Genomic DNA, 48,711 nt, shown 5'->3' with positions numbered 1-48,711 from the left:
AGAGCGCCTCGAGCACATGGAACACAAAAAAAGACGAACCAAATCGCGATGGGCGATTTGGTTCGTCAACAGCCTGAAGCGAGCCGGTCCATGTGGACCGGCTCGCTTTCGTCTTAACGGATGGCTTTCGTCTGTTGGATGACTTTAATCATTTGAAGCGACTCGTCTTCAAGTCCTTGAACGGGAAGACCGGCCTCGATGTTCGCCATGATATAGTCGAGCGTCGATGTCGTGATGAGCTCACCTGGGATAATAATCGGGATTCCTGGCGGATACACCATGATGAACTCGGCCGAGATGCGTCCGACGGCGTTCTCGAGCGGAATCGTTTCCGTCTCCTCATAGAACGCGTCACGCGGGCTGAGCGCGAGTGGTGGAATCTCAGGAAGCATAATCGATAGCGAATCGTTCCCAGACTGGTCATACACGGATACTACGTCACGCATGCCGTCAATCAACGCTTGAATCGTCGACTCGTCGTCAGCGCTCGTCACGATGAACAGCACGTTCAACAGATCTGACATCTCGACTTCGATGCGATGCGTCTCGCGCAAGTACTTTTCGACTTCAAAGCCGGTGATGCCGAGCTCACGAACAGAGACGAGAATTTTCGTCTCGTCGAGTGCGTATGTCGACTCTGAGTGAAGTTCGGCGTGACCGTATACCGCTAAGTGGGGCATGTTGTCGATGGCGGTACGGGCCGATCGTGCGAGCGTGAGGGCACGTTCGTTCATCGCCTCTCCTTTCGTCGCCAATTGACGACGTGCCGCATCGAGCGACGCGAGGAGGAGATAAGACGTCGACGTCGTCGTGATCATCGACAACATCGCGTGAATCCGTTCCGGCGAGACGAGACCGCGACGGACGTTCAAAATCGAACTTCCCGTCATCGAGCCGCCGAGCTTGTGAACGCTCGTGGCCGCGACGTCCGCTCCGGCTTGCATCGCCGAGAGTGGGAGCTCGTCGTGGAACGGCAAGTGGACACCGTGTGCCTCATCAACGAGGACCGGTACGTCTTGTGCATGGGCGACGGCGACGATGCGCTCTAAGTCACCGGCGATGCCGAAGTAGGTCGGGTTGATGACGAGGACCGCTTTCGTGTCCGGGTGCATCTCGAGGGCGCGTTCGACGGCGCTTGCTGTGATCCCGTGGGCAATCCCGTACGTCTCATCATATTCCGGATGGATGAAGACCGGGTGGGCCCCGGTCAAGATGAGCGCGGACATGACGGATTTATGCACGTTCCGGGGAACGATGATTTTCTCGTTCGGACCGACGACGCCCATGATCATCGCCATGATGGCACTTGACGTCCCTTGGACCGAGAAGAATGTCTCGTCGGCACGGAACGCCTCGGCAGCGAGGCGCTCGGCCTCGGCAATCGATGCTTTCGGATGATGGAGATCATCGAGCGGGGCGATGTTGATCAAATCGATCTTCAAGGCGTTTTCGCCGATGAAGTCACGGAATTGCGGGTCCATCCCTTTCCCGCCTTTATGGCCTGGGATATGGAACGCGATCGGGTTCGTATCCACGTGCGTAAGCAACGTGTCAAAGAGCGGTGTCTCGAGCTGTGTAGCACCTTTAAGTTTCAATAGTAAGTCCTCCTTGATAACAGTGTGTATATGGGTTGTCGGTTTGGTTTCAAGCTTTGGGCAATCTGAACATTTCGATTCAAAAACAATGCAACAAAAAAACTATAGTGATTTCTATCCCAACTTGCAATAGTTTTTTTTGTTGATACAATGGTTGTCGAGGTGAAGAATATGCAAATCAACTATCCGATCAATCCGGACTGGACGACAGATGAACTGATTGAAGTCGTCGAGTTCTATAACCAAGTCGCCTTGGCCAATGAAGGCGGTGTCGACCGCGAGTCGTTTTTGGACGCTTATCGGTCGTTCAAACAAATCGTGACGTCGAAGTCAGAAGAGAAACAGCTGAGTGCCGTCCACGATGAGCAGACCGGATACTCTACCTATCGTACGGTTCAAGCGGCCCTAAAATCAAATGCAAAGATTATAAAGTTGTAACTGCTGGAAAGCATGAGAGGACGTAACCGTTTTCTCATGCTTTTTTTGTTATTTCTCTTATAAATAGGGTACATATCATTAACAGTTCAATCAGGTTTAGGCTCAGTTGAAATGGGAATATACTCACTAAGATAAAAAATTCAAAATAGTCAGACAATTCTCTTTCTTTTTTGAATCTCATCTGATATACTCAATTCAACTCACTAAACCGTAACTTGTAGCCCAACTAAAGGAGTGTGGCATCTCATGAAACAAGTAATCGAGGCATTCAAAAGAAAAGACGCAGAAAAACGGATTCCGGTGCTGCGCTTAGAGATTGATTATGAATTGGCAACGCTCTTCGATGCAATGGCGTCACAAGATGATGCCACTGTCCAGGCTAGCAAGCATCGGTTAGAGAAATATCGCCAAGAACTATTGCGTCTCGAAGCCTGACCCACAACTACCCATTCAACCAGTATTCCATGCGGATACTGGTTTTTGTTTGGTACAATACATAATAGAGGTGATAAACATGTTGGAATGGTTCGCGATTGACTTGATTAAACAGGCAGGGGAGTATATTCGCTTACAGATTGACGAGAGCTATCGAATCGAACGCAAGACGGGGAAAGGTGATTTGGTCACGGAAATCGATCGGGCCGTCGAACAGTTGATCGTCGATCGGATACGTGAGTCGTATCCGGAGCATCATATTATCGGGGAAGAAGGCATCTCGACGAAACCGGATGATTTGTCGGGCACGGTCTGGTTCGTCGACCCGATTGACGGCACGTTGAACTTCATCCATCAAAAGCGGATGTTCGCCATCTCGATTGCCATCATGGTCGATGGGGTCGTCGAGTACGGCTTCGTCTATGATGTGATGGCGGACGAGCTGTTCGTCGCACGTCGCGGTTACGGGACGACGCTGAACGGACGGAAACTGACGCCCATCAAAGAGCATCATGTCCGGGACGCTTTCCTTAGTATGAACGCGACATGGGTGACGCCGAACCAGCAAATCGCACCCGAAGTGCTCGCACCGATTGTACGCGACTCGGTCGGTACACGGGCGCATGGGGCTGCTTCGCTCGAACTCGCCTGGCTCGCAGCGGGACGGGTCGACGGCTATATCACGATGCGCAATATGCCGTGGGACTATGCCGCCGGTAAACTGCTCGTCGAAGAAGTCGGGGGACGGGTCGCCTCGATTTATGGGGAGCCGGTCCGCTATAACGGGAAGACGTCCGTCCTCGCGGGGAGCGAGACGTTCGTCAAAGACGTCGTGAAGCATTACGTCATCGCCAAGGGCGCGACCTTTGAAGCGAAGCCGGACTTGCAAATCGGAATCAACGGGTCTTACGACCGCGTCCGTGACTTACTTGTCTTGGCCAACCCGAATGAGGCGATGGTGCGCGACCAATACAAAGCAGGGACGACGTATGAGGCCACGCTCGGCGGGGAACGTGTCGGGGCGTACATGCTCGTCACACGCAGCGAGTCGTTAATCGAGCTCGTCAATATCGCCGTCAAACCGGAACGGCAGAACCAGACGATCGGGCAACGCCTGCTCCAAGACGCGATTCGTCGGGCCGAGAGCAGCGGGGCTAAGCAGATGCTCGTCTGTACGGGCAACTCGAGCATCGTCCAGTTGCGCTTCTATCAGCAAGCCGGTTTCCGCTTTGAATCGGTCGAGCGCGACTACTTCCCGGACCACGGGTATCCGCCGATTGAAGAGGACGGGCTCGTCTTGCGTGACCGTATCTGTCTGACGCGCGACCTATAAGCATGGGCGCCAGAAGGACAACATCATAAACAAGGCCCGGGCTAATCGCCCGGGCCTTCTGTTATGGACGTCGGCTCGAGAGGACCCGACGGCGCAAGTTGATTCCAAAGAATGTGGCGATGCCGCTCAAGGCGAGACTGCCGATGATGATGGCGGCACTTCCTTCAGCGACACCGATGCCGATGCCGACGAAGCCGGCGACGACCGCGGTCGCGATTAAAACGAACATGAGTTGCATGGAGATTCCCCCTTTTTTCGCTAGTCTTCTTCATTGTAGTCAAAAATGATGCGTTTGAAAACGTTAACAGTCGATAACACTCGACAAAGGTGGTGGGACGTGTGCTATACTCTTAAAGTTGAATAAAAGATGAAACTTTTTTAAATAAGAGAGGACTAACTACATGAATGTAAGAACTAACCTTCGGAACGTAGCCATCATCGCCCACGTTGACCACGGTAAAACAACGCTCGTCGATGAATTATTGAAACAGTCTGGTACATTCCGGACAAACGAAATGGTCGCAGAACGCGCCATGGACTCGAACGACATCGAACGTGAACGCGGAATCACGATTCTCGCGAAAAACACGGCAATCGATTATAAAGATACACGCATCAACATCGTTGATACGCCAGGTCACGCCGATTTCGGTGGTGAAGTAGAGCGGATTATGCGTATGGTTGACGGCGTTATCCTCGTTGTCGATGCACGTGAAGGCTGCATGCCGCAAACGCGTTTCGTATTGAAGAAAGCACTCGACCAAGGTCTCCGTCCAATCGTTGTCGTAAACAAAATCGACAAGCCGATGGTACGCCCACTCGACGTCGTCGACGAAGTTGTCGACTTGTTGATTGACCTTGGAGCAGATGAAGATCAACTTGAATTCCCTGTCGTCTATACGTCTGCTGTCAGCGGTTCAAGTTCGTTCGATCCTGATCCAGAGAAGCAAGAAGATACAATCACGTACGTGCTCGACACGATTCTTGAGAACACACCGGCACCAATCGATAACTCGGATGAGCCGCTTCAGTTCCAAGTCACGATGCTCGACTACGACAACTACCTCGGCCGGATCGGTGTCGGTCGCGTCTTCCGTGGGAAAATCAAAGTCGGCGAATCAGTGTCACTTTGCAAAACAGACGGATCAATCAAACAACTCCGTGTCACGAAATTGTTCGGTTACTTCGGCCTCAAGCGTGTTGAAATCGAAGAAGCCAAAGCTGGTGACTTGATTGCCATCGCCGGGATGGAAGACATCAACGTTGGTGAGACGGTCACGCCAGTCGGTAAAGAAGAGCCACTTCCGCTCCTCCGTATCGATGAGCCGACGCTTCAAATGCGTTTCATGACGAACAACTCTCCATTTGCAGGACGCGAAGGCGATTTCGTGACGGCACGTAAAATCGAAGAGCGTTTGATGAAACAACTTGAGACGGACGTTTCACTCCGTGTCGAGAACACAGATTCACCTGACCAATGGGTCGTTTCAGGACGCGGTGAGCTTCACCTCGGGATCTTGATCGAGAACATGCGTCGTGAAGGCTACGAGCTTCAAGTTTCGAAACCACAAGTAATCATTCGTGAAGACGAAGATGGATCGAAAATCGAGCCGTTCGAACGCGTCATCATCGACGTGCCAGAAGAGTACACAGGTTCAGTCATGGAGTCAATCGGTCTCCGTAAAGGTGAACTTGCCAACATGAACACGAACGACAACGGTCAAACACGTATGGAATTCATCGTTCCTTCACGTGGTCTCATCGGATATCGTAACGAGTTCTTGTCAGCGACACGCGGATACGGAATCTTGAACCACACGTTCGAAGAGTACCGTCCGTTCATCGCTGCTGACATCGGCGGACGCCGCAGTGGTGTCATGGTTTGTATCGAACCTGGTAAGTCTACGGCTTACTCGATCGGTGCACTTGAAGACCGTGGAACGATCTTCATCGAGCCAGGTACAGATGTATACGAGGGAATGATCATCGGTGAATGTAACCGTGACGTCGACCTCGCCATCAACGCCGTCAAAGGGAAACAGTTGACGAACATGCGTGCTTCATCAAAAGACTCGACACAAGTCTTGAAACGTCCACGCGTCTTCTCACTCGAAGAGTCGCTCACGTTCTTGAACGATGACGAGTACTGTGAAATCACGCCGGAGTCGATTCGTCTCCGTAAAAAAGTCTTGAACAAGAACGAACGCGAGAAAGCTGACAAGCGTCGTAAACTTGGTAAAGAATAAGTCGGAAAAAAGGGAGCGCCTAGGCGTTCCCTTTTGTTTTGGATAGTGTAGAATGGTTGTGTAGGAAATAAAGGGGGATTATCAGCTTGAAAGCTTCTCAAACGATGGACATCACACAAATCGATGTGCCGTGGATTGCCTCGCTACTTGGCGTCGGCAGTGACGCGAACGACTTCTCGGTCGGGTTCAACGCGTTAATCATCACGGTCATCTTATTGACAATCCTTGTGTTTAAATTAGGTTTTGCGAAACAATTGACGTGGTGGAAGTCACTCGTCGTCTATATGTTGCTCGCACTCGGTGCAGGCACGATGGCGCTCGTCTTCTTCACATGGCCGATTCCAGAAGTTCTCCTTGTCATGGCTGTCGTCTTGGCAATCTACCGGGGTCGCCTCTGGTGGAACCGTCGACAAGGCATCGAATCACATTAAAAAATGGACGTAACGCCCTCGGGCGATACGTCCATTTTTGATTACCATCTCCGTTTTTGCCGGAACGATGGATATAGGTGGAATTGGCCGGTCGCGACACGTTCCGCGGTTCGCGCGGTGATGCGTTCTTGACACGTCTGGCACATATACGTTTTAGCAGGTTTATTACGAAGTCGTTTCGCTTCGAACGACCACGAATCAATCGTATCGATTTTGTCACAAAGAGAGCACTTTACGCGCATGGTCTCACCTTCCTCTTCGTTGATTATAGCATGATTTCAGGAGAGAAAAGCAGGGAAAGAGGATTGTAAGGGCGAATCCATTTCGTATACCCGTTCGGGAGGAGGGGAGTCTATGGCGAGTAAAGCTGCGTTCGAACTTTCGAGGGCGCAACAAGACGTATTGAACGAGATGCCGTTGACGTTTTTAGTCACGTTTGATGAGCCGAAACGGTGGCCGATCACCCATGCGATCAGCTGGGTGCAAGCGCCGAACGAGAGGACGATTCGCTTGGCGTTGACGAAGAATTCGCATGTGATCACGTTGCTCTCGCAGGAAAAGACAGCGAGTCTCATCTTTCTTGAAGGAGGACTTGCCTACAGCATCGCCCTGTCACACGTACACGAGTTCGAGCCGAGCGTGAAGCCGGCGTTACACCTTCGCTTTTTTGAAGGGAAAGTCGAGGAGGTCCGTAATATATCCTTTTATGGGGCGACGTATGGACAACCGGACATCGTCAAGACGTACGATGTCGAAGCAGCAGAAAAGTTGGACCGTGAAGTCAAGGAGAGTTTGAATTCTTGATCACCAACAATTTTCGAGGGGCGGCAAAGTCTATGAAAAAAACGTATGTGCTCGATACGAACGTACTCTTACACGACCCACTATCCCTGTTCCAATTCGATGAGCACGATGTCGTCATCCCCGCCATCGTTTTAGAAGAGCTTGACGGTAAAAAACGCAACATGGATGAAGTCGGCCGCAACGCCCGAGAAACGGCACGCGTGCTCGACCAACTGCGGACGACCGGAAAACTGCACGACGGGGTCCCGCTCGAGAACGGCGGACGCTTGTTCGTCGAGATCGGTCACGAGCATACCGTCGATTTCCCGTTCGACGTCATGACGAACGACAATCGTATCCTGACCGTGGCACTCGGACTGATGAAACAATACGAGCACGACCGGACCCGTAAAGTCGTGGTCGTCTCGAAAGATATACTCGTCCGTGTCAAAGCGGACGCCATCGGCATTGAAGCCGAGGATTACTTGACCGACCACATTGTCGATACGACGAATTTATACGCCGGCTATCGTGAAATCGAAGTCGATCAGGCCATCATCGATGAATTTTATAAAGTCCGCCAGCTTCCGCTCGAGGCCGTTTCCAAAAATCAGCTATATCCGAACTCATTCGTCGTCTTAAAGAGTAACGTCTCGAAAGCGAGCGCACTCGCGGTCGTCGATGGATTGCAACCGATTCTTCGTCCGCTGTCGCTAGATGTGGAGCACGTGTGGGGCATCCATCCTCGTAACGTCCAACAACGGATGGCGCTCGACTTGTTGCTACGGGATGATATCCCGTTCGTGACACTGCTCGGGAAGGCCGGGACCGGGAAGACGTTGCTCGCGCTCGCGGCAGGCCTGTCGCTCGTCGAAGACGAACGTCGCTTCAACAAGCTCGTCGTGGCCCGACCGGTCGTCCCGATGGGGAACGATATCGGTTATTTGCCGGGTGAGATGGAAGAGAAGCTCCGACCGTGGATGCAGCCGATTTATGATAACTTGGAGTTCTTGTTCAATGCCAACTCGAAAGACGAACTTGGGAACATCTTGGCCGGTATCAAATCGATTCAGCTCGAGGCGCTCACGTATATCCGTGGCCGCAGCATGCCGGATCAGTTCATCATCATCGACGAGGCCCAGAACTTGACGAAACATGAGATTAAGACGATTCTGACCCGGGTCGGCGAGAACTCGAAAATCGTCCTCGTCGGGGATCCGTATCAAATCGACCACCCGTACTTGGACGAGTATTCGAACGGTCTCACGTACGCCGTCGAACGCTTCAAAGGTCAAAACGTATTCGGACACGTCCAACTCATCAAAGGAGAGCGTTCGTCGCTCGCCCGGTTGGCCGCCGATTTACTATAACGAAAAACGCCGAGCAGCTGCTCGGCGTTTATTTCGTATTCGGATGAAGTGCGACTTGCACGTTCGATTTTTCTAGGAAGGCGTTCATCAGCATAATCAGGCCGGTCACGATAAACAGTGCCGAGAATCCGAAGTGGGCGACGACTTGCGAACCGAACAACGGTCCGAGCAAGTTGCCCATGAACTGGGCCGACTGGTTGTAAGAGAAGATGCGACCGGTCGCCCGGCTCGGCGTATGTTGCCGGAGCAACGACTGTACCGACGGCATGAGTGCCGCCGTGGCGAAGCCGAGCCCGAACCGCATGATGACGAGTTGGGTCGTCGATGTCACGAACGCCTGGGGAATCAAGAAGGCACTATAAATAATGAGCGCCCAGAACAAGATGCGTTCAGCCCCGTAGCGGTCGGAGAGCCGACCGAGACGTTGGGCGGAAATAAGGGCGGCTACACCCGGTGCCGATGCGACAATCCCTGCGATAAAAGCGAGCGACGTCGTATACGGGTTCAATTCACGGACGTACAGCGTCAACAGCGGGCCGATTGATTGGGCCGAGAACGTGATTAAGAACGTCGTCAGAAACAGGCTGAAGATGAGTTGTGGGTGACGGAGCGAGGCGATAATCGATCGCGTCGAATCAAGCCGCTCGCGCGCCACCGGCACAAAGTCCTCTTTGACGAACACGAGTGTGATGAGAAACGTGATGAATAAGGCACTGCCGGTCAAGAGAAAAACGGGTCGAAGCCCAATCAAGTCTGCGAGGAGTCCGCCGATCAATGGACCGAGGAGTCCGCCGGTGATGCCACCGGTCGACAATGTGCCGAGCGCCCAGCCACTTTTCTCTTTAGGCGTTTGCGAAGCGACGAGGGTGATCCCCGCCGAGATGAATCCGGATACGGCACCCATCAAGAGCCGTAAGCCGACGAGCTGATATACGTCTTGGACGAAACTGATGAGCGTCATGACGGCGGCCATACCGAGGCTGGCACGGACGAGCATCAGTTTGCGGCCTTTTTGGTCAGCGAGACGTCCCCACAGCGGGGAGACGATGGCAGCCACGAGGAAAGTGGCGCCGAAAGCGACCGCGGACCACGTGACGACGTGGTCGGGATCGGTGACCCCGAGCTCTTCGATGAACAAGGGGAGGAACGGCAGGACAAGACTCATCGAGGCCGCCGTCAAAAAACTACCGATCCAGACGATGATTAGGTTTTTTTTCCATAAAGGGTACGTAAGCGTCACGACCTTTCGAGCTTTAAGTTTTTCGATACCCTATATGTTACACTTTGTGAAGTAAAAAGTCCAAAAAAGAGAAGGCGCTGTGCCTTCTCCGTCATCCTTCTGTACGTACGGCGATGTGATGGACACCACGCCATACTTGTTGATCGTGCAAGACATACACTGGGCCGTCTGCGAGTACTTTTCCGTCCTGAGAGAACTGTAAGTAAACGCTTTGCGCCTCATCGATTGGCAACGTGAGCACCGTCTCCCCATAAAAACTGACGTGCGTCGCCGTGGCGATCGGTTCGGCGTTTTGAAGGAATGGCGCGAACGGCATCGCGAACGAGTCGCGCAGCGCCGCATCCTTATCGGCTCGAGACATCGGCTTGTTATGGTCGACGCGTGACCCTTGCGTCAAACCGTCATCCCATGCCTTCCCCATCTTGGCATAGTATGCGTCGTTATCACTTTCTACCGCGCGGTCGAGGTCCTCGACGTTTCGCTTGCGGTCATCAAAAATCCATACGGTCGGGTCGATTGTCAGCGCGTGACGAACCGCTCCGTCTAGTGGAAAAATCATGGATACGCCCCCTTTATTCACAATACACTGTACATTATACAGCTCTTTCTCAGAAAAAGGGAACCTGCGAGAAACTCGCCCTGAATCTAGACTGTTCATTGAATTATGATGAAATATAATGTACAGTTGAGTTATGACAAACAGTCTGTCATTGTACGGAGGAGGGGTCGTAGTGGCGACAAATTTGGCTGCAGTCCAACGGGAGCAAGCGCTTCAACTATTAGAGGCCGATGCTGAAAAAATCCGTTGTTTGATTGAAGTGCAGTTAGAAAACCTAAAAATGCCGAAGTGCCCGCTTTATGAAGAGGTGCTTGATACACATATGTTCGGTCTATCACGCCAAATTGATTTTGCGGTCCGTCTTGGACTCATTTCAGACATTGAAGGTAAAGGACTGCTCGATTCATTGGAACAAAAGTTGTCCGCCCTCGCGGAAGCTTCAGATTTATGAACCTTATACTCAAACTGTGCAAGCGGCGCTGTTTGAGTATTTTTTTATAATGGGTCAGTGATTGTTGTACATAAGGAAGTGAAAACATGAAAACACGGTTTCGGTATTTTGATTTCTCGTTGTTCATTGCAGTGCTCATGCTCGTCGGAATCAGTTCGATCATGATTTATAGTGCGAGCGTGTGGAATCGCGGGGATTACGCGAACAGCAGTCTGTTCTATCGTCAACTCGTCTATGCAGGAATCGGTATTGTCGTCTATTTCATTGCGACGATGTTCCGCTATGAGAACTTTAGAAAACCTAATATTTTGTACGGCCTCTATCTCGTATCGGTCATGCTGTTGTTCATCACGTGGGCGATGCCGGCTCTTAACGGGGCGCGCGCCTGGCTCATCATCGGCGGCTTTACGATGCAACCGGTCGAGGTCGCGAAATTCGTATTGATTCTATTGCTCGCCAACTATTATCACCAGTTGTGGAATGGGGAACTGAAAGGGTTGCCTGGTCGACTAGGGCGAGCCGCTATCATGAAAAAAGGAATCCGGGCTCAGTTCGGTGCCTTCTTCATGATACCGGTCATCTACTTCTTTTTCCCTTACGCCATCGCCATCAACGGTCAACCGGATATGGGGGGCTTGTTCGTCCTCGGGGCCATCATGTTCCTCATGTGGCTCGCCGTCGGGGCGCCGCTTCGGATCATCGTGCCTGCCGTGCTCGCCGGATTGGGACTTGTCTATTTGATGTTCACGACAATCTTCTCGGAGAACCAGCGCAGCCGCATCGAAGTCGTCTTCAATCCATTCATGGACCCGGAAGGCTATGGGCACCAATTGCTCATGTCGATCATCTCGATCGTACATGGGGGCTTGACCGGCGTCGGTCTCGGGAACAGTTATCAGAAGTACGGATACTTGCCGGAACCGGAGACGGACTATATCATGTCCATCATCGCCGAGGAGCTCGGCTTTATCGGGGTCGTCGTCGTCCTCGCCTTGCTGTTCTTCATCGCTTTCCGGGCCGTCAATATCGCCAACCATAGCGACAACCATTTTGCGATGTTCGTCTCGTTCGGCATCGCCGCTCAAATCATGGTCCAAACCGGAATCAATATCGGTGCCATGTCCGGTTGGTTCCCGGGTACAGGTGTCACGCTCCCGCTCGTCAGTTACGGCGGGACGTCACTCATCATGACGATGGGGATTCTCGGTGTGCTCAGTAGCATCTCGATGCGAAATCGGCATCGGGAAGCGACGAAACGAGCCGAAATCCGGGAGAAATCCGCAGAAAACGTTCAAAGTTCGTCATTGCATGTTGTAAGGTAAAAAAGATTGAACTACTTAAATGGGGGGATTTATGTTGAAATCAATTAGCAAATTACTCGTAGCCAACCGTGGTGAAATCGCCATCCGCGTGTTCCGTGCCGCCACTGAATTAGGGATGCGCACGGTCGCCGTCTATTCTCAAGAAGACAGCGGCTCGTTACACCGCTTTAAAGCGGATGAGGCTTACTTGATTGGTCTCGATAAAAAACCGATTGACGCCTATCTCGATATCGAGGACGTGATCCGCATCGCGAAACAGTCGGGGGCTGACGCGATCCATCCAGGTTACGGTTTCTTGTCTGAGAATATCGAACTCGCACGTCGTTGCCGCGAAGAAGGCATCATCTTCGTCGGACCGAACGAAGCGCACCTTCATGCGTTCGGGGATAAAGTTCGGGCCCGTCAAAATGCGATCGCAGCCGGACTCCCGGTCATTCCAGGTTCGAACGGACCGCTCACGTCTTATGAGGACGCTTTAGACTTTGCGAACGAGCACGGTTTCCCGCTCATGGTCAAAGCCGCGATGGGCGGAGGCGGCCGTGGGATGCGTGTCATCCGTACGGAAGCCGAGATGAAAGATTTGATTGAACGTGCCAAGTCAGAAGCGAAGCAAGCGTTCGGTTCAGACGAAGTGTACATAGAAAAACTAGTGGAACGCCCGAAACATATCGAGGTCCAAATCCTCGGGGATGACCATGGGAACATCATTCACTTGTTCGAACGCGATTGCTCGGTGCAGCGCCGTCACCAAAAAGTCGTCGAAGTCGCACCTTGTGTGACGTTATCGGATGCGTCGCGTCAAGCCATCTGTGACGCAGCCGTGAAACTGATGCGCCACGTCGGCTATATCAATGCCGGTACGGTCGAATTTCTCGTCACGGAAGACGAGTCATTCTACTTCATCGAAGTCAACCCGCGTATCCAAGTCGAGCATACGATCACCGAGATGGTGACCGGATTCGATATCGTCCAGACGCAACTCATGATCGCGCAAGGGGAGTCGCTCCACGGCGACGTCATCCACATGCCGAAACAAGAGGATATCAAATTGCTCGGTTACGCCATCCAATCGCGTGTCACGTCGGAAGACCCGGCCAACAACTTCATGCCGGATACCGGTAAAATCATGGCCTACCGCTCGCCGGGCGGCTTCGGGGTCCGACTCGACGGTGGGAACGCCTACGTCGGTGCCGAGATTTCGCCGTATTACGACTCGCTCCTCGTGAAGCTGTCGACACACGGCATGACGTTCGAACAAGCCGCTTCGAAGATGGTCCGTAACTTGAACGAGTTCCGGATCCGTGGCATCAAGACGAACATCCCGTTCCTAATCAACGTGATGAAGCATCAGAACTTCATCAGCGGCGACTATAACACGTCGTTCATCGATGAGACGCCGGAACTGTTCGTCTTCCCGAAACGGAAAGACCGCGGGACGAAATTGCTCAACTATATCGGTGACGTCACGGTGAACGGATTCCCGGGCGTCGGGTTGAAAGACAAGCCGATCAGCCGTTCGGTCCGGATTCCGCACGACTTGCCGGCCGAAGCCAAACCGGGCACGAAACAGATTTTGACGGAACTCGGTCCGGACGGCCTCGCCGACTGGATTAAGCGCCAGCCCGAACTGTTATTGACGGATACGACGATGCGCGACGCCCACCAATCGCTGCTCGCGACACGGATGCGGACGCAAGACATCATCAATATCGCTGAACCGACGAGCAAACTCATGCCGGAGCTGTTCTCGGTCGAGGCGTGGGGCGGGGCCACGTTCGACGTCGCCTATCGCTTCCTCTCGGAAGACCCGTGGGTACGCCTCATGCGTCTCCGTGAGAAGATGCCGAACGTGTTGATTCAAATGTTGCTCCGCGGTGCCAACGCCGTCGGGTATAAGAACTATGCCGACAACGTCATCGAGAAGTTCGTGCACGAGGCGGCCTATGCCGGCGTCGACGTGTTCCGGATCTTTGACAGCTTGAACAACCTTGAGTCGATTCAACTCGCGATTGACGCGACGTTACCGACCGGCAAAGTCGCCGAGGCAGCAGTTTGTTATACGGGTGACCTATACGACGGCAGCCGTCCGAAATATCACTTGCCGTATTACGTCGACTTGGCGAAGAAACTCGAAGCGAGCGGGGCCCACATCCTTGCCATCAAGGACATGGCCGGCCTGCTCAAACCGGAATCGGCGTATGCGCTCGTCTCGGCATTGAAAGATGCCGTCGACTTGCCGATCCACTTGCATACGCATGACGCTTCGGGCAATGGAATCTTCACGTACGCCCGGGCGACCGATGCGGGCGTCGATATCGTCGACGTGGCGGCGAGCTCGATGTCAGGAATGACGTCGCAGCCTTCAGGCGGCAGCTTGATTTATGCGCTTGACCATCACGCACGTCAACCGAAAATCGATGCGAAGCATTACGAGGTCATCAGCGACTACTGGCAAGATGTGCGTCATAACTACGAGCCGTTCGAGAGCGACATGCGCGCTTCGAACCCGTCGGTATATGAGCACGAGATGCCGGGCGGACAGTACTCGAACTTGCAGCAACAAGCGAAAGCGGTCGGATTGGGTGACCGTTGGAGCGAAGTGAAGGCGATGTATGCCCGCGTCAACATGTTGTTCGGAGATATCGTCAAAGTGACACCGTCGTCGAAAGTCGTCGGCGACATGGCGCTGTTCATGGTCCAACATAACTTGAGCGAACAAGATGTGATTGACCGCGGTCACCAACTCGACTTCCCGGATTCGGTCGTCGAGATGATGCGCGGCGAACTCGGGACGCCTCCAGGAGGATTCCCGACCGATGTCCAGCAAGCGATTCTAAAAGGTGAGAAGCCGCTTGACGTACGTCCAGGCAAGTTGATTGAGCCGTATGACTTTGAGGCGGCCCAGTCGAAACTGTTCGAGAAACTCGATCGTCCGGTGACGGACTTCGAATTGCTCTCGAACGCGTTGTATCCGAAAGTGTTCGAGGATTACGTCACGCATTCGACTACGTACGGGGATGTATCGGTGCTCGACACGTTGACGTTCTTCTACGGATTGAACGTCGGGGAGACGATTCAAGTCGAGATTGAGACCGGGAAGACGCTCATCATCAAACTCGTTCAAATCAGTGCCGCGAACGAGGACGGCATCCGTCTCGTCTCGTACGAGATGAACGGTGTCCCGCGTGAAATCGAGATTAAAGACGTGAACGTGAAGTCGGCGACGACGAGCCGTCCGAAAGTCGACCGAGCGAACCCGAAACAAGTCGGGGCTTCGATGCCGGGATCGGTGTTGAAAGTGCTCGTCGAACCAGGTAGCCGTGTCCACCGCGGGGAACAGCTCCTCGTCACGGAAGCGATGAAGATGGAGACGACGGTCCAAGCCGCACAAGACGGGGAAGTCAAAGCGGTCCATATTAAAGAAGGCGACACAATCCAAAGTGACGACTTGTTGATTGAGTTTGTATAATGAAAAGAAGCATAGCGCGGCTATGCTTCTTTTTTAGATAGGAGTGGGAGAGATGAGACGAGTATGTTGGTTTCGATCAGATTTTCGATTGACAGATAATCATATGTTACACCGAGCTTTGAAAGACGCTGATTCCGACGATGAGATGGAGTTCGTCTTTTGGCTCAACCCTAAGTATTGCGAACCGTTCGAGACGCGCCACGATTACTTTTTCGCGACGATGCGTCAGTTCATGGACGAGTTAGACGAACGTGAACTCGGACTTCGTGTCATCGTGGCCGATACGGCCGAACAGTTCGTCAAAGCACTCGGTGAGCTCGATGTTCTCTATTTCAACGCCGAATATGTCGAACCGTTCAAACAGCGGGACGACGCCGTCATCAAGGCGCTCGGGGAAGGTGTCAAAGTCATCCGCCTGCTCGACCGCCATTTGTTCGCCCCGAACGCGTTCACAAAAAAAGACGGCGATCCGTATAAAGTATATACGCCATTTAAAAAAGCAGCCTATGCCGAGACACCGCCCGCTCCGTATGAGGTCGACGTGAATGCGTTGAAGCGTCACGTGACGACGGGGCATGAAGTCCCATCTGACTTGAAACGTCAGTTCGACCGCTGTGAGCGTTCGTGGAAAGCACTCGGCGAAGCGGCCGCGAAACGTCGTTTGAGCGACTTTGTCGCGAACCGAATCGATGCGTACGATGAGGACCGTGACATCCCAGCCATCGCCGGGACGAGCCGGCTGTCGCCATATCTTCGGACCGGGGTGCTGTCTATTCGGACGGTGACGGAAGCGGTGTTACAGGCGCCGAAATCGAGCGGACGCGACACATATTACGACGAGCTGTTATGGCGCGAATTCTACTATATGATCATGGTCCAATTCCCGGGACTGAAAGACCGTCCGTTCAACGACAAGTATAAGCATCTTGATTGGGAGAACGACGACGCGAACTTCCAGGCGTGGTGTGACGGGAAGACGGGCTATCCGATCGTCGACGCGGCGATGCGGCAATTGAACGAGACGGGCTGGATGCATAACCGGCTTCGCATGATTGTCGCCTCGTTCTTGTCGAAGCATCTGATGATCGACTGGCGGAAAGGGGAGCGCTATTTCGAACAGAAACTGATCGACTATGAGGCGGCCTCGAATATCGGGGGATGGCAATGGGCGGCATCGGTCGGGACAGATGCGGTGCCATACTTCCGTATCTTCAATCCGACGACACAGTCCGAGAAGTTCGATGGGGACGGGACGTTCATCCGGAAGTATGTGCCCGAACTCGCCGATCTTGACAACAAAGCGATTCACTTCCCTGACTTGACCGAGCGGGACGGATACGTCGACCCGATTGTCGACCACAAGGAAGCACGGGCCCGGGCACTCGAGCGGTTCAAGGACGCGCAATAACTAGGCATCAAAAAAAGGAGCGATGCGGTCGCTCCTTTTTGTGTGCGTGCTTAAATGGATTGTTGTCGCGCGGCCTCGGTCGTCTGCTTCTGGCTCCGATACGCATGATATGCCAAGTACGAGATAATCCCGAAATAGCAGGTAATCAAGAAGGCGTGGAGAAGCGGGACGTACGTGGCGTGTCCCCCAAGGACGATCCACGCACCCGTGCCGACTTGAAGCAGGATGAAGAACAGTGAGGCCCACATGCCAGTCTCGACGAGTCGGTTCGTCTCCCGACGCGCCAAGTAGAGGACGTATAACGTATAGAAGACGAGCAGGCCGGCCATGATGCGGTGCCCCATTTGGACGTACGACTCGAACGTCCACACGTTCTGGTCACAAATCGGCCAACCGACACAGGCGTACGTCGCGCCGAGGTGACGGACGTAAGCGCCCGTATAGACGACGACCATCGTATAAATCGTCAAGCCGTACAGATGAATCTTCAACCGTTCGGAGACGGCCCGATGCACGCGTTCCCCTTCGAACAAGAGAATCGTCAAGATGAGCAGCGATGCGAACGAGACGAGCGAGATGCCGAAGTGGAGCGCTAGAATCGCGTCCGACTGTTGCCAGATGACGGCACCGGCACCGATAATCGATTGGATGAGCATGAAAATGAACGCGAGGAACGCGAACACTTTGACATCATACCGGTTCTTGACGACCGCGAACGTCCAAATCGTCAAGGCGATGATGAGCAGTCCCTCGATGCCCGAGACGACACGGTGACTGTATTCGATCATCGTTTCGACGCTCGGATTGGTCGGGATCAGTTTCCCGTGGCAGAGCGGCCAATCCGTTCCGCACCCGTCGCCGGAGTCCGTCTTTGTCACGGTTCCACCCATGATCAGGACGAGCATCATCCCGAGCGTGACGAGCGCTGAAAATAGTGCGAGTTTTTTATGCATTCGTTTCCACCTGCTTTTGAGAAAATCACTAGAATTGTACCTTGTAAGTTTATATTTTTTTCGCCATACTTATTATACGGCTTTACGTCGTAAAAACGAAACGGAAAAGCTTGCAATCGCTATCAAAATCGTTATTCTAGTATTAACATGGCGTTTTTAGTGTGACAATTATCACACGTTTGTCACAAAAAACTAGCTATTTTACAAGCATAAACGACGTATTCTTTTTGAAAATATGGTATCTTTGTTATGAGTTAGGTGAACTTTGTTCATATTGTGTTTTTTCTGTGAAAAGAATACGTGGATTTCGTGATTAGTAGGGGGGTCAGTATGACAAAAGTCAACCCAGGGACAATGGCAGAAGTAGAATATACAGAATCCGCCTCGTTCCGCGACTATGTTGCTCTGGCAAAAATGGGAATCGTCCGTGCCAACTTGTTGTTGGTCTTCGCCGGTTTCTTTGTAGCAGCAACGTATCAGAGTGATACGCCAGTCTTTTATTTATTTGAGGTTTGGCCGCAGCTCTTATTAACGATGTTAGGAAGCGCACTCGTCATCTCCGGGAGTTGTTACCTAAACAACTTCGTGGACCGTGATATCGATTACTTGATGGGACGTACAGACAATCGGCCGAGTGTCACCGGTAAAATTTCGGGAGAGCGGATTTTGCTCCTTGGATTAGCGCAGCTTGCGATCGGGACATTGCTCTTATTGATCGTCTCGTATGTGGCAGCAGTCTTCGGTTTAATCGGGGCATTTTTTTATGTCGTCATTTATACGATGTGGCTTAAACGGACGCACACGTTGAACACGGTCGTCGGCAGCATCTCCGGAGCGGTACCGCCGCTCATCGGGTGGGCAGCCATCGATCCCGCGCTTCATATCGACGCGTGGCTCATGTTCCTCGTCATGTTCTTGTGGCAACCGCCACACTTCCTCGCGCTCGCCATGCGACGTACCGAGGAGTATCGAGCGGCCGGCATTCCGATGCTACCGGTCGTCAACGGTTTTGCGATTACGAAGCGTCAAATCATCTGGTGGATTGCGACGCTGATTCCAGCATCGCTCTTGTTCATGCATTACGGGTTAGTCTACGTAATCATTGCAGCCGGTCTTGGGGGCTACTGGTTATACCTCGGTTTGAAAGGTTTTAAAGCTGAGGATGAAATCAAGTGGGCAAACAAAATGTTCTTTTATTCATTAATTTATTTAGTCGTGTGGATTGTCGCGCTGATTTTGACGGCAGCATTAGCGTAATCACACTCACTATATAGAAACCATTACACATCATTTTGGGAGAAAGTGGGGATTGTTGTGAAATCATTTAAAAAGCTTCTGTTTGGCATCGTCCCGATGATGATGTTCGCACTGCTATTGTCAGGGTGCGGCGTTGAGGGATTGTCTGCATTGAAGCCGATGGGAGAAGGCGCTGAAATTCAGCTCCGGATCATTATCATCAGTTTGGTACTTATGCTCTTCGTACTCGTCATCGTATCGATCATTTACGTTTACGTGCTTATGAAGTTCCGTCGTAAAGACGATTCGATTCCGAAGCAAGTCGAAGGAAGCAGCACGCTCGAGATGATTTGGACAGTCGTGCCAATCATCTTGCTCATCATTCTCGCTGTACCGACAATCACGACGACTGTCGAACTCGCGAAAGCGAAAGAAGCGAAAAAAGAAGAAGAAATCAATGTTACGGCTAACTTGTACTGGTGGGAGTTTGAATATCCGAACGCAGGCGTCGTCACGGGACAAGAACTTGTCATCCCGGTCGGTAAACGCGTCGGGATCAACTTGACATCGAAAGACGTCATCCACTCGTTCTGGGTACCGGCTTTATCTGGTAAAACGGATACGAACCCAGGCCTTGATAACGAAATGTGGTTGCATGCAAATGAACCAGGTACGTTCTTCGGGAAATGTGCCGAGCTTTGCGGACCGTCTCACGCGCTCATGGACTTCAAAGTCATCGCGCTCGAGCAAGAAGATTACGACCAATGGCTCGAAGACATGAAAGCTCAGCAAGACGCGAACACAGAAAACCTTGTTGCAGATAACCAAAACTTGACGACAGGTGAGGCCGTGTACGTCGAGAGCTGCTTGAGCTGTCACGGTGGCGGGAAAGTCGCGCCTAGCTTGACGAACTTTGGTGATCGCGAATGGTTGATCGGTTACCTCGAAAACAACGAGGACGACTTGAAAAAATGGATTCGTGATCCACAAGAATTGAAAGAGGGCGCGCTCATGCCTGGCTTCAGTGAAGGCCAAATCAGTGATGAAGAGTTAGATGCACTCGTTGACTTCTTGTACGATCAGAAGATTGACTAACGGGAAAAGGGGGATTTCACGTGGCACAGACCACTGCATTGCAGCAACCGCGTAAATACAATGGCATCATGGATTGGGTTACGACGGTTGACCACAAAAAAATCGGTATTTTGTATTTGTTCTCAGGAATCTTCTTCCTCCTTCTCGGTGGAATTGAAGCATTACTTATTCGCTGGCAACTCGTTCGTCCGATGAACGACTTCGTCAGCGGCGAAACGTTCAACCAATTGATTACGATGCACGGGACGACGATGATCTTCCTAGCGGCCATGCCGATGTTATTCGGATTCATGAACGCCGTCGTACCGCTTCAAATCGGGGCACGCGATGTCGCGTTCCCGTTCATTAACTCGCTCGGTTTCTGGTTGTTCTTCTTCGGTGGTGTCATGTTGAACCTTAGCTGGTTCTTCGGCGCTGCACCGAACGCAGGCTGGACGGCGTACGCGCCGCTCTCGACACAACCGGAAGCATCAGGGGTCGATTTCTACGCCCTCGGTCTTCAAATTTCAGGTTTCGGTTCACTCATGGCCGGGATTAACTTCCTCGTCACGATTTTGAACATGCGTGCTCCAGGTATGAAACTCATGCGGATGCCGCTCTTCACGTGGACGACGTTCGTCGCTTCGGCGTTGATCGTCTTCGCGTTCCCGCCGCTCACAGTCGGTTTGTTCATGTTGATGTTCGAGCGCTTGTTCGGGGCCGTCTACTTCGACCCGGCAATGGGTGGTAACGTCATCATCTGGGAACACCTCTTCTGGATCTTCGGACACCCGGAAGTATATATCTTGATTTTACCGGCGTTCGGTATTTTCTCGGAAATTATTCCGACATTCGCTCGTAAACGCCTATTCGGTTACACAACGATGGTCTTCGCAACGATGCTCATCGGTTTCCTCGGATTCATGGTTTGGGTCCACCACATGTTCACGGTCGGTCTTGGACCGGTCGCCAACTCGATCTTCGCTGTCGCAACAATGGCGATCGCCGTGCCGACAGGGGTCAAGATCTTCAACTGGTTGTTCACGCTATGGGGCGGACAAATCAAGTTCAACGTCGCGATGCTCTACTCGGTCGCATTCATTCCATCATTCCTCGTCGGGGGGATGACAGGGGTCATGCTTTCGGTCGCACCGGCCGACTATCAGTACCACGATAGTTACTTCGTTGTCGCTCACTTCCACTACGTAATCGTAGGTGGGGTCGTTTACGGTCTATTTGCAGGACTTTACTACTGGTTCCCGCTCATGTTCGGCAAAGCGCTCTCTGAGAAGCTTGGCTACTGGCAGTTCTGGTTGTTCTTCATCGGGTTCCACTTGACGTTCTTCCCGCAACATTTCCTCGGATTGTTCGGGATGCCACGCCGCGTCTTCACATACCTTCCGAACCAAGGGTTTGAGACGATGAACTTGCTGTCGACAATCGGTGCCTTCTTCATGGGTGTGTCGACGATCGTCTTGCTCGTCGCTGTTGTGAAAGCATTCTTGTCAAAACAACGCGTCAAGCCTGACCATTGGGAAGATGGTCGTACATTGGAGTGGACGCTTCCTGTACCGACACCAGAGTACAACTTTGCACAAACACCGCTCGTCAAAGGTCTCGATACGTTCTGGCTCGAGAAGATGGCGGGCAACAAACGGGTATCTGTCGCTGAACCAGTAGCAGACATCCACATGCCGAACAACTCGATTATCCCGTTCTTCATGTCACTCGGCTTGTTCATCGCCGGACTCGGAGCGATTTTCCAAATGGATAACGCGGTTGTCGGTTGGTCACTCATCGTGGTCGGATTGCTCATCACATTCGTGTCGATGTTCCTCCGTTCATGGATTGACGACCATGGCTTCTACATTCCAAAATCGAAAATCGAAGCGGATTTGAAAGCGATTCGTGAGAAAGGAGACCAATAAATGGCACATGCAGTCGAAAAACACCCGGTGACCGGAATTCCGGCCAATCCAGAGAAAGCCACGCTGGAAGGGAAAAATAAATATGTAGCCTTCTGGTTCTTCCTCGGTGGAGAGACCGTTCTCTTCGCCTCGCTCTTCGGAACGTATGTCGGTCTACTCAACTCTGGTGCGCCAGAGGAACTTCGTTCGTACAATATCTTTGAGATGGGGCTCGTCTTCTTAATGACGATGCTCCTCCTCACAAGTTCGCTCACAAGTGTTCTCGCCATGATGAACATGAAAGCGAACAATCCAGGCCGCATGAAGTTTTGGTTGGTGATCACGCTTCTCCTCGGGGCAGGATTCCTCGGAGCTGAGATTTACGAGTTCATCCACTACTACCATATCGGTCACACGTTCACATCGAGCGCGTTCGGATCGGCGTTCTACACGCTTGTCGGTTTCCACGGCGCGCACGTCACGTTCGGTCTTCTTTGGATCACGACGTTGTTGATTCGCAACTGGAACCGTCCAATCGATGTCTACAACGCACCGAAGTTCTACGTGTCGAGCCTGTACTGGCACTTTATCGACGTCGTCTGGGTTTTCATCTTCTCAATCGTCTACCTCTTAGGGATGGTGAGCTAACATGGAAAAACAACCAATCAACGAATCACACAAGCAGTTAGAGCTTGAAGTCAAAGCCGAGTCGCGCCGCGAGTATCAACTCCAGTTGATCAGTTTCGCGATGATGATTTTGCTCACATTCGTCGCGTTCGGCGCCGTATACGCTGAACTCATGCCGGTGTGGGCGGCAGGTGGTTTCTTAATCATCCTCGCCATCATCCAAGTGTTCTTGCAGCTTTATATCTTCATGCATATGAACAACCGTGGCAACACGTGGATCGTCGGAATGATGTGGCTTGGTATCTTCGTCGCCATCATCACAGTCGCTGCACTTCGCTTGCTCATTTGGTAAATGTGACAAAGGATTGAACATCTGTGGAAACATAGATGATTCAGTCCTTTTTGCTTTACTTCAAAAATAAAGGAATAGTAATCTTGAAGTGAACGGTTTCATTGGTTTGGGAGAGAAAGAAAAGGGGTGAAGGGATGCTCTGGAATACATCAGAGCTACTCAAACAGTTCGATTGGATGACACTTTGGAGTCCTTGGTTCGGATTGTTGATGGTAGGGTTGTACGTCCTCTATGCGGTCGTCACAGAGAAAATGGCGAAGCGAGGGTACGAGTCGACCACGTTGTTACAAAAGTTCAGCATGTTATTCGCCATTGTATTGTATTATATCGGTTTCGGAAGTCCGGTCGATGTGCTCGCACACATCATCTTCTCGGTGCACATGTTCCAGATGGTGCTCGTCTATGTGCTCGCACCGGCGCTTGTCGTGTACGGGATGCCATATTGGGTGTTCGAAAAATTATTTAGCTATAAGGTGATTGGGCCAACGCTCAGATTTATGACAAAACCTTTAATTGCCCTCGTACTGTTTAATGCATTGTTCACCTTGTATCACATGCCATTCATCTTTGACTACGTCTTGACGAACTATGAAGTGCATCGCATTTTCCACGGCGCCCTCGTCGTCTTCAGTTTGACGATGTGGTATCCGGTCATCGCACCGTTCCTCTCAGAGGAAGAGGAAGGGATGTCGGATTTGCGACGGATGGTGTACATCATCGCGAACGGCGTGTTGTTGACACCGGCCTGTGCCCTTATTATCTTCAGTCAAGGCATTCTTTATGACGCCTATACGGACGCTGAGACGTTCGCAACGGTGCTCGGCTACTGTATGCCGAACGGCGACGTATCAGGTCTCGATTTGAATGCCCTCATGGGGGCGACGAACAGCGCGCTTGAAGACCAACGCTTCGGCGGAGTTCTCATGAAGCTCGGTCAAGAAGTTGTCTACGGTTTCTTCTTCGGCTGGACGTTCTTCGGTTGGGTGCGCCGGACGAAATCGCTTGCGCTTGACGAAGGCATGTCATTCACACCGCAAGAACCAACAGAGAAAAAATGAACTAAATCAAAGGGGAAACTACGATGAACTATCTTGCCTTGATCAGTGTGACATTCATTGTCATCAGTGCTATTTTAGTCGCGATCGGATGGACGATTATTGCGCGCGATCGCCGCAACGTCGACAAACATAAGAAAGTCATGACGGCCGCGGCCATCGCCGCGACGACATTCTTCATTCTCTACGTCTCACGGACGATTTTCGTCGGCAACACCGCCTTCGGGGGACCAGATTCCGTGAAGCCTTACTATTTGGCGTTCATGATTTTCCATATCCTGCTCGCGACGACGGGTGGGGTGCTCGGATTGATCACGCTTTACCTCGGCTATAAAAATAAAGTCGAGAAACACCGTAAAATCGGACCGAAAGCCTCGGTCGTCTGGTTTTTCACAGCGATTACCGGCGTGACGGTATACGTCCTCCTTTATGTCGCCTATGACCCGGGTGAGACGACGAACGTCTTCCGTGCCATTATCGGTGGGTGAATCGAGAGAGGGGGATGAGGATGAAACGGAATAGCTATATGACGGTCGGCTTGACGGTCGCCATACTGGTGGCGATCGGCGTGGCCTCGTACTTCTTATTCATTAAAGAAGAGGACTTGCCCGTCATCCAAGAGCCGACCCCGTTCACGTTGACGAATGCGCTCGACGGTCAGTCGTACAATTCGGACAATGACAAAGTTAAAATCGTCACGTTCTTTTATACGAACTGTCCGGACATCTGCCCGCTCACGTTGCGTGATTTCATGAAGCTCGAGCAAGAGTTGAAAGCGGAAGACCTGTATGGGACGGACGTCGAGCTCGTCGCCATCACGGTCGACCCTGACGTCGATACGGTGCCGGTCCTCGAGAATTACGGGGAGGCGTTCCAAGCCGAACCGACGGGCTGGAAGATGTTGACCGGTGACCAGGCCGATATCGACCGCATCACGCGTCAGCTTCAGTTCTACTATTCGAAAGCGAACAGCGGACTCGTCACGCATGCGACGACGATGTATATCATCGACCGTCACCATGACGTCCGTGCGGTCGCCCAAATGGCCACGGCAGGAGAAAAACCTGTCGATATCGAAACCATTATGGAGGACGTGTTAGTACTCGCGGCAGAAAAGGAGTGAAGAAGATGAATGATACGATGGCTGTCATCGGAAATGATTATTCCTATGGAGATGTGACGATCGCTGAACGGGCTATCGAGGATTTGATTGCTTGCAGCGCAATCGAATTCGGATTGCGTGAAGTGAAGGTCGTGTCCGTCTCGAAAGAGCGATACGATTATCAAATCGTTGCACCCGTCTCACTCGTTGAGGCTGAACGCTTATATCGGTACGTGCGCGACCAGTTCGACTTGTTGCTCGGACAAGTCGATGTGACGCTCAACGTCATCGCGACATGACAAAAGGGAGACCCTCGGCGGGTCCTCCCTTTTTTGTATGTGGATGATTCATTTTGTCTATATTTTCCAAGATTCAACTCTGGTAAGATGAAAAGAGTAGTTACGGTACACGACTCATCGAGGGGGAAATCAGATGCAACAGCAAGCATTGGTCGTCATCGACATTCAGAATGACATCACGAAAAATTACAAAGCGGTCATCGACAACATCAACACATCCATCGATTGGGCGGTCGACAAGGGGATTCACGTCGTCTACATTCGGCATGAGAACTTATCCGCGGGGACGAGAACGTTCAAAACAGGGACGCGCGGTGCGGAATTAGCCCCAGATTTGAAAATCGTGTCTGATCACGTGTTCACCAAATACAAAGGTAACGCCTTGACGAGCGAGGCGTTCGCGGCGTTCATTGAACAGCATGGCATCGACACGTTCTATGTCACCGGGGCCGATGCGACCGCCTGTGTGAAGTCGACGTGCTACAATCTGCGGAAATCCGACTATACGGTCAGCGTCCTGTCGGATTGTATCACGAGCTATGACTTGAAGAAAATTGACGACATGATTGCGTATTACGAGGGCAAAGGCTGCACCATCATCCGATCAGAGGACTTGTCGGCGTAAGCTGTTGGGTCAACGTATATCTCTGCTCATGAGAAACCAAAAGAAAAACCCCTTCGCTTATGCAAGGGGTTTTACTTCGAGTGTCTCAGCGAGTGCGGCTAGACGACGCTCGCAATCACGGACGATTTCTTCTGGGAACTCTTCGTCGTACTCGACGCCGTGCGGGTAGTAATGTTTTCCGAGAATCGGTGTCAACATTTTGACGACCGCATGACGGTCCTCGATTTGGCCTTCGATTGCATATACCGGTAAGCGAAGGTAGAACGTCTCGCCCGTCGATTGTTTCTCGTACTTCATGTCATACGTTGCACGCTCATAGTCCCAAGCGCCTTCACGGATGAAATGATGATGATCCATGATCGTCTCGAGCAAACCGAAGCGGATTTCTTTTCCCTCGATGTGGAACTGCTCAAATTTCATCATAATCCCCCTTTTCCCTAATAAACCTCATATGTCATCATATCATATTCGAAAACGTTCTTGGAATAACGTGTGTTCAAATTGTGAAAAAAAGATGAACGCCTCAAGCCCGGGTGTCGAGGTAATGGGCGATTTTGTCCGAAAGCCTCACACCGAGCGGCATGAGTCCCTCTGAGCCGAAGAAGACGTTAAACTCTAAAATGTAAAATTCACCGTCGGCGACGATGACGTCGAAGGCCGCGTGATTGATGTGGAGCGTCTTGGCGATGTCGAGCACTTCCGCGACGACGTCTTCCGGGATATCGTCATATGAGAACTGGGCGCCTTGGGCGACGTTGTTCAAGAACGCCTCGCTGACACGCCAATATGAACCGACGACTTCTTCACCGATGACGATGATCCGCAGGTCGCGCTCGTTCGGGATGTATTGTTGGACGTAGAACGTGTCGTGCTTGTCGACGTACTCAAGCCAATCCTGTTCATGTTTGATGAGCCAGACGCCTTGTCCCATCGACGACTTGGCCGTCTTGGCGACGAACGGATACTCGAACTCTTCCAAGACACGCTCAATCGTATACGGATTCTTCCCGTAGATGAGCGTCTTCGGGATTCGGTGCGGGAACGTCGCCTTGAAGGCACGCGTCATCTCGATTTTATCGTGGCCGAGATGGTACGTCGCCGGAGACGGGAAAATCGGTTTGTTGAGTCCGTAGATAATCGAGTTGACCATCCAATATTCGGGGAACAGGACGAGGTCGGCTGCTCTTACTTTATCGAGCTGGTCGTAATAATATTCAGCTTTCGCATAGTCGGTCTTGATGCCGGCCGAGCGAATCATATTGAATGAGACTTTTTTCATAACGAGGTGCAAGTGCGCACCTGTTCACTTCCTTTCTGATTGGACGCTTGACAGTCACGTTCAATTATAAAGCCGATTGCTTACAGAGGGAATCAAATGTGTTAAAATCATGGCAGAAAGGGTGAAAGCCATGATTATTACTGAACAGACGATCGCCCTGCTCGATCAAACGGAATCGTTAGCCGATTTGATTGAAGCGAGCGAGTCGTTCCAAACATATATCGCCACGAAACAAGCGCGAGCCCAATCAGAGGAAGCGCGCCTCGTGGAACGTGAGTTCTTGCGGATGAAAGAAGATTACGAGTACGTACAGCGGTTCGGGAAACATCATCCGGACCACGATCGCATTAAAAAAGAGATGCACCTCGTCAAACGGCGTCTCGATGTCCAGCCGGAAGTGGCCGCGTTTAAAAAAGCGGAACGCAGTTTGGATAAACTGCTCGGGGAAGTGAGTGAGCTGTTGGCCTTCTCGGTTTCTCCAAAAATCAAAGTCCCGACCGGAAACCCGTTCTTCGACGAAGGCGGATGTTCAGGCGGGGGAAGTTGTGGAGGCGGAAGCTGTGGATGTGCCATCTGAGTCGTTTGAATTAAATGGTCGAATCGGGTTCGTCGTTTACGTCCAATCGTTGAAGCAAGTGAAGGCGTTGCGTCGTTATGCGAACCTGTATTACGTGTCCAAGCGGGAGAAGTATGCCTTCCTCTATACTGACCTCGATGGGCATGAGGCGATTCTCGAACAAGTGAGCGCGTTGCCGTTCGTCGAAGCGGTCGTCCGCAGTGAGCGGCCGTTCGTCGCGGAGACGTACGAATCGAAGCAGAAATAACACAGAGATGAAGGCGGCACCGCCTTCATCTTTTGTGGTGAAGGAGAACGGATATGCGAGTGATTTCAGGAGAACGAAAAGGGACCCGACTCAAGGCGGTCCCGGGGTCGGCCACACGACCGACAACAGACAAAGTGAAGGAATCGTTATTCAACATCATCGGTCCTTATTTCGCCGGGGGCGATGCGCTTGACCTATACGCCGGGAGCGGGGGATTAGGCATCGAGGCGTTGTCACGGGGGTGTGACCATGCCGTGTTCGTTGACAAGCAACGAAAGGCGATTCAGACGGTCACAGACAATTTGCAGACGACGCGTTACGAGTCGAAAGCGACGGTGCTCCAACAAGACGCCCGGTCGGTCCTCGACCAACTCGTCCTTAAAGGTCAACCGTTCAAACTAATTTTCATGGATCCGCCGTACCATGCGGAAGAACATGTGCCGTTTTTAGAAATCATTGAAACGAACCGGCTGTTGACGGACAACGGCGTCGTCGTCTGCGAACACGGCAGCGACGTGACGTTGCCAGACAAGGTCGGACAGTTGGAAAAAATCAAGGTACAGCGCTACTCGGACGTGATCACGATCAGCTTTTACGAGTATGCAGCGACCGAGGAGTGAGAACATGTCAAAACGTATCGCGATTTGCCCGGGGAGCTTTGACCCGATTACGAATGGCCATTTAGATATCATCGAGCGGGCGGCGGCCATCTTCGACGAAGTCATCGTCGCCGTGCTCGAGAACTCGAGCAAGGCACCGCTCTTCAACGTGGAGGAACGTTTATCGCTCATTCGTGACGTGACGACGCATTTGCCGAACGTCACCGCTGACGCGTTTGGCGGGTTGCTCGTCGAATATGCCGCCAAGCGTGAGGCGGCAACCATCGTCCGTGGCCTACGTGCCGTCTCGGACTTCGAGTATGAGCTTCAAATCGCATCAATCAATAAGAAGTTGAATGAGAACGTGGAGACGCTGTTCATGATGACGAACAGCCAGTACTCGTTCCTCAGTTCCTCAATCGTGAAAGAAGTCGCCAAGTACGGGGCTTCCGTCGCCGAGCTCGTCCCGGAGCAAGTCGAGCACGCGTTACGGCAAAAATATGAAGTGAGTCACGGGCAATGAAGTCGCTCAAAATCGGCTTTGGTCTGCTCGTGGCCATCCTAATTTTCTTGTTCGTGCCGCTCCCGTATTACATCACGTATCCGGGCGAGGCGACGACGATTGAAGAGTTCATGACGGTCGAGGGCGGGGACAAAGAACCGGGCGAACTGAAGATGGTGACCATTTCCCAACGCCGGGCGACACCGCTCTGGCTCGTCGGCAGCTGGTTCACCCCGTTCACGGAGGCGAGCCCGGCCAGCCGCTATCTCTATGACGGCGAAAGCGAGGCGGACTACGAACGCAGACAAGAGCTGTTGATGGCGTCGTCGCAACAGGCGGCGATCCAATACGCCTATGAGTTGGCGGACGCCGATGTGACGGTGACGTTCGACGGCATGTACGTCTCGGCCCCAATCACCGGGTCGCTCGCTGCGAACGTCTTGAAGCCGGGTGACGTCATCACCGCACTCGATGGCCAGTCATTCGTGTCGCGCCTTGATTTCATCGACCGCGTCGCTTCATTTGAAGCCGGCGATGAAGTCTCCGTCACGCTCGAGCGGGACGGACGCGAGCGCGAGGTCGATACGCTGATTCAACCGATTGACCGGAGCGGGGACCGGGTCGGGCTCGGGATTTATGAGCCGCTGCCGGTCCAGGACGTACGCACGGACCCGGACGTCTCGTTCGAACTGACGAACGTCGGCGGACCGTCGGCCGGTCTCATGTTCACGCTCGAGATTTTTGATCAGTTGACGCCGGGCGATTTGACGGGCGGTGCCGTCATTGCCGGAACGGGAACGGTCGATGAGTTAGGCAACGTCGGGCCGATCGGCGGGGCATGGCAAAAAATCGTAGCTGCGGACGAGGCTGGGGCATCCGTGTTCTTCGTGCCGGCCGGGTCGAACTACGACGAGGCGATGGAATCACTCGACCGGCTCGAGAGCGACATTGAAGTCGTTCCCGTCAAGACGGTCGAGGAAGCCATCGATTATTTAGAGTCGATGAATTGAGGGGTTTGCATATGTTCGACGAGTGACCGATTTCCAAGCGGAAGGCGATACGCCTCGGTCACTCGAGCCTCGAACGCCAGGTCAGGATGATACTTGCTCATGAGCGGTACATCTTTTTTTATGTCGTTTAACACGGTGCGCCCGATTGTGTTGAATGCGAGCGGTCGGATATACGGCACGTCGTCGAACCGCTCCGGCAACTCGTCCTGCCGCCAATGGATGAGGATGGCGACGAGCGCGCGTTGGATGGACGTCCGGGTATACCGTCTCGTCAGCAGGCGGGCGAGCGCCTGCTCGAACGTCGGCTCGAGCCCGGCTTGAATCAGGCGGGGCGACAGCGAGCTGTCGATGCCGACGAGTTGTTCAAGAACATCTTTCGGCGTCGTACGCAACTTATATTGAAGGACGGGCCAATAGAGCGACCAATGGGCCATCGGATTGGCTTGAAACAACGCTCTCGTGGCGTCAGGGACGGCCCGGACCGTTCCGGACTCTAAGTAGTGGGCGCGCACGCCCGTGGCCGACATGACGTCTGAGACACTCGGGTCATGATAGCCGGCCCCGAGACGGCGGATCGTGTGTAGCTCGATGGACGTCGCCGCTTTCGCGTAGTGATAGGCGAGGATATTGTTCGGCAACGTCAAATCGAAATCGGGATAGAGCGACCCGAACGCCTCACTCGACGCCTTGGCCGAAGAACGTCCTTTGTCCAACGCTTCTTTTAACGCCGTCTGATAGGCCGGGGTCGCTTCGATGTTGGCTGCCGCGGCCCGGGTCACGGCGCTGATGTCGCCGCTCTCGCTACCGAAGGACAGCGTTTGACAACGCACACGTTCGGCGATGGCGACCGCGGCGCTCGCGAACCGGTCGGCCCGGTGCACGCCGAAACGGGTCGGCAGTTCGATGACGAGGTCGATGGCACCCGTTTGGACGGCGGCACGGGCGCGGCTCCACTTATCGAAAGCTGCCGGCTCGCCGCGCTGAGTGAACTGGGCACTCATGACGGCGATGACGGCGTCAGCATCGGTTTCGATCCGGGCGCGTTCCGCCTGATGTAGGTGCCCGTTATGGAACGGATTGTACTCGGCAATGATGGCCGTTTTTCGCATAAAATTACTCCTTTGCATTGTCGATTGGATTGGTGTAAGATGGATAAGTACGCTTTGGCAAAGCGCCGTCGTCAACTGATTTTAGTGTAAAGAAAAAACATTGACAAAACAAGTTGGCCTATCTATAATTCATATTGTTGCAATTGAGGTGATTCGGATGAAGTGGTCTATTGCACAGCTACTTAAGCTACGAAACCAGGGTGACAGTTTTACCATCGATGAGATGGTCGAACTACCAGAGCTTACTCAGCTCCATCCGGATATCCGTTCGATTCGTCCGGTGCATGTGCACGGGGATGCGTCGTTCACATCTAATCAAGTTACATTCAATTTGAAGGTTCAAGGTGACCTGACGTTGCCAGATGCGCGTACGTTGGATGATGTCATTTATGAATTCGATATTGAATCGCTCGAGCCTTTCTTTTTGGAGAATGGGCGTTATACGGAGCAATTCGATGATGTCAATTTGCCAGAAGGAAATACGATTGATCTGCGACCGATCGTAAAAGAGCTCATCATGTTAGACGTCCCGATGCAAATCTTTGGGAACGAAACAGACAAAACTCAGGTTGAAGGGGAAGGCTGGTCCGTCATTGACGAGCAGCCGGACGACCAACCAAAAATTGACCCGCGCCTCGCGGGGCTCGCTGACTTGTTCTCTAAAAAAGAGGACGAGAACGGCTAACTTTTCAAGGAGGTGGACAACGATGGCAGTACCATTCCGTAGAACGTCGAAAACTCGCAAACGTCTTCGTCGTACTCACTTCAAACTCAACGTACCTGGTATGAACGAGTGCCCGAACTGTGGCGAAATGAAGCTTTCTCACCGTGTATGCAAATCTTGCGGACACTACAACGGTAAAGAAGTAACAAGCAAATAATTGCGGAAAGAAGCGGTCTCCTCGGAGGTCGCTTCTTTTTTATTTTTTGGGTCGTGGCAAAAGATTGTGGTAAACTTTTCAGTGCAGACTAGACGTGGAGGGATGGCTAGATGAAGCCGATTAAACGAATTGGGATTATCGGGAACGGGGCCGTCGGCATGCTGATGGCTTCGCTCTTCGGACCGGACTATACGGTGACGCTTTATGGGCGTGTCGACGAGGCGTCGACCGTGACGATTGACCGCACCGGCGTCACGAGCGGGACGGCCGACGTGCGCCTCGTTCCAGTGTCGACACTCGACGAGACAGAGCAGGACGTGTTCTTTGTGACGACGAAAGCGCATCAGGTCGAGGCGGCGACCGAACGATTGTCCGGCGAGGTGCCCGTATTCATCTGTTCGAACGGAATCGCCCATCTCGACTATGCACGGGAGCGCGGGTTTCATCTCGGTGTCGTCGAACATGGCGTGAGTCGCGAGGGCAATCGGCTTCACCATACCGGGCTTGGGCGCATCCGCATCGGCAGTCTCGACTCGCTCGAGGCGATGTCGTTCAGTGCGTCACCGCTTGCTGTCGTCTGGGAAGCGGATATCGAGCAAGTCGTCACCGAGAAACTATTCGCCAACGCCATCATCAATCCGATCACGGCGCTCTGCCGTGTCGAGAACGGTGCGGTCGCCGTTCCGCCTTGCCGTGATGTCGCGACGGCGATTTATGAAGAACTGACGACGTTGTTCGACCGCCACGTCCCGTATACATATATCGACACGATCATCGACAAGACGGCGCACAATCGTTCTTCGATGTTGCGTGACATCGAGGCGGGGCGTCAGACTGAGGTCGATGCGATCTTGACGCCGCTCTTGAAACGGGCCGACGAACGAGGCGTCACATTGACCGTCATTCCGGTCATGCAAAAATTAATTTTAGGAGCGAGCGTATCGTGCTAGTGTATATCGTTTCATTTCCACTCGTCATTTGGTTTATGGTGTATATGGTACTTAGAAAAATTATGCCGAAATCGGTTAATACGTTCAAACTCGCCTGTGATGCCGGCGTGATTCTTTGGTTTTATGCATGTGCGGTTCTGCTCGAAGCGATTGTCGGAATCGATTTGATCTGGCTGTTGCTTGCGGTCTGTGCCGCCATCTTCCCGGCCAACGCGATTTGGCAACGGATTCGCCATGAGGATGTCGTCTTTACGAAGATGTTCGTGCACGGGTGGCGCTTATTGTTTTTGCTGCTCGTCCCGACCCATATCGTCTTGTTTACGATCGGCATCGCACGAGAGATGATGTATTAATCGTTTGAAAGGAAGTCGTTATACGTGAGGATAGAGTCGCTAGACGCCATGTACGCCCCGTCGTCTCCGATGATGCAAGTGGAGACGGGCTATTCGAAATGGCTGGACTATACAGGGATGGATGAGCTCGAGGTGAGGGCGGACGAACTGATGAACCGTCCGTTTACGCATTTGCCCGCGCTCGTCGACATTTTGCGAGACCAACAAACCGTCCACGGTCCGATTTCTCCGGCGCTCGAATCAAAACTCGAAGCGTTGGCAGCCGGTGAGGCGTTCACGATGGTGACCGGGCAACAAGTCGGGGTGTTCGGCGGTCCGTTGTTCGCGGTGTATAAGCTGTTGACCGTGCTGAAGAAGGCCAAACAGGCGGAAGCGAAATTGAACAAACCGGTCCTCCCGATTTTTTGGATGGCGACGGAGGATCACGACTATGCGGAAATCAACCACGTCTTCGTGAGCCAGTCAATGTCGCGTCAACTGCGCAAAGAGGCGCTTTCGACCGTCCCGCTCGCCGGAAAGGCGTCGGTCGGGGAATTGGAGTTCGATCGCCTTAAAATCGAACTCGTACAAATGTTGCAACGCCTCTTGTTATCCGAGACGGAGACGCGTTATACGACGACGCTCTATCATGAGCTCGTCGAAGTGATCCAAGCGAGCCGTTCGTTCGCCCAATTCTTCGGGCAGATGATGCGCCGGTTTGTCGGCAAAGACTTTATCCTGTTCGACCCGCACCAGCCGGAAGTCCGGGCCCTCGAGCGCGACGCGTTCAAACGGTTGATTACGGAACATGACCGCTTGCATGCGGCGTTGCACGATTCGTTCGAGGACGGGATGCCGACCGTCGAGTTGAATCGGGACGCGGCCCATCTGTTCTATCACGACGGGACGCGCGAACTGTTGACGAAACAGGACGGGTTCTTCACGACGAAAAGGGGGCATCGCTTCACGGAGGCCGAGCTGATCCAACAAGTGGACACGCATCCGGAGCGGTTCTCGAACAACGTCGTGTCCCGTCCGCTCATGCAGGACCACTTGTTCCCAACGCTCGCCTATATCGCCGGTCCCGGTGAAATCGCCTACTGGCTTCAACTTCGGCCCTTGTTCCATGTCTTCGAGTGGAAGATGCCGCTGTTGATTCCACGGCTCGGGGCCGTGCTCGTCTCGGCGAACGATGAGAAGAAGCTCGCCCAAGAAGGCGTGACGCTCGTCGACTATTTGGCGGACCCGTTACCGGACCACACGTTCGACGACGAAGCGTTCGACCAAAACCTGTACGCGTACCGGACGCTCACGGAAGCGATCGGACGCGAGGCAGGCAAACACGGACACCGGTTTGATGCGAAGGCCCGCCATGTGCTCGAGCGTCTCGGCGACGAGATGCGAGCCGAAGCGAAACGCGACCAATACCGCTTGAACAGTCGACGGATCCATCTATCGACAAGGCTCTTGCCGATGGATGCCCCGCAAGAACGGATTTGGTCAATGGTCCCGTTGTTGAACCGTCACGGTCTCGATATGTTCGAGCGCTTGCGCCAGTCTTATGAACAAGCCGATTTTGAGCGATGTTTGGTCAAATTGTAACCGAAATGAGCTCGATGGAGATGGTTCCCAGAAATTTGTGGGAACCATTTTTTGTTTGTTACCTTTTTGTTTCCTCTTTTCGCTAAAAAGCTATGCGGCGCTTGACATTTTTATGATAAAGTAAACGTAATAAAATAGTTGAAAAATGTAGGTTGAGAGGGTTTTTGTATGTTTGAGCATGAAACGGTATTAAAAATGGAGTCCATTGAGGGATTAAATATTAAGCCAGACGGGATTTATGTCGATTGTACGTTAGGAGGAGCCGGTCACAGCGAAGAAATCGTCAAGCGTTTGACGACAGGCCATCTATACGCCTTCGACCAAGACGACGTCGCGCTCAAGCACGCGAGTGAGCGGCTGGCTCCATATGAGGACCGGGTTACGTTCATTAAAAGCAACTTCGTCCATTTGAAAGACGAACTGTTGGCGCGGGGAATCACTCAGGTCGATGGGGTATTGTTCGACCTTGGCGTGTCCTCGCCGCAGCTCGATGAGGCCGAACGTGGCTTTAGCTACAATTACGACGCACCGCTCGATATGCGTATGGACCGTTCACGCGAGCTGTCCGCGTATCACGTCGTCAACGAATGGCCGTTCGGAGATCTTGCCCGCATCTTCTTTACATACGGGGAAGAAAAATTCTCCAAACAGATTGCGCGCAAGATCGAGCAGGCCCGTGCCGTCAAACCGATCGAGACGACGTTCGAACTCGTCGAATTGATTAAAGACGCGATTCCGGCGCCGGCCCGACGAAAAGGCGGTCATCCTGCGAAGCGGACGTTCCAAGCCATCCGCATCGCCGTCAACGACGAGTTGAACGTGTTCGACCGTGCCGTCCAAGACGCGATCGACATGCTTGCCATCAACGGACGCATTTGTGTCATCACGTTCCACTCGTTAGAAGATCGAATTTGTAAACAAGTGTTTAAAGAGAAAAGCCAGCATCCGCCGTTACCGCCCGGATTGCCGGTCATCCCGAAAGAGTTTGAACCCGAACTGAAATTGATCACGCGCAAGCCGATCACAGCCGGGGACGACGAGCTCGAAGGCAACCGCCGGGCCCGTTCTGCCAAACTCCGGGTCGCAGAAAAACAAAAATAGACTGTACGTAGGAGGGATACCTGATGCCAGAAGCTGCTCGCAAGGCTCTGCAGCCTCAAGTTACGCCGAATCGAAATCCGATTCCGCAAGAACGACCAATACCAGCTCCAAAACGACGTACGTTGACTTTGTTCGAATCCATCCTGTACCCGACCATGATCTGTTCAGTTGTCCTGTTCGGTGGCATCACGGTATCGAAACATAATGAAGCGTACAACATCATGCGCGATACGGCTCTGATCACACAAGAGACGAACACGATTGCCAAAGAGAATGAAGAATTGAAGTATGAGATCGCCCAACTAAGCTCACCTGAGAGAATCTATGCGATTGCTGAAAAGCTCGGAATGCAATTCAATGAGAACAACGTCAAGGTGATTGACTGATGAATTCTCTACAACAGAGTAAAAAAAGAGTGGCGTGGGTGGCGATTGTTTGCTTCACACCGCTCTTTTTATTTTTTGTCGGTTGGTTCTTCTATTTGTCCGTCTTCCAGACGTACAAAGGAGAGAACATGCTCGCGTTCGCCGAGGAAGAGCGCTGGAAAGCGGTCAGTACGCTAAAAGCGGAGCGGGGCGAGATTTATGACCGGTTCGGACAGCCGATCGCCATCAATATCCCGTCGTATCGCATCGTGGCCGTCCTAAAACTCGGCGGCGAGCGGGTCGAGAACAAGACGCTCATGCCTGATGAGTTCGCCGAGGCCGCCAAGCAGCTCGCGACCGTCATTCCGATGACTGAGGCCGACATTTTGAAACGGCTCGAGCAGAACAAAGATCGCGGTCAAATCGAGTTCGGCGTACCAGGCCGCGATTTGACGGTCGAGCAAAAAGAAGAGATTGAAGCGTTCGAGATTCCAGGGGTCACGTTCGTGGAAGAGCCGAAGCGCTACTATCCGAACAAAGTGTTCGCGTCGAGCGTCGTCGGCTACGCCCAGAAAATCGACCAGAACGGGCGCATCGAACTCGTCGGGGAGCTCGGCATCGAAAAATCACTCAACGATGTCTTGAGTGAGTCATACGGGTTGTACCGGTTCGAGAAAGACTTGGCCGGACGCCAAATCGTCTCGAGCGACGAGCAATTGAAAATCGACCCGGAAGACGGGGCCGACGTGCAACTCACGCTCGACCACCGGATTCAACAGCTGCTCGATACGAAAATGGAGGAGCTGTATCAAGAATACAAGCCGAAGAATGCGACGGCGATTATCATGGACCCGAAGACCGGTGAAATCATCGCCTTGTCGGACCGTCCTTCGTTCGACCCGAACACGCGCGAAATCAGCTCGTATAGCAACTTCTCGGTGTCGTCTCGTTTCGAGCCAGGGTCGACGATGAAAATCTTCACGTTGGCCGCCGCCATCAACGAGGGTGTCTATAATCCGAATGAACTGTATAAATCGGGTTCATATAAGTATGGCAAGACCGTATTCAATGATTACAACATTACCGGATGGGGTACGATTCCTATGGTAGAAGGCGTCTGGCACTCGTCGAACGTCGCGTTCTCGATTCTTGCGAACGAGCGTCTCGGCCTGAGCCGCTATGAAGATTATTTCAACGCCTTCAAATTCGATCAACGTACGGGCGTCGATTTACCGGGCGAGGTCAACAGTCAATTCGACTTCGAGAGCCCGTTGAACGTCTTGATCACGGCATGGGGCCAATCGACGGCCGTCACGCCGATGCAGATTTTACAAGCGACGTCGGCCATCGCGACCGATGGGACGATGAAGCAACCGCACGTCATCAAGAAAGTCGTCAACCGGGAGACCGGTGAGACGATTCGGACGACGAATCCGAAAGTCGTCGGCCAACCGATTACGGCCGAGGCGGCCAAACAGACGCGGGAAGCGCTCGACGGCGTCGTCAACAGCGATGTCGGGACGGGGCAACTGTACGCCCTTGACAACTATCGCGTCATCGGGAAGACCGGAACGGCGCAAATCGCCGAGAACGGGAAGTATTTGAGTGGACAATATATCCACTCGTTCGTCGGCATGGCGCCGGAGGACGACCCGGAACTCGTCATGTATATCGCCGTCGACCGTCCGAACAGTGACTCGTCGACGACGGGACCACGCATCATGGCACCGCTGTTCAAAGATGTGATGGACGTCGCGCTCCGCTACCGGAGCGTCGAGCCAGACAAGCAAGCGAAATCGATTGACGCCTCGACGAAAACGACGGCATCGTTCGTCGACCAAGGTCGTGATGCCGCAGTGAAAGAAGCCAAAGCGGCCGCGTTCACACCGCTGGCACTCGGCAACGGGGAGACGGTCACGGCGCAAAGTCCGGTCGAAGGCCAACCGTACGTCGTCGGTGAGCGGTTGCTGTTAAAGACGGCGGACTCGTTCACGATGCCGACGCTCAAGGGCTGGTCACTTCGTGACGTGAAACGTCTCGCGACGCTGTATCAATTGAATTTAGAAATAGACGGCACCGGCTTCGTCACGTCCCAATCGATTGGGAAAGGCAAGCCCGTCAAGACGGGAGCGACACTCAAAGTGAGGCTCGCGTCACCGTCGAACTAACGCAAAGGGATGAAGAGGGCCTCGGCTCTCTTTTCCTTTGTCACAGGAGGAAATGGTTATGGAACAGTTGACGATTCAAACACTCGCATCTTGGTTTGGGATGGAAATACAGGATTCGCGTGAGGTACGCCACGTCGCGACCGACTCGCGAGACGACAATGCCGACGGCTTGTTCGTCCCGATTATCGGGGCACGCGTCGATGGGCATGATTACATCGAGGCTGCCATCAAGCAAGGGGCGATCGTGACGTTTTGGGAACAAGACCGTCCGTTGCCGGAAGGGATTATCGCCATCCCGGTCGCATCGCCGTTAACAGCGCTCCAAGAAGCGGCGGCCCGCTATTTGGCGGAAATCAATCCGAAGGTCGTCGCCATCACTGGCTCGAACGGGAAGACGTCAACGAAAGACATGATTGCCGTCGTGCTCGGTGAGACGTTCAAGACGCACAAGACGGCTGGGAACTTCAATTCGGACGTCGGATTGCCGCTCACTGTGCTGCGGATGCCACGAGACACCGAAGTCGCTGTGCTCGAGATGGGCATGAACGGATTCGGACAAATCGAACTGTTATCGAAACTCGCCAAACCGGACATCGCCTTCGTCACGAACATCGGCGAGTCACACGGCGAACAAGTCGGAGGGCGCGAGGGCATCGCCAAGGCGAAGCTCGAGATTAAAGCAGGATTGAAACCGGACGGCGTCTTAATCGTCGATGCCGACGAGCCGCTCCTCAATGAGGCAGGCGGGTACCGCGTCGGATACGACTCGACCGCGGACGGTAAGCTCGAAGTCGTGGAAGCGACGTTTGACGCCTCGATTTTCCGCTACAATAACGAGCTGTATGAATTGAAAGTACTCGGGGCCCACCAAATACGCAACGCCGCCTATGCGATCGCCTGCGGCCTCAAGTTCGGATTAGGACATGACACGATTCAACGAGGTCTCGACCGCGTCCAGTTAACGTCGATGCGGATGGAAAAACGGATGTTCGGCGATGCCCACTTGGTCAATGACGCCTATAACGCGAGCCCGACCTCGATGATTGCCGCCGTCGAGACGATTAAAACGTTAGAAGGGTTTTCTCGCCGCGTCCTCGTCCTCGGGGACATGTATGAACTCGGGACGGACGAGGTCGCCCAGCACGAAAAAGTCGGCCAAGCCATCACGGCACCGGTCACGGATTGTGTGCTCATCGGAGAGAAAGCAAAATGGATTGCGGCAGGCATCACGGACCCGCGTGTGAACGTGACAATGGTGCCGACAGTCGAGGAAGCGAAAGTCCTCCTCGGCAGTTATCAACGCCCCCAGACTGTGATATTGTTAAAAGCATCGCGAGGACTGGCGCTCGAGCGTCTAGTTCAATAAACAGAGTAGTGAGGTACGAACATGTTAATCAGTTTAATCGTCTTAATCAGTTCATTATTGACCGTATTGGTCGTCATGCCGCGGGCCATCCCCGCACTGCGTAACTTAAAGTTTGGCCAAGAAATCCGTGACGAAGGTCCAGGTTGGCATCAAAAGAAATCAGGTACGCCGACGATGGGCGGAATCGTCATCTTGCTCGCCCTCATCATCGGCTTCCTCGTCTCGGTCGTCTTCGGTGAAGCCGTCGCCGGGTTCGGCACGCTCTTGTTCGTGACCCTCGCCTTCGGGGTGATCGGCTTCCTTGACGACTACATCAAAGTCGTCAACAAACGCAACCTCGGTTTGACGTCGCTTCAGAAATTGATCGGTCAAATCGTCGTCTCGGTCTTGTTCGTCTGGTTCCTCTCCCTCGGTGGGGCACTCGATACGACGATTCAAATCCCGTTCACTTCGATCGCGTTTGATACGGGCTGGTTGTATGTCGCCATCGTCATCTTCTGGCTCGTCGGTTTCTCGAACGCGGTCAACTTGACGGACGGCCTCGACGGTCTCGTCTCGTTCTCGGCCATCCCGACATTCGCGTTCTTCGGCATCTATGCGCTTGGACAAGATGAAGCGGGCATCGCTTGGTTCGCCTTCAGTGCGGTCGGTGCCTTGCTCGGATTCCTCGTCTTCAATAAATACCCGGCGAAAATCTTTATGGGGGACACGGGCTCGCTCGCCCTTGGTGGTGCGGTCGCCGGCCTTGCCCTCATGCTCAAGCTTGAGCTGTTGCTCGTCTTCGTCGGCATCATTTTTGTCATCGAGACGCTCAGCGTCATCTTGCAAGTGCTCTCGTTCAAGACGACGGGCAAACGAATCTTTAAGATGAGCCCGATTCATCACCATTTCGAAATGGTCGGTTGGTCAGAATGGCGCATCGTCTTGACGTTCGGTGGAATTAGTTTGATCACGGCAGTCTTGTCGTTACTACTCATGTAATGGATGGTGGAAGACATGCAACAACAGTGGAACGATAAACGAGTCCTCGTACTCGGCGCGGCACGGAGCGGCATCGCCGCAGCCGCTTACTTAAGAAATGTCGGCGCGGACGTGACCATCAACACCGGGAGCGAACCGTCAACGGAAGAACGGATGAAAATCGAAGCGCTCGGAATCAACGGCGTTTTCGGAGCCCATCCGCTCGAATTGCTAGACACGACGGACATGATCGTCAAAAACCCGGGCATCCCGTATCACATCCCGCTCCTTCAAGCAGCGCTTGAGCGGAAGATCCCGATTTATACAGAAGTCGAACTTGCCTACTTGGCGACCGATGCCACGTTCGTCGCAATCACCGGCTCGAACGGAAAGACGACGACGACCACGCTCGTCCATGAATTGCTCAAAGGGGGGAGTCGTCCTGTCCATGTGGCAGGGAACATCGGTTTCCCGGCGATCGAAGTCGCTTCGAAAGCGAAGCAGGGCGACGTCATCGTCATCGAACTATCGAGCTTCCAACTGATGGGCGTCGAACAGTTCCATCCGCAAGCGGCGGCGCTGTTGAACTTATCGCCGGCACATTTGGATTATCACGGCGACTTCGAGTCGTATGCGGACGCCAAAGGGAACTTGTTCCGGAATATGACGGCATCAGACCGTGTCGTCGTCAAGGGCAGTGACACCGAAGTGATGAAACGCGTCCCGACCGGTCTCGATGCTTCGACGTTCGGCTACGACAGCGGAGACGCTCACGTCACCGATGGCTGGGTCACGCTCCACGGCAAGCCGGTCATCCGGGTCGAGGATCTCGCCCTCGGCGGGGCCCATAACGTCGAGAACGTGTTGGCGGCCTTGTTGCTCGTCGAACCGTTCGATATTCCGGCAGCCCATATCGATCATGTGTTGCGCACGTTCGGCGGTGTGGCCCACCGGACGGAAAGTCTCGGCCAAGTGCTCGGACGCCGGGTTTATAACGACTCGAAAGCGACGAACAACGTGGCGGCGGAAGCGGCATTGAGCGGATTCGATGCCCCGATCGTTTGGGTGTGCGGGGGACTTGAACGTGGCGCCGAATTGGATTCACTCATCCCGGCGCTCGGACGCGTCAAAGCCATCGTCTCGTACGGTGAGACGGCAGGACGTTTAAAAGCACTCGGTGAAGCGGAGCAGATTCCATCGTTCGCGGTCGATACGCTCGACGCGGCCGTCCCGCTCGCATTTGAACAGTCGGCCCCAGACGACGTGATTTTATTGTCACCCGCCTGTGCGAGCTGGGACCAATATAAGACGTTTGAAGAGCGCGGCGAACATTTCGTCCGCCTCGTCCATGCATATGAGGAGGCCAATCGATGAAAATCATGATTTCTGGTGGAGGAACGGGTGGCCATATCTACCCGGCACTCGCTCTCCTTGATACGCTCAAACAGCGCCATCCGAACCTCGAGGTGCTCTATATCGGTACTGAGAACGGTCTCGAGGCCGACCTCGTCCCACGCGCCGGTGTGCCGTTCAAATCGATTCGAATCGCCGGTCTCAAACGGTCGTTATCGCTCGACAACGTCAAGACGGCCTATTGGTTTGTGCAATCGGTGTTGACGTTGCGTAAAGAGATGAAGACGTTCCGTCCGGACGTCGTCATCGGCACGGGCGGATTCGTCTCAGGTCCGGTCGTCTTCACGGCGCAACAGCTCGGCATCCCGACGATTCTGCATGAACAGAACAGTATCCCGGGTTTGACGAACAAGTTCTTGTCGAAGAAAGCCGACCGGGTCGCGTTGTCGTTCGCCGGTTCAGAATCACAGTTCCCGGATGCGAACGTCCGTGTCATCGGTAACCCGCGCGGGAGTGAAGTGTTGAAGACGACGGTGAACGAAGCGGCCGTCCGGGCCAAATATGACATCGATGAACGTCCGATTGTCTTGATTTACGGCGGAAGCCGTGGAGCCGAGGCAATCAACCGGGCCGTCATCGAGGCCATCCCGGAACTTGCGACCGAACCGGTGAACGTGCTTTACGTGACCGGGAACGTCCATTATGACAACGTCGTGGCGAAGGCGCCGAAAGCCGATAACGTCCATGTGTTGCCATACGTCTACGACATGCCCGAACTGCTCGCGTGTGCGAGTCTCGTCGTGTCCCGGGCCGGTGCCTCGACCATCTCGGAATTGACGGCGCTCGGTTTGGCGAGCATCTTGATTCCGAGTCCGTACGTGACGGCCGACCATCAGACGAAAAACGCCTCGGCGCTCGTCGAAAGCGGCGCGGCCGAACTGATTAAAGAAGGGGACTTGTCGGGCGAGACGCTCGTCCGCTCGATCCGACACGTATTGGCCCATCATGATGAGATGGCCGCAGCCTCGAAACGGTTAGGATTCCCGCACGCCGCAGAATCGCTCGCCGACCTCGTCGAAGAAGTCCGCGCATAAAAGGAGAGTAGCCATGGAGACACGTCAGAATACCGTTCGTAGTTTGGAAGACCGAATCCCGTATATGAAAGATCAACGCCGTAAGAAAGCGAACCGACGGTTGTCGACCATCCTGTTATTGTTCGCGGTATTGATTGCGCTCGTCGTATATATGCAGACATCGGTGTCTGACGTGAAAGCGGTGAACGTGAACGGCCTGTCTTGGTTGACAGAAGCGTATGTGCTTGCCGAGACGGACATCGACACATCCACGAAAATCGTTCAAGTCTCGCCGAACGGAATTGAGCGGGAACTTCGTAAAGTGCCTGGCGTGAAAGACGTGAACGTCGATCGCTCTTGGTATAACGTCGTGACGATTGACGTCGAGGAAGAGAAGATGATTGCCTATTCACGAACGGACGAACAGGAAGTCGTCGTCCTCGCTGACGGTTCGTTGCATCCGACCGGGTCCATCACGGATCCAGCGAAATTAAAAGACGGTCCGTTGTTGCGTGAATTCACGGATGCGGCGGAACTCGAGAAAATCGCGAGCGAGCTCGAGCAAGTCGACGATGCGATGCGGGCCAGGATGTCAGAAATCGTCTTCTCGAAACAGAAAGGCGAACCGACGCGATATGAGATTTATATGAACGACGGCAACACGATTCAGACGCCGACGTTCAAGCTCAGTCAAACGGTATCCAAATACGGTGAAATCTACGAGAACATCCCGAAAGGACAACGGGGAACCGTCGTCATGGATGGCGGATATTATTTCGTCCCGTACGAAAAACCGAAAGAATAATCTGAATTTTTACAGCCCTTAGACACATAAGGGCTGTTTTTTTATCGATTGTAATCGAATTGACACCCCAAAACCGCGTAATTTGTAGGATTCTACCTTTTCTCACTATCTTATTTGTTGTAAACTTAGACGTGAGATATCTTGCCGGACCTAACAATATTTTTGGATATCTGTAACAATGTAACGGAATTCAAGCACAGAAATTAAAGCGCGGAGGTGTTTCCCTTTTGGAAGCGAATGGTTATGTGGCCGCATTGGATATAGGAACGTCAGAAATTAAGCTCGTCGTGGGTGAATTACTCGGGGGAACGCTTAACATTTTGGCGGAGGGGTGTGCCCCGTCTGCAGGAGTAAAACGTGGCGCCGTCGTCGACATCGATAAGACGGTTCAAGCCATCAAACAAGCCGTCGAACATGCCGAAGCGGCGCTCGGTGATCAAATTCGGTCGGTATACGTTGCCATCGAAGGGGAACATATCCAAATCGCCCCATGTCATGGAATTGCATCGGTCAAACGAGAAGACCAAGAAATCACGGACACGGACGTCATCGAAGTCATCAACTCGGCGCAAGTCATGCGCTTGCCGGATGAGATGAGCGTCATCGATGTGATTCCTTCTTCCTTCACGGTCGATCAACAGACAGGTGTCGTCGATCCCCGCGGAATGCTCGGTTACCGCTTAGAGATGCACGGCAAGATGGTGACTGGTTCGAAGACGATTTTACATAGCATTCGTCGTTCCATCGAACGGGCAGGATTGAAACTAGAAGGTTTCGTCCTCGGCAACTTGGCGCTCGGCATGAGTGCGGCATCAGTCGATGAAATCGATCTCGGTATCGGCTTGGTCGATATCGGTCATGAAAAAACGACCGTCTCGGTCTTCTATCGTGGCGACCTCGTCTACTCATATATCCTTCCTGTCGGAGGCGATCATATGACGCGCGACTTGGTGTACAAGCTCAATTGTAAGTACCAAGACGCCAAAGTGGCGAAAGAAGAATACGGACTTGCCCTCGAAGAGATGGCGGACGCCTCAGAAGGGTTCTCGTTCACGAACATCAACGGCGAAGTCACATTCGAACCGCAATCAGAAATTAGTTACGTTTTAGAGGCAAGAATAGAGGAAATGTTCACGCTTGTGTTGAATAGAGTGCAAAAGGTAGGCGTTCCAACGCTCAGCGGAGGTTATCTCCTCTGTGGTGGGGCCGCTGCTTTACCTGGCATCCAAGAACTAGCGACTCGTGTCATGGGTCAAAAGACGAGACTGTATCAGCCATCGTCGATTGGCGTCAGACATCCGAAATACGCGACCGCGGTCGGCGTCCTCAAGTACGTGCTTATGAGCGATCATCACGTCTCGAAATCACGACTTGAGAGACCAGACGAGCCTGTCGCCGTCTCGAAAACAGACGGTGCGGCGCAGCGAGTGCCTGACCACGAAGAAGAGGTGGACCGGGAAGATCGCGAGACGAAAAACGGTTTCGGTCGATTAATGGAAAAATTATTTGGCGTGTAAATTTGACGTTGTGTTAACAATTGGAAATTACGTAGGGGGATACCTGAAATGATGTACTTTGATGAGGCGATTGACGCCGTAGCAAAAATTAAAGTAATTGGAGTCGGGGGCGGCGGTTCAAACGCTGTCAACCGCATGATCGAGCACGGAGTACAAGGTGTCGAGTTCATCGCCGTCAACACGGACGCGCAAGCACTCAACATGTCGAAAGCGGACGTTAAGCTTCAACTCGGAGCGAAATTGACGCGTGGCCTCGGTGCCGGCGCGAATCCGGATATCGGTAAAAAAGCAGCAGAAGAGAGCCGCGAGCAGTTGATTGAAGCGCTCGATGGCGCGGATATGGTCTTCGTCACAGCAGGTATGGGCGGAGGAACCGGAACGGGGGCAGCACCTGTCATCGCCGAGATTTCAAAAGAAATCGGAGCGCTCACGGTCGGTGTCGTCACGAAACCGTTCATGTTCGAAGGACGCAAACGCATGCAACACGCCCAACACGGGATTCAAGCGTTCAAAGAAAAAGTCGATACACTCATCGTCATTCCAAACGACAAGTTGCTTGAAATCGTCGAGCGCAACACGCCGATGATCGAAGCGTTCCGCGAAGCGGATAACGTCCTTCGCCAAGGTGTCCAAGGAATCACGGACTTGATCGCCATTCCTGGTCTCATCAACCTTGACTTCGCTGACGTCAAGACGATCATGACCGAAAAAGGTTCGGCGCTCATGGGTGTCGGTGTCGCCACTGGCGAGAACCGTGCCGTCGAAGCAGCGAAGAAAGCCATCTCATCTCCACTTCTCGAGTCTTCAATCGAAGGTGCGAAAGGTGTCTTGATGAACATCACAGGCGGACTTAGCCTCAGCTTGTACGAAGTCACGGAAGCTGCTCAAATCGTTCAAAGTGCCGCTGATGAAGAAGTGAACTTGATTTTCGGTTCGGTCATCAACGAAAACTTGAACGACGAGATTATCGTTACCGTGATTGCAACTGAATTCGCAGAAGAAGCGCAAGGGACGAACCCGTTCCTTCAACAACCGAAGAAACAACCGGAAGCTGAAGTGAACCGTGAGGCTCAACCGAAAGCGCAAGAAGCTGCGCCACAAGATGAAGGGAACTTCCATAGACCGGTCTATGGTGGGGACGTCCCAGACGAGACGATCAACATCCCAGCGTTCGTAAGACAACGCCGTAACTAAACAACAGGGGGTGCCGGTTCTCGGCATCCCCTTTTTCTAAAAAAGGAGAATCATATGCGACTGTTACATACATGGGAAACCGAAACGTATCGCTATCAGGCTTATGTGACGACCCGGACGGACGGACATAATGAAGGCAACGTCGGACTCCACGTCGGCGATGACGCAGAGCAGGTCGTCGCCAATCGGAAGTACTTCTTTGACGTGGCGGGTCTTGCCCTCGCGGATTCGGTCTGGGCCGATCAAGTCCATCAGACGAACGTCGAAGTCGTCGGCGACGCCGACCGCGGCAAAGGCGCCTATCGCTATGACGAGACGATACCGGCGACGGACGGCCTCATCACCACGGCCGACGCGTTGCCACTCGCCCTCGTCTTTGCCGACTGCGTCCCGCTCTTCTTCTGTGCCGAGGACTATGGCGTCATCGGTGTGGCACATGCCGGCTGGAAAGGGACGGTCGGGAATATCGTCGCCGCGATGACGGATGCGTTCGCCACACTCGGTGTTCCGGCCGACGCGATTGACATGTTTGTCGGGCCGGCCATCACAGCCGAGCATTATGAGGTCGACCGCCGCGTCTTGGATGCGGTCGAAGCGGTCTCACCGGCTGCATATGCATCATCGGTCATGGACGAACGAGCGGGCCACGCCCGTCTATCACTCCAACAAGTAAATGAGACGCTCGCTCTGGAACGAAATATCGAGGTCACCCAATCGAACTTGTCGACCGTTTCTGATCAAACCTTTTTCTCGTATCGAAACGGTGACGCCAAGCGTCGCTTTGCGGCCGTCCTCGTCAAGGAGAAGAAATCGTGAGTATAGCCAATAATGTGAATCAAGTCAGACAGACAATCGACGCGCATCGGACCGAGCAAGCGGTGACGCTCATCGCGGTCACGAAATCGGTCGGCCCCGACGTGGCGAACGCCCTCTATGCAGAAGGCATCCGCGACTTCGGCGAAAATCGTCCCGAAGGTTTGCTTGAAAAAGTCGAGCAGTTGCCGGCTGATGCCAAGTTTCATTTCATCGGTAGCCTGCAGACACGTAAAGTGAGACAAATTATCGACCATGTGGCAGCGATTCATTCGCTCGACCGCCTCTCGCTCGCCGAAGAGATCGATAAACGCGCCCAAGGCGTGATCGATTGTTTCGTGCAAGTGAACGTATCGGGCGAAGCGTCAAAACATGGTCTCGAAAAAGAGGAAGTCATCCCGTTCATCGAGAACTGTAAACAGTATCCTCACGTACGGATCATCGGCTTGATGACGATGGCCCCGTTCACAGAGGACGAGACGGTGATTCGGGAGACGTTCCGAAACTTGAGACAATTGCGCGATGACGTCGCGCGTCATGCCTATCCGCATGCACCGTGTACCGAACTGTCAATGGGGATGTCGAACGACTACACGTT

General features: G+C 53.1%; 52 protein-coding genes (1 of these 52 running past the window's edge). 43 read left to right on the top strand and 9 right to left on the bottom strand.

Translation table 11 applies throughout. The features are described from left to right. Positions 1–113 precede the first annotated feature (113 nt). Positions 114–1,595 carry an aminotransferase class I/II-fold pyridoxal phosphate-dependent enzyme gene (locus tag KNO58_RS06125; protein ID WP_214752308.1) on the bottom strand — a complete coding sequence of 494 codons (1,482 nt, stop codon included), beginning with the start codon at positions 1,593–1,595 and terminating at the stop codon, positions 114–116. 171 nt (positions 1,596–1,766) lie between these two features. On the opposite strand from KNO58_RS06125, the gene KNO58_RS06120 reads away from it, so the two are divergent. The 3 genes from KNO58_RS06120 to KNO58_RS06110 all read left to right on the top strand — a co-directional run bounded on the left by KNO58_RS06120 (position 1,767) and on the right by KNO58_RS06110 (position 3,801). After that, entirely contained in the window at positions 1,767–2,033 is a 267-nt protein-coding gene (locus KNO58_RS06120; protein WP_021067001.1) for a UPF0223 family protein, read from the top strand. A 246-nt stretch (positions 2,034–2,279) separates the two neighbouring features. Continuing rightward, the gene (locus tag KNO58_RS06115) at positions 2,280–2,468 is read left to right on the top strand and encodes a hypothetical protein (RefSeq protein WP_015881266.1); all 189 of its coding nucleotides are present in this window, start codon (positions 2,280–2,282) and stop codon (positions 2,466–2,468) included. A gap of 79 nt (positions 2,469–2,547) precedes the next feature. Then, positions 2,548–3,801 carry an inositol monophosphatase family protein gene (locus KNO58_RS06110; RefSeq protein ID WP_214752307.1) on the top strand — a complete coding sequence of 418 codons (1,254 nt, stop codon included), beginning with the start codon at positions 2,548–2,550 and terminating at the stop codon, positions 3,799–3,801. Positions 3,802–3,862: 61 nt separating this feature from the next. Here KNO58_RS06110 and KNO58_RS06105 read toward each other — a convergent pair whose 3' ends face one another. Next, on the bottom strand, positions 3,863–4,039 hold the full coding sequence (locus tag KNO58_RS06105; protein ID WP_214752306.1) for a hypothetical protein: 177 nt from the start codon (positions 4,037–4,039) through the stop codon (positions 3,863–3,865). A 163-nt stretch (positions 4,040–4,202) separates the two neighbouring features. Between KNO58_RS06105 and typA the strand changes: the two genes are divergently transcribed. Then, positions 4,203–6,047 (top strand): translational GTPase TypA, encoded by a 1,845-nt coding sequence (gene typA / locus KNO58_RS06100; RefSeq protein ID WP_214752305.1) that lies wholly within the window; start codon positions 4,203–4,205, stop codon positions 6,045–6,047. A gap of 86 nt (positions 6,048–6,133) precedes the next feature. Continuing rightward, positions 6,134–6,478 carry a YlaH-like family protein gene (locus KNO58_RS06095; RefSeq protein ID WP_235045181.1) on the top strand — a complete coding sequence of 115 codons (345 nt, stop codon included), beginning with the start codon at positions 6,134–6,136 and terminating at the stop codon, positions 6,476–6,478. Between the two features lie 41 nt (positions 6,479–6,519). Here KNO58_RS06095 and KNO58_RS06090 read toward each other — a convergent pair whose 3' ends face one another. Further along, positions 6,520–6,720 carry a YlaI family protein gene (locus tag KNO58_RS06090; protein ID WP_128122984.1) on the bottom strand — a complete coding sequence of 67 codons (201 nt, stop codon included), beginning with the start codon at positions 6,718–6,720 and terminating at the stop codon, positions 6,520–6,522. 112 nt (positions 6,721–6,832) lie between these two features. Between KNO58_RS06090 and KNO58_RS06085 the strand changes: the two genes are divergently transcribed. Together KNO58_RS06085 and KNO58_RS06080 are read left to right on the top strand one after the other, a co-directional pair. After that, the gene (locus tag KNO58_RS06085; protein ID WP_214719499.1) at positions 6,833–7,282 is read left to right on the top strand and encodes a PNPOx family protein; all 450 of its coding nucleotides are present in this window, start codon (positions 6,833–6,835) and stop codon (positions 7,280–7,282) included. A gap of 32 nt (positions 7,283–7,314) precedes the next feature. Then, a complete protein-coding gene (locus KNO58_RS06080) occupies positions 7,315–8,631 on the top strand; it encodes a PhoH family protein (RefSeq protein ID WP_021067008.1) in 1,317 nt (438 codons plus the stop codon). A gap of 28 nt (positions 8,632–8,659) precedes the next feature. On the opposite strand, the gene KNO58_RS06075 is transcribed toward KNO58_RS06080, so the two are convergent. Next, positions 8,660–9,871: a multidrug efflux MFS transporter gene (locus KNO58_RS06075; protein ID WP_260570838.1), complete on the bottom strand. Its 1,212-nt coding sequence runs from the start codon at positions 9,869–9,871 to the stop codon at positions 8,660–8,662. A 91-nt stretch (positions 9,872–9,962) separates the two neighbouring features. Next, positions 9,963–10,430 carry a hypothetical protein gene (locus tag KNO58_RS06070; protein ID WP_214752304.1) on the bottom strand — a complete coding sequence of 156 codons (468 nt, stop codon included), beginning with the start codon at positions 10,428–10,430 and terminating at the stop codon, positions 9,963–9,965. A 172-nt stretch (positions 10,431–10,602) separates the two neighbouring features. Here KNO58_RS06070 and KNO58_RS06065 point away from each other — a divergent pair, with 172 nt between their 5' ends. The 4 genes from KNO58_RS06065 to KNO58_RS06050 all read left to right on the top strand — a co-directional run bounded on the left by KNO58_RS06065 (position 10,603) and on the right by KNO58_RS06050 (position 17,080). Continuing rightward, a complete protein-coding gene (locus KNO58_RS06065; RefSeq protein WP_021067011.1) occupies positions 10,603–10,881 on the top strand; it encodes an Fpa/YlaN family protein in 279 nt (92 codons plus the stop codon). An 86-nt stretch (positions 10,882–10,967) separates the two neighbouring features. Continuing rightward, positions 10,968–12,203 carry an FtsW/RodA/SpoVE family cell cycle protein gene (locus tag KNO58_RS06060; RefSeq protein WP_214752303.1) on the top strand — a complete coding sequence of 412 codons (1,236 nt, stop codon included), beginning with the start codon at positions 10,968–10,970 and terminating at the stop codon, positions 12,201–12,203. A 31-nt stretch (positions 12,204–12,234) separates the two neighbouring features. Next, positions 12,235–15,672 (top strand): pyruvate carboxylase, encoded by a 3,438-nt coding sequence (locus KNO58_RS06055; RefSeq protein ID WP_214752302.1) that lies wholly within the window; start codon positions 12,235–12,237, stop codon positions 15,670–15,672. A gap of 52 nt (positions 15,673–15,724) precedes the next feature. Continuing rightward, a complete protein-coding gene (locus tag KNO58_RS06050; protein ID WP_214752301.1) occupies positions 15,725–17,080 on the top strand; it encodes a cryptochrome/photolyase family protein in 1,356 nt (451 codons plus the stop codon). 50 nt (positions 17,081–17,130) lie between these two features. On the opposite strand, the gene KNO58_RS06045 is transcribed toward KNO58_RS06050, so the two are convergent. Then, on the bottom strand, positions 17,131–18,033 hold the full coding sequence (locus tag KNO58_RS06045) for a COX15/CtaA family protein (RefSeq protein ID WP_214752300.1): 903 nt from the start codon (positions 18,031–18,033) through the stop codon (positions 17,131–17,133). A 330-nt stretch (positions 18,034–18,363) separates the two neighbouring features. Between KNO58_RS06045 and cyoE the strand changes: the two genes are divergently transcribed. The 10 genes from cyoE (at position 18,364) to KNO58_RS05995 (ending at position 26,310) form a co-directional block, all read left to right on the top strand. Beyond that, entirely contained in the window at positions 18,364–19,290 is a 927-nt protein-coding gene (gene cyoE / locus KNO58_RS06040; protein ID WP_214752299.1) for a heme o synthase, read from the top strand. A 57-nt stretch (positions 19,291–19,347) separates the two neighbouring features. Beyond that, the gene (gene coxB, locus KNO58_RS06035; protein WP_260570837.1) at positions 19,348–20,364 is read left to right on the top strand and encodes a cytochrome c oxidase subunit II; all 1,017 of its coding nucleotides are present in this window, start codon (positions 19,348–19,350) and stop codon (positions 20,362–20,364) included. A gap of 68 nt (positions 20,365–20,432) precedes the next feature. Further along, on the top strand, positions 20,433–22,271 hold the full coding sequence (gene ctaD, locus KNO58_RS06030) for a cytochrome c oxidase subunit I (protein ID WP_214752323.1): 1,839 nt from the start codon (positions 20,433–20,435) through the stop codon (positions 22,269–22,271). Further along, positions 22,272–22,898 carry a cytochrome (ubi)quinol oxidase subunit III gene (locus KNO58_RS06025; RefSeq protein ID WP_021067019.1) on the top strand — a complete coding sequence of 209 codons (627 nt, stop codon included), beginning with the start codon at positions 22,272–22,274 and terminating at the stop codon, positions 22,896–22,898. It begins immediately after the preceding gene. A gap of 1 nt (position 22,899) precedes the next feature. After that, complete coding sequence (locus KNO58_RS06020; protein ID WP_021067020.1) at positions 22,900–23,229, top strand: cytochrome C oxidase subunit IV family protein; 330 nt, start codon at positions 22,900–22,902, stop codon at positions 23,227–23,229. A gap of 134 nt (positions 23,230–23,363) precedes the next feature. Next, positions 23,364–24,287, top strand: coding sequence for a cytochrome c oxidase assembly protein (locus KNO58_RS06015; RefSeq protein ID WP_214752298.1), 924 nt, complete (start codon positions 23,364–23,366; stop codon positions 24,285–24,287). Positions 24,288–24,310: 23 nt separating this feature from the next. Beyond that, the gene (locus KNO58_RS06010; protein WP_034777049.1) at positions 24,311–24,772 is read left to right on the top strand and encodes a DUF420 domain-containing protein; all 462 of its coding nucleotides are present in this window, start codon (positions 24,311–24,313) and stop codon (positions 24,770–24,772) included. Between the two features lie 20 nt (positions 24,773–24,792). Next, positions 24,793–25,407, top strand: coding sequence for an SCO family protein (locus KNO58_RS06005; protein WP_214752297.1), 615 nt, complete (start codon positions 24,793–24,795; stop codon positions 25,405–25,407). A gap of 5 nt (positions 25,408–25,412) precedes the next feature. Then, positions 25,413–25,685 (top strand): hypothetical protein, encoded by a 273-nt coding sequence (locus tag KNO58_RS06000; protein ID WP_021067024.1) that lies wholly within the window; start codon positions 25,413–25,415, stop codon positions 25,683–25,685. 133 nt (positions 25,686–25,818) lie between these two features. Beyond that, positions 25,819–26,310 carry a cysteine hydrolase family protein gene (locus tag KNO58_RS05995; protein ID WP_214752296.1) on the top strand — a complete coding sequence of 164 codons (492 nt, stop codon included), beginning with the start codon at positions 25,819–25,821 and terminating at the stop codon, positions 26,308–26,310. Positions 26,311–26,367: 57 nt separating this feature from the next. Here the strand turns inward: KNO58_RS05995 and KNO58_RS05990 are convergent, their stop codons facing one another. Both KNO58_RS05990 and KNO58_RS05985 read right to left on the bottom strand, forming a co-directional pair. After that, positions 26,368–26,730 carry a YugN family protein gene (locus KNO58_RS05990; protein ID WP_021067026.1) on the bottom strand — a complete coding sequence of 121 codons (363 nt, stop codon included), beginning with the start codon at positions 26,728–26,730 and terminating at the stop codon, positions 26,368–26,370. A gap of 103 nt (positions 26,731–26,833) precedes the next feature. Beyond that, on the bottom strand, positions 26,834–27,589 hold the full coding sequence (locus KNO58_RS05985) for an ATP-grasp domain-containing protein (RefSeq protein WP_214752295.1): 756 nt from the start codon (positions 27,587–27,589) through the stop codon (positions 26,834–26,836). Positions 27,590–27,719: 130 nt separating this feature from the next. Here KNO58_RS05985 and KNO58_RS05980 point away from each other — a divergent pair, with 130 nt between their 5' ends. Genes KNO58_RS05980 through KNO58_RS05960 form a run of 5 tightly spaced genes read left to right on the top strand, consistent with a single transcriptional unit; the run spans position 27,720 to position 30,524 of the window. Beyond that, a complete protein-coding gene (locus tag KNO58_RS05980) occupies positions 27,720–28,166 on the top strand; it encodes a YlbF/YmcA family competence regulator (RefSeq protein ID WP_034777059.1) in 447 nt (148 codons plus the stop codon). Next, on the top strand, positions 28,150–28,413 hold the full coding sequence (locus KNO58_RS05975) for a DUF2129 domain-containing protein (RefSeq protein ID WP_214752294.1): 264 nt from the start codon (positions 28,150–28,152) through the stop codon (positions 28,411–28,413). Before KNO58_RS05980 ends, KNO58_RS05975 begins: the two co-directional genes overlap by 17 nt. 53 nt (positions 28,414–28,466) lie before the next feature. Then, positions 28,467–29,033, top strand: coding sequence for a 16S rRNA (guanine(966)-N(2))-methyltransferase RsmD (gene rsmD, locus KNO58_RS05970; RefSeq protein ID WP_214752293.1), 567 nt, complete (start codon positions 28,467–28,469; stop codon positions 29,031–29,033). Positions 29,034–29,037: 4 nt separating this feature from the next. Beyond that, positions 29,038–29,535 carry a pantetheine-phosphate adenylyltransferase gene (coaD, locus tag KNO58_RS05965; RefSeq protein ID WP_214752292.1) on the top strand — a complete coding sequence of 166 codons (498 nt, stop codon included), beginning with the start codon at positions 29,038–29,040 and terminating at the stop codon, positions 29,533–29,535. After that, on the top strand, positions 29,532–30,524 hold the full coding sequence (locus KNO58_RS05960) for a SepM family pheromone-processing serine protease (protein ID WP_214752291.1): 993 nt from the start codon (positions 29,532–29,534) through the stop codon (positions 30,522–30,524). The genes coaD and KNO58_RS05960 overlap by 4 nt, the downstream gene beginning before the upstream one ends. On the opposite strand, the gene KNO58_RS05955 is transcribed toward KNO58_RS05960, so the two are convergent. Then, positions 30,503–31,633 (bottom strand): tRNA(Met) cytidine acetate ligase, encoded by a 1,131-nt coding sequence (locus KNO58_RS05955; protein WP_214752290.1) that lies wholly within the window; start codon positions 31,631–31,633, stop codon positions 30,503–30,505. The genes KNO58_RS05960 and KNO58_RS05955 overlap by 22 nt on opposite strands. Positions 31,634–31,790: 157 nt before the next feature. Between KNO58_RS05955 and KNO58_RS05950 the strand changes: the two genes are divergently transcribed. The 17 genes from KNO58_RS05950 to KNO58_RS05870 form a co-directional block, all read left to right on the top strand. Continuing rightward, positions 31,791–32,318, top strand: coding sequence for a YceD family protein (locus KNO58_RS05950; protein ID WP_214752289.1), 528 nt, complete (start codon positions 31,791–31,793; stop codon positions 32,316–32,318). Between the two features lie 22 nt (positions 32,319–32,340). Further along, complete coding sequence (gene rpmF, locus KNO58_RS05945) at positions 32,341–32,514, top strand: 50S ribosomal protein L32 (protein ID WP_015881300.1); 174 nt, start codon at positions 32,341–32,343, stop codon at positions 32,512–32,514. A gap of 110 nt (positions 32,515–32,624) precedes the next feature. Then, a complete protein-coding gene (locus KNO58_RS05940; protein ID WP_214752288.1) occupies positions 32,625–33,464 on the top strand; it encodes a 2-dehydropantoate 2-reductase in 840 nt (279 codons plus the stop codon). Beyond that, on the top strand, positions 33,458–33,817 hold the full coding sequence (locus KNO58_RS05935) for a DUF3397 domain-containing protein (protein WP_214752287.1): 360 nt from the start codon (positions 33,458–33,460) through the stop codon (positions 33,815–33,817). Before KNO58_RS05940 ends, KNO58_RS05935 begins: the two co-directional genes overlap by 7 nt. Positions 33,818–33,841: 24 nt before the next feature. Beyond that, on the top strand, positions 33,842–35,398 hold the full coding sequence (bshC, locus tag KNO58_RS05930) for a bacillithiol biosynthesis cysteine-adding enzyme BshC (RefSeq protein ID WP_260570659.1): 1,557 nt from the start codon (positions 33,842–33,844) through the stop codon (positions 35,396–35,398). Positions 35,399–35,566: 168 nt separating this feature from the next. Then, positions 35,567–36,499 (top strand): 16S rRNA (cytosine(1402)-N(4))-methyltransferase RsmH, encoded by a 933-nt coding sequence (gene rsmH / locus KNO58_RS05925; protein WP_021067038.1) that lies wholly within the window; start codon positions 35,567–35,569, stop codon positions 36,497–36,499. 23 nt (positions 36,500–36,522) lie between these two features. Next, positions 36,523–36,885 (top strand): cell division protein FtsL, encoded by a 363-nt coding sequence (gene ftsL, locus KNO58_RS05920; protein WP_251026096.1) that lies wholly within the window; start codon positions 36,523–36,525, stop codon positions 36,883–36,885. Between the two features lie 38 nt (positions 36,886–36,923). Then, the gene (locus tag KNO58_RS05915) at positions 36,924–39,032 is read left to right on the top strand and encodes a penicillin-binding protein (RefSeq protein WP_260570660.1); all 2,109 of its coding nucleotides are present in this window, start codon (positions 36,924–36,926) and stop codon (positions 39,030–39,032) included. A gap of 58 nt (positions 39,033–39,090) precedes the next feature. Beyond that, positions 39,091–40,398, top strand: coding sequence for a UDP-N-acetylmuramoyl-tripeptide--D-alanyl-D-alanine ligase (locus KNO58_RS05910; protein WP_251026095.1), 1,308 nt, complete (start codon positions 39,091–39,093; stop codon positions 40,396–40,398). 21 nt (positions 40,399–40,419) lie between these two features. After that, positions 40,420–41,379, top strand: a complete 960-nt coding sequence (gene mraY, locus KNO58_RS05905; protein WP_058763324.1) for a phospho-N-acetylmuramoyl-pentapeptide-transferase — start codon at positions 40,420–40,422, stop codon at positions 41,377–41,379. Positions 41,380–41,394: 15 nt separating this feature from the next. Then, positions 41,395–42,732 carry a UDP-N-acetylmuramoyl-L-alanine--D-glutamate ligase gene (gene murD, locus KNO58_RS05900; protein WP_251026094.1) on the top strand — a complete coding sequence of 446 codons (1,338 nt, stop codon included), beginning with the start codon at positions 41,395–41,397 and terminating at the stop codon, positions 42,730–42,732. Further along, positions 42,729–43,805, top strand: coding sequence for an undecaprenyldiphospho-muramoylpentapeptide beta-N-acetylglucosaminyltransferase (murG, locus tag KNO58_RS05895; RefSeq protein ID WP_214752284.1), 1,077 nt, complete (start codon positions 42,729–42,731; stop codon positions 43,803–43,805). The genes murD and murG overlap by 4 nt, the downstream gene beginning before the upstream one ends. A 13-nt stretch (positions 43,806–43,818) precedes the next feature. Continuing rightward, positions 43,819–44,589, top strand: a complete 771-nt coding sequence (locus KNO58_RS05890) for a cell division protein FtsQ/DivIB (protein WP_214752283.1) — start codon at positions 43,819–43,821, stop codon at positions 44,587–44,589. Positions 44,590–44,816: 227 nt separating this feature from the next. After that, positions 44,817–46,106, top strand: coding sequence for a cell division protein FtsA (gene ftsA, locus KNO58_RS05885; RefSeq protein WP_214752282.1), 1,290 nt, complete (start codon positions 44,817–44,819; stop codon positions 46,104–46,106). 48 nt (positions 46,107–46,154) lie between these two features. Next, the gene (ftsZ, locus tag KNO58_RS05880; protein ID WP_021067047.1) at positions 46,155–47,300 is read left to right on the top strand and encodes a cell division protein FtsZ; all 1,146 of its coding nucleotides are present in this window, start codon (positions 46,155–46,157) and stop codon (positions 47,298–47,300) included. A 54-nt stretch (positions 47,301–47,354) separates the two neighbouring features. After that, positions 47,355–48,116 carry a peptidoglycan editing factor PgeF gene (gene pgeF, locus KNO58_RS05875; RefSeq protein WP_214752281.1) on the top strand — a complete coding sequence of 254 codons (762 nt, stop codon included), beginning with the start codon at positions 47,355–47,357 and terminating at the stop codon, positions 48,114–48,116. After that, a protein-coding gene (locus KNO58_RS05870) for a YggS family pyridoxal phosphate-dependent enzyme (RefSeq protein WP_214752280.1) crosses the window boundary here: on the top strand, positions 48,113–48,711 show its 5' portion. Its footprint extends 55 nt past the window's final position; only the first 599 of its 654 coding nucleotides appear in the window; it begins with the start codon at positions 48,113–48,115; its stop codon lies beyond the right edge, outside the window. The genes pgeF and KNO58_RS05870 overlap by 4 nt, the downstream gene beginning before the upstream one ends.

The organism is Exiguobacterium sp. J17977 (assembly GCF_018616375.1).
GTDB classification, from domain to species: domain Bacteria; phylum Bacillota; class Bacilli; order Exiguobacteriales; family Exiguobacteriaceae; genus Exiguobacterium; species Exiguobacterium mexicanum.
The sequence above is the reverse complement of the archived record's forward strand: the minus strand, read 5'-3'. Positions and strand labels throughout refer to the sequence as shown.

Coding starts and splice junctions, on each gene's coding strand:
- KNO58_RS06120 (WP_021067001.1), top strand. CDS start 1,767: ATGCAAATCAACTATCCGATCAATCCGGACTGGACGACAGATGAACTG.
- KNO58_RS06115 (WP_015881266.1), top strand. CDS start 2,280: ATGAAACAAGTAATCGAGGCATTCAAAAGAAAAGACGCAGAAAAACGG.
- KNO58_RS06110 (WP_214752307.1), top strand. CDS start 2,548: ATGTTGGAATGGTTCGCGATTGACTTGATTAAACAGGCAGGGGAGTAT.
- KNO58_RS06105 (WP_214752306.1), bottom strand. CDS start 4,039: ATGCAACTCATGTTCGTTTTAATCGCGACCGCGGTCGTCGCCGGCTTC.
- typA (WP_214752305.1), top strand. CDS start 4,203: ATGAATGTAAGAACTAACCTTCGGAACGTAGCCATCATCGCCCACGTT.
- KNO58_RS06090 (WP_128122984.1), bottom strand. CDS start 6,720: ATGCGCGTAAAGTGCTCTCTTTGTGACAAAATCGATACGATTGATTCG.
- KNO58_RS06085 (WP_214719499.1), top strand. CDS start 6,833: ATGGCGAGTAAAGCTGCGTTCGAACTTTCGAGGGCGCAACAAGACGTA.
- KNO58_RS06080 (WP_021067008.1), top strand. CDS start 7,315: ATGAAAAAAACGTATGTGCTCGATACGAACGTACTCTTACACGACCCA.
- KNO58_RS06070 (WP_214752304.1), bottom strand. CDS start 10,430: ATGATTTTTCCACTAGACGGAGCGGTTCGTCACGCGCTGACAATCGAC.
- KNO58_RS06060 (WP_214752303.1), top strand. CDS start 10,968: ATGAAAACACGGTTTCGGTATTTTGATTTCTCGTTGTTCATTGCAGTG.
- KNO58_RS06055 (WP_214752302.1), top strand. CDS start 12,235: ATGTTGAAATCAATTAGCAAATTACTCGTAGCCAACCGTGGTGAAATC.
- KNO58_RS06050 (WP_214752301.1), top strand. CDS start 15,725: ATGAGACGAGTATGTTGGTTTCGATCAGATTTTCGATTGACAGATAAT.
- KNO58_RS06045 (WP_214752300.1), bottom strand. CDS start 18,033: ATGCATAAAAAACTCGCACTATTTTCAGCGCTCGTCACGCTCGGGATG.
- cyoE (WP_214752299.1), top strand. CDS start 18,364: ATGACAAAAGTCAACCCAGGGACAATGGCAGAAGTAGAATATACAGAA.
- ctaD (WP_214752323.1), top strand. CDS start 20,433: ATGGATTGGGTTACGACGGTTGACCACAAAAAAATCGGTATTTTGTAT.
- KNO58_RS06025 (WP_021067019.1), top strand. CDS start 22,272: ATGGCACATGCAGTCGAAAAACACCCGGTGACCGGAATTCCGGCCAAT.
- KNO58_RS06020 (WP_021067020.1), top strand. CDS start 22,900: ATGGAAAAACAACCAATCAACGAATCACACAAGCAGTTAGAGCTTGAA.
- KNO58_RS06015 (WP_214752298.1), top strand. CDS start 23,364: ATGCTCTGGAATACATCAGAGCTACTCAAACAGTTCGATTGGATGACA.
- KNO58_RS06010 (WP_034777049.1), top strand. CDS start 24,311: ATGAACTATCTTGCCTTGATCAGTGTGACATTCATTGTCATCAGTGCT.
- KNO58_RS06005 (WP_214752297.1), top strand. CDS start 24,793: ATGAAACGGAATAGCTATATGACGGTCGGCTTGACGGTCGCCATACTG.
- KNO58_RS06000 (WP_021067024.1), top strand. CDS start 25,413: ATGAATGATACGATGGCTGTCATCGGAAATGATTATTCCTATGGAGAT.
- KNO58_RS05995 (WP_214752296.1), top strand. CDS start 25,819: ATGCAACAGCAAGCATTGGTCGTCATCGACATTCAGAATGACATCACG.
- KNO58_RS05990 (WP_021067026.1), bottom strand. CDS start 26,730: ATGAAATTTGAGCAGTTCCACATCGAGGGAAAAGAAATCCGCTTCGGT.
- KNO58_RS05985 (WP_214752295.1), bottom strand. CDS start 27,589: ATGAAAAAAGTCTCATTCAATATGATTCGCTCGGCCGGCATCAAGACC.
- KNO58_RS05980 (WP_034777059.1), top strand. CDS start 27,720: ATGATTATTACTGAACAGACGATCGCCCTGCTCGATCAAACGGAATCG.
- rsmD (WP_214752293.1), top strand. CDS start 28,467: ATGCGAGTGATTTCAGGAGAACGAAAAGGGACCCGACTCAAGGCGGTC.
- coaD (WP_214752292.1), top strand. CDS start 29,038: ATGTCAAAACGTATCGCGATTTGCCCGGGGAGCTTTGACCCGATTACG.
- KNO58_RS05960 (WP_214752291.1), top strand. CDS start 29,532: ATGAAGTCGCTCAAAATCGGCTTTGGTCTGCTCGTGGCCATCCTAATT.
- KNO58_RS05955 (WP_214752290.1), bottom strand. CDS start 31,633: ATGCGAAAAACGGCCATCATTGCCGAGTACAATCCGTTCCATAACGGG.
- KNO58_RS05950 (WP_214752289.1), top strand. CDS start 31,791: ATGAAGTGGTCTATTGCACAGCTACTTAAGCTACGAAACCAGGGTGAC.
- rpmF (WP_015881300.1), top strand. CDS start 32,341: ATGGCAGTACCATTCCGTAGAACGTCGAAAACTCGCAAACGTCTTCGT.
- KNO58_RS05940 (WP_214752288.1), top strand. CDS start 32,625: ATGAAGCCGATTAAACGAATTGGGATTATCGGGAACGGGGCCGTCGGC.
- rsmH (WP_021067038.1), top strand. CDS start 35,567: ATGTTTGAGCATGAAACGGTATTAAAAATGGAGTCCATTGAGGGATTA.
- ftsL (WP_251026096.1), top strand. CDS start 36,523: ATGCCAGAAGCTGCTCGCAAGGCTCTGCAGCCTCAAGTTACGCCGAAT.
- KNO58_RS05910 (WP_251026095.1), top strand. CDS start 39,091: ATGGAACAGTTGACGATTCAAACACTCGCATCTTGGTTTGGGATGGAA.
- mraY (WP_058763324.1), top strand. CDS start 40,420: ATGTTAATCAGTTTAATCGTCTTAATCAGTTCATTATTGACCGTATTG.
- murD (WP_251026094.1), top strand. CDS start 41,395: ATGCAACAACAGTGGAACGATAAACGAGTCCTCGTACTCGGCGCGGCA.
- murG (WP_214752284.1), top strand. CDS start 42,729: ATGAAAATCATGATTTCTGGTGGAGGAACGGGTGGCCATATCTACCCG.
- KNO58_RS05890 (WP_214752283.1), top strand. CDS start 43,819: ATGGAGACACGTCAGAATACCGTTCGTAGTTTGGAAGACCGAATCCCG.
- ftsZ (WP_021067047.1), top strand. CDS start 46,155: ATGATGTACTTTGATGAGGCGATTGACGCCGTAGCAAAAATTAAAGTA.
- pgeF (WP_214752281.1), top strand. CDS start 47,355: ATGCGACTGTTACATACATGGGAAACCGAAACGTATCGCTATCAGGCT.